50 protein-coding genes (1 of these 50 only partly in view) are annotated in these 56,721 nt (G+C 70.1%); 34 read left to right on the top strand and 16 right to left on the bottom strand.

Annotated features, from left to right (window positions below; genetic code table 11):
* A protein-coding gene (gene bfr, locus CEK68_RS04040) for a bacterioferritin (RefSeq protein ID WP_026143459.1) crosses the window boundary here: on the bottom strand, window positions 1-208 show its start. The gene continues 284 nt to the left of window position 1, outside the view; the window shows 208 of its 492 coding nt (coding positions 1-208); its start codon is at window positions 206-208; the stop codon falls past the left edge of the window.
* A gap of 191 nt (window positions 209-399) precedes the next feature.
* Here bfr and CEK68_RS04035 point away from each other — a divergent pair, with 191 nt between their 5' ends.
* The 4 genes from CEK68_RS04035 to CEK68_RS04020 all read left to right on the top strand — a co-directional run bounded on the left by CEK68_RS04035 (window position 400) and on the right by CEK68_RS04020 (window position 6,645).
* Complete coding sequence (locus CEK68_RS04035) at window positions 400-2,790, top strand: penicillin acylase family protein (RefSeq protein WP_152238608.1); 2,391 nt, start codon at window positions 400-402, stop codon at window positions 2,788-2,790.
* 82 nt (window positions 2,791-2,872) lie between these two features.
* Window positions 2,873-3,919, top strand: a complete 1,047-nt coding sequence (locus CEK68_RS04030; RefSeq protein ID WP_150408984.1) for a right-handed parallel beta-helix repeat-containing protein — start codon at window positions 2,873-2,875, stop codon at window positions 3,917-3,919.
* A 294-nt stretch (window positions 3,920-4,213) separates the two neighbouring features.
* Entirely contained in the window at window positions 4,214-5,290 is a 1,077-nt protein-coding gene (locus CEK68_RS04025; RefSeq protein ID WP_152238607.1) for a GGDEF domain-containing protein, read from the top strand.
* Window positions 5,291-5,559: 269 nt separating this feature from the next.
* The gene (locus tag CEK68_RS04020) at window positions 5,560-6,645 is read left to right on the top strand and encodes a GGDEF domain-containing protein (protein ID WP_152238606.1); all 1,086 of its coding nucleotides are present in this window, start codon (window positions 5,560-5,562) and stop codon (window positions 6,643-6,645) included.
* A gap of 76 nt (window positions 6,646-6,721) precedes the next feature.
* Here the strand turns inward: CEK68_RS04020 and CEK68_RS20935 are convergent, their stop codons facing one another.
* From CEK68_RS20935 to map, 10 genes are all read right to left on the bottom strand, one after another.
* Complete coding sequence (locus CEK68_RS20935) at window positions 6,722-7,285, bottom strand: LysE family transporter (RefSeq protein WP_193314099.1); 564 nt, start codon at window positions 7,283-7,285, stop codon at window positions 6,722-6,724.
* On the bottom strand, window positions 7,282-8,973 hold the full coding sequence (gene asnB / locus CEK68_RS04010) for an asparagine synthase B (RefSeq protein ID WP_152238604.1): 1,692 nt from the start codon (window positions 8,971-8,973) through the stop codon (window positions 7,282-7,284). The genes CEK68_RS20935 and asnB overlap by 4 nt, the downstream gene beginning before the upstream one ends.
* A gap of 249 nt (window positions 8,974-9,222) precedes the next feature.
* Window positions 9,223-10,353, bottom strand: a complete 1,131-nt coding sequence (gene dapE, locus CEK68_RS04005; RefSeq protein ID WP_152238603.1) for a succinyl-diaminopimelate desuccinylase — start codon at window positions 10,351-10,353, stop codon at window positions 9,223-9,225.
* Window positions 10,354-10,515: 162 nt separating this feature from the next.
* On the bottom strand, window positions 10,516-10,974 hold the full coding sequence (locus CEK68_RS04000; RefSeq protein WP_152238602.1) for a GNAT family N-acetyltransferase: 459 nt from the start codon (window positions 10,972-10,974) through the stop codon (window positions 10,516-10,518).
* On the bottom strand, window positions 10,971-11,327 hold the full coding sequence (locus CEK68_RS03995; protein WP_152238601.1) for an arsenate reductase: 357 nt from the start codon (window positions 11,325-11,327) through the stop codon (window positions 10,971-10,973). The genes CEK68_RS04000 and CEK68_RS03995 overlap by 4 nt, the downstream gene beginning before the upstream one ends.
* 231 nt (window positions 11,328-11,558) lie before the next feature.
* Window positions 11,559-12,335 carry a hypothetical protein gene (locus tag CEK68_RS03990; protein ID WP_226977749.1) on the bottom strand — a complete coding sequence of 259 codons (777 nt, stop codon included), beginning with the start codon at window positions 12,333-12,335 and terminating at the stop codon, window positions 11,559-11,561.
* Between the two features lie 336 nt (window positions 12,336-12,671).
* On the bottom strand, window positions 12,672-13,541 hold the full coding sequence (locus CEK68_RS03985; RefSeq protein ID WP_152238600.1) for a hypothetical protein: 870 nt from the start codon (window positions 13,539-13,541) through the stop codon (window positions 12,672-12,674).
* Between the two features lies 1 nt (window position 13,542).
* Entirely contained in the window at window positions 13,543-14,538 is a 996-nt protein-coding gene (gene dapD / locus CEK68_RS03980) for a 2,3,4,5-tetrahydropyridine-2,6-dicarboxylate N-succinyltransferase (protein ID WP_152238599.1), read from the bottom strand.
* Window positions 14,538-17,138, bottom strand: coding sequence for a [protein-PII] uridylyltransferase (locus CEK68_RS03975; protein ID WP_152238641.1), 2,601 nt, complete (start codon window positions 17,136-17,138; stop codon window positions 14,538-14,540). Before CEK68_RS03975 ends, dapD begins: the two co-directional genes overlap by 1 nt.
* Before the next feature lie 29 nt (window positions 17,139-17,167).
* On the bottom strand, window positions 17,168-17,944 hold the full coding sequence (gene map, locus CEK68_RS03970) for a type I methionyl aminopeptidase (RefSeq protein ID WP_150409013.1): 777 nt from the start codon (window positions 17,942-17,944) through the stop codon (window positions 17,168-17,170).
* A 227-nt stretch (window positions 17,945-18,171) separates the two neighbouring features.
* Here map and CEK68_RS03965 point away from each other — a divergent pair, with 227 nt between their 5' ends.
* From CEK68_RS03965 to CEK68_RS03845, 25 genes are all read left to right on the top strand, one after another.
* Complete coding sequence (locus CEK68_RS03965; protein WP_017912102.1) at window positions 18,172-18,675, top strand: spore coat U domain-containing protein; 504 nt, start codon at window positions 18,172-18,174, stop codon at window positions 18,673-18,675.
* Window positions 18,676-18,689: 14 nt separating this feature from the next.
* Window positions 18,690-19,430 carry a molecular chaperone gene (locus tag CEK68_RS03960; protein WP_152238598.1) on the top strand — a complete coding sequence of 247 codons (741 nt, stop codon included), beginning with the start codon at window positions 18,690-18,692 and terminating at the stop codon, window positions 19,428-19,430.
* A complete protein-coding gene (locus CEK68_RS03955; RefSeq protein ID WP_152238597.1) occupies window positions 19,381-21,750 on the top strand; it encodes a fimbria/pilus outer membrane usher protein in 2,370 nt (789 codons plus the stop codon). Before CEK68_RS03960 ends, CEK68_RS03955 begins: the two co-directional genes overlap by 50 nt.
* On the top strand, window positions 21,747-22,769 hold the full coding sequence (locus CEK68_RS03950) for a spore coat U domain-containing protein (protein ID WP_152238596.1): 1,023 nt from the start codon (window positions 21,747-21,749) through the stop codon (window positions 22,767-22,769). The genes CEK68_RS03955 and CEK68_RS03950 overlap by 4 nt, the downstream gene beginning before the upstream one ends.
* A gap of 81 nt (window positions 22,770-22,850) precedes the next feature.
* Window positions 22,851-23,171, top strand: coding sequence for a hypothetical protein (locus CEK68_RS03945; protein WP_152237623.1), 321 nt, complete (start codon window positions 22,851-22,853; stop codon window positions 23,169-23,171).
* Window positions 23,171-23,887 (top strand): fimbria/pilus periplasmic chaperone, encoded by a 717-nt coding sequence (locus tag CEK68_RS03940; protein WP_152238595.1) that lies wholly within the window; start codon window positions 23,171-23,173, stop codon window positions 23,885-23,887. The genes CEK68_RS03945 and CEK68_RS03940 overlap by 1 nt, the downstream gene beginning before the upstream one ends.
* A gap of 275 nt (window positions 23,888-24,162) precedes the next feature.
* A complete protein-coding gene (gene rpsB, locus CEK68_RS03935) occupies window positions 24,163-24,960 on the top strand; it encodes a 30S ribosomal protein S2 (protein ID WP_017911569.1) in 798 nt (265 codons plus the stop codon).
* A gap of 151 nt (window positions 24,961-25,111) precedes the next feature.
* Window positions 25,112-25,990: a translation elongation factor Ts gene (gene tsf / locus CEK68_RS03930; RefSeq protein WP_017908840.1), complete on the top strand. Its 879-nt coding sequence runs from the start codon at window positions 25,112-25,114 to the stop codon at window positions 25,988-25,990.
* 118 nt (window positions 25,991-26,108) lie between these two features.
* Window positions 26,109-27,605 (top strand): GGDEF domain-containing protein, encoded by a 1,497-nt coding sequence (locus tag CEK68_RS03925; RefSeq protein WP_152238594.1) that lies wholly within the window; start codon window positions 26,109-26,111, stop codon window positions 27,603-27,605.
* Window positions 27,606-27,686: 81 nt separating this feature from the next.
* Window positions 27,687-28,409, top strand: coding sequence for a UMP kinase (gene pyrH / locus CEK68_RS03920; protein ID WP_010344040.1), 723 nt, complete (start codon window positions 27,687-27,689; stop codon window positions 28,407-28,409).
* Between the two features lie 195 nt (window positions 28,410-28,604).
* Window positions 28,605-29,162, top strand: a complete 558-nt coding sequence (frr, locus tag CEK68_RS03915) for a ribosome recycling factor (protein WP_010344041.1) — start codon at window positions 28,605-28,607, stop codon at window positions 29,160-29,162.
* 38 nt (window positions 29,163-29,200) lie between these two features.
* Entirely contained in the window at window positions 29,201-29,941 is a 741-nt protein-coding gene (uppS, locus tag CEK68_RS03910; RefSeq protein WP_017908842.1) for a polyprenyl diphosphate synthase, read from the top strand.
* The gene (locus CEK68_RS03905; protein ID WP_017908843.1) at window positions 29,938-30,762 is read left to right on the top strand and encodes a phosphatidate cytidylyltransferase; all 825 of its coding nucleotides are present in this window, start codon (window positions 29,938-29,940) and stop codon (window positions 30,760-30,762) included. The genes uppS and CEK68_RS03905 overlap by 4 nt, the downstream gene beginning before the upstream one ends.
* 4 nt (window positions 30,763-30,766) lie before the next feature.
* A complete protein-coding gene (gene dxr, locus CEK68_RS03900; RefSeq protein ID WP_150408999.1) occupies window positions 30,767-31,972 on the top strand; it encodes a 1-deoxy-D-xylulose-5-phosphate reductoisomerase in 1,206 nt (401 codons plus the stop codon).
* Between the two features lie 26 nt (window positions 31,973-31,998).
* Window positions 31,999-33,357, top strand: a complete 1,359-nt coding sequence (gene rseP, locus CEK68_RS03895; protein WP_152238593.1) for an RIP metalloprotease RseP — start codon at window positions 31,999-32,001, stop codon at window positions 33,355-33,357.
* A gap of 80 nt (window positions 33,358-33,437) precedes the next feature.
* Window positions 33,438-35,858, top strand: a complete 2,421-nt coding sequence (gene bamA, locus CEK68_RS03890; protein WP_017908791.1) for an outer membrane protein assembly factor BamA — start codon at window positions 33,438-33,440, stop codon at window positions 35,856-35,858.
* Between the two features lie 467 nt (window positions 35,859-36,325).
* Window positions 36,326-37,348 carry a UDP-3-O-(3-hydroxymyristoyl)glucosamine N-acyltransferase gene (gene lpxD / locus CEK68_RS03885; protein WP_152238592.1) on the top strand — a complete coding sequence of 341 codons (1,023 nt, stop codon included), beginning with the start codon at window positions 36,326-36,328 and terminating at the stop codon, window positions 37,346-37,348.
* Complete coding sequence (gene fabZ, locus CEK68_RS03880) at window positions 37,345-37,815, top strand: 3-hydroxyacyl-ACP dehydratase FabZ (RefSeq protein WP_010344048.1); 471 nt, start codon at window positions 37,345-37,347, stop codon at window positions 37,813-37,815. The genes lpxD and fabZ overlap by 4 nt, the downstream gene beginning before the upstream one ends.
* A 19-nt stretch (window positions 37,816-37,834) precedes the next feature.
* On the top strand, window positions 37,835-38,626 hold the full coding sequence (lpxA, locus tag CEK68_RS03875; protein WP_017908793.1) for an acyl-ACP--UDP-N-acetylglucosamine O-acyltransferase: 792 nt from the start codon (window positions 37,835-37,837) through the stop codon (window positions 38,624-38,626).
* The gene (lpxB, locus tag CEK68_RS03870; protein WP_193314098.1) at window positions 38,623-39,927 is read left to right on the top strand and encodes a lipid-A-disaccharide synthase; all 1,305 of its coding nucleotides are present in this window, start codon (window positions 38,623-38,625) and stop codon (window positions 39,925-39,927) included. The genes lpxA and lpxB overlap by 4 nt, the downstream gene beginning before the upstream one ends.
* Window positions 39,924-40,616, top strand: coding sequence for a ribonuclease HII (locus CEK68_RS03865; RefSeq protein WP_193314097.1), 693 nt, complete (start codon window positions 39,924-39,926; stop codon window positions 40,614-40,616). The genes lpxB and CEK68_RS03865 overlap by 4 nt, the downstream gene beginning before the upstream one ends.
* A gap of 195 nt (window positions 40,617-40,811) precedes the next feature.
* Window positions 40,812-44,399, top strand: a complete 3,588-nt coding sequence (gene dnaE, locus CEK68_RS03860) for a DNA polymerase III subunit alpha (protein WP_152181949.1) — start codon at window positions 40,812-40,814, stop codon at window positions 44,397-44,399.
* Between the two features lie 55 nt (window positions 44,400-44,454).
* Entirely contained in the window at window positions 44,455-45,324 is an 870-nt protein-coding gene (locus tag CEK68_RS03855; RefSeq protein ID WP_152238591.1) for a hypothetical protein, read from the top strand.
* A gap of 115 nt (window positions 45,325-45,439) precedes the next feature.
* Window positions 45,440-46,399 (top strand): acetyl-CoA carboxylase carboxyltransferase subunit alpha, encoded by a 960-nt coding sequence (locus tag CEK68_RS03850; protein WP_017908798.1) that lies wholly within the window; start codon window positions 45,440-45,442, stop codon window positions 46,397-46,399.
* A gap of 24 nt (window positions 46,400-46,423) precedes the next feature.
* Complete coding sequence (locus CEK68_RS03845; protein ID WP_017908799.1) at window positions 46,424-47,182, top strand: tetratricopeptide repeat protein; 759 nt, start codon at window positions 46,424-46,426, stop codon at window positions 47,180-47,182.
* A 73-nt stretch (window positions 47,183-47,255) separates the two neighbouring features.
* Here CEK68_RS03845 and CEK68_RS03840 read toward each other — a convergent pair whose 3' ends face one another.
* Entirely contained in the window at window positions 47,256-47,711 is a 456-nt protein-coding gene (locus CEK68_RS03840) for a CopD family protein (RefSeq protein WP_152238590.1), read from the bottom strand.
* 81 nt (window positions 47,712-47,792) lie between these two features.
* On the opposite strand from CEK68_RS03840, the gene CEK68_RS03835 reads away from it, so the two are divergent.
* Both CEK68_RS03835 and phaZ read left to right on the top strand, forming a co-directional pair.
* Complete coding sequence (locus tag CEK68_RS03835) at window positions 47,793-48,398, top strand: class I SAM-dependent methyltransferase (RefSeq protein ID WP_010344055.1); 606 nt, start codon at window positions 47,793-47,795, stop codon at window positions 48,396-48,398.
* A gap of 63 nt (window positions 48,399-48,461) precedes the next feature.
* Window positions 48,462-49,772 carry a polyhydroxyalkanoate depolymerase gene (phaZ, locus tag CEK68_RS03830; RefSeq protein WP_152238589.1) on the top strand — a complete coding sequence of 437 codons (1,311 nt, stop codon included), beginning with the start codon at window positions 48,462-48,464 and terminating at the stop codon, window positions 49,770-49,772.
* A gap of 45 nt (window positions 49,773-49,817) precedes the next feature.
* Here the strand turns inward: phaZ and CEK68_RS03825 are convergent, their stop codons facing one another.
* Window positions 49,818-50,744, bottom strand: a complete 927-nt coding sequence (locus CEK68_RS03825) for a sensor domain-containing protein (RefSeq protein WP_152238588.1) — start codon at window positions 50,742-50,744, stop codon at window positions 49,818-49,820.
* On the bottom strand, window positions 50,741-51,106 hold the full coding sequence (locus CEK68_RS03820; RefSeq protein ID WP_017908804.1) for a PadR family transcriptional regulator: 366 nt from the start codon (window positions 51,104-51,106) through the stop codon (window positions 50,741-50,743). Before CEK68_RS03820 ends, CEK68_RS03825 begins: the two co-directional genes overlap by 4 nt.
* A gap of 170 nt (window positions 51,107-51,276) precedes the next feature.
* On the opposite strand from CEK68_RS03820, the gene CEK68_RS03815 reads away from it, so the two are divergent.
* Window positions 51,277-53,034, top strand: a complete 1,758-nt coding sequence (locus CEK68_RS03815) for an XVIPCD domain-containing protein (RefSeq protein ID WP_152238587.1) — start codon at window positions 51,277-51,279, stop codon at window positions 53,032-53,034.
* Window positions 53,035-53,135: 101 nt separating this feature from the next.
* On the top strand, window positions 53,136-54,056 hold the full coding sequence (locus tag CEK68_RS03810; protein ID WP_148829574.1) for a peptidylprolyl isomerase: 921 nt from the start codon (window positions 53,136-53,138) through the stop codon (window positions 54,054-54,056).
* Window positions 54,057-54,086: 30 nt separating this feature from the next.
* Here the strand turns inward: CEK68_RS03810 and CEK68_RS03805 are convergent, their stop codons facing one another.
* Together CEK68_RS03805 and CEK68_RS03800 are read right to left on the bottom strand one after the other, a co-directional pair.
* On the bottom strand, window positions 54,087-54,599 hold the full coding sequence (locus tag CEK68_RS03805; protein WP_152238586.1) for a DinB family protein: 513 nt from the start codon (window positions 54,597-54,599) through the stop codon (window positions 54,087-54,089).
* Between the two features lie 78 nt (window positions 54,600-54,677).
* Complete coding sequence (locus CEK68_RS03800; RefSeq protein WP_052250765.1) at window positions 54,678-55,604, bottom strand: DMT family transporter; 927 nt, start codon at window positions 55,602-55,604, stop codon at window positions 54,678-54,680.
* Between the two features lie 216 nt (window positions 55,605-55,820).
* Between CEK68_RS03800 and CEK68_RS03795 the strand changes: the two genes are divergently transcribed.
* A partial coding sequence (locus tag CEK68_RS03795; RefSeq protein ID WP_152238585.1) for a LysR substrate-binding domain-containing protein occupies window positions 55,821-56,721 on the top strand: 901 nt, incomplete at its 3' end.

Genomic DNA, 56,721 nt, shown 5'->3' with positions numbered 1-56,721 from the left:
CCGGGTCGCCCTCCAGGAACAGGATGCGCCGCAGCAGCGCATCGGCGTGCTCGGTCTCCTCTTCCATCTCGTGGTTGATGCGTTCGTACAGCGCCAGCAGGCCCTGGTCCTCGTAACGCCGCGAGTGGATGAAATACTGGTCGCGCGCGGCCAGTTCGCCGCGCAGCAGCTCCTTGAGGCATTGCACAACGTCGGGGTGTCCCTTCATGGGGCGGGCTCCGTGGGGTCGACTGAGGGCGCCATAGTGCCCGATGCCGCCGCGCCGCGTTCCAATCGGAATCATTCACATCCCGACTCGCACATCCGCGATGCGTGACCCCGCGCACAGCGCGCCGCGCCTACGCGGGAACGACACGCAGTCGTGTCTAGAATCGGAGACTTGCCCACCGGAGAGAGACGATGCGCGGTCGATGGAAACGCCTGCTGCTGGGGACGCTGCTGCTGACGGCGGCCGTGGCGCTGGGCATCTGGCTGCTGTTGCGCGGCAGCCTGGCCACGCTCGACGGCAACGCGCCGCTGCAAGGCCTGCGCGCGCCGGCAAGCATCCAGCGCGACGCGCTGGGCGTGGTCACCATCGATGCCGCCGACGAGGCCGATGCGATGCGCGCGCTCGGCTACGTGCACGCGCAGGAACGCTTCTTCGAGATGGACCTGCTGCGCCGCGCCGCCGCAGGCGAACTGTCCGAGCTGGTCGGTCCGCACGCGCTGGAGGTGGACAAGGCACGGCGGGCGCATCGCCTGCGCGCGCGCAGCAGCGCGCAACTGGCCGCGTTCGCCGGCACGCACGCAGCGGCCTTGCAGGCCTACAGTGCCGGCGTCAACCAAGGCCTGCACGCCTTGCGGGTACGGCCGTGGCCTTACCTGATGCTGTTCGCCGCGCCGCGCGACTGGCAGCCTGTGGATTCGGCGCTGGCCGGCCAGGCGATGTACTTCGACCTGCAGGGCAAGCAACTCGAGCGCAAGCTGGCCCTGTATCGCCTGCAGCAGCGCTTGCCGGCGCCGCTGTACGCCCTGCTGCGCCACGAAGGCAGCAGTTGGGACGCGACACTGGACGGCAGCGTGCGCGGCGACGCGGCGCTGCCCTCCGCCGATCAGGTCGATCTGCGTCGCCTGGCGCAGGCGCCGGCCGCCGCCGCGACCGAGGCGGTCGCCACCAGCGCGCCCGGCAGCAACAACTGGGCGATCGCCGGCAGCCGCACCGCCGACGGCCGCGCCATCGTCGCCAACGACATGCATCTGGGCCTGCGCGCGCCCAGCCTGTGGTTCCGCGTGCGCCTGCGCTATGCCGATGCGCAGGCGCCGGGCGGCCACGTGGACGTGTCCGGATTCTCGCTGCCCGGCCTGCCGGCGGTGATCGTCGGCAGCAACGGTCACGTTGCCTGGGGGTTCACCAACAGCTATGCAGATACCGCGGACTGGTACCGGCTAACCCCGTGCGCCGCGGTGGCGCAGCCCGGCTGCACGCCGGTCACCGTGCATCGCGAACGGATCAAGGTCTCGGGCGCCCCCGACACCGAACTGCAGGTCGAAGACACCGCCTATGGCCCGATCCTGCAACACGAACCCGACGGCAGCGCGCTGGCGTTGCGCTGGGCCGCGCAGTTGCCGGGTGCGCTGAATCTGGGGCTGGCCGACTTCGCCCGCGCCGACACCCTGCCCGATGCCTTCGCCCGTGCGCAGCACATCGCCACGCCGGCGCAGAACCTGGTGCTGGCCGACCGCGACGGCCACATCGGCTGGCGCGTGCTCGGCCCGCTGCCGCTGCGCGGCCCGCACTGCGCGGCCGATGCGGTGATGCACGACGTGCGCGCGACAGTGCCGGCGGAGGCGCGCTGCGCGCCATGGCCGCTGTCCACCAGCCAGTCGCCGCAGCGCATCGACCCCGCCGACGGGCAACTGTGGACCGCCAATGCCCGCGTGGTCGGCGGCGCCGAACTGGCGCCGCTCGGCGACGGCGGCTACGCGCTGGGCGCACGCGCACAGCAGATCCGCGACGACCTGCGCCTGCATCCGCGGCTGAACGAACCGCAGTTGCTGGCGATCCAGCTCGACGACCGCGCCCTGTTCCTGCAGCGCTGGTGGGCGCTGCTGCAGCAACGCGATGCCGGTTCGGCGACGCCGGCGTTGCACGCCATCTCGCAAGCGGCCAAGCACTGGGAGGGCCGCGCCAGCACCGGCTCGGTGAGCTACACCCTGGTGCGCGCCTGGCGCCTGGCGGTGCTGACCCGGATCCGCGACGGCCTGATCGCACCGGCACGTACAGGATCGAACGCAGATACCGCGCCCGCGCCCCCGGCGCTGCCGCAACTGGAAGGCGTGGCCTGGCCGCTGCTGCAGCAACAGCCGCTGCACCTGCTGCCGCGCCGCTACGGCAGCTGGCAGGCGCTGCTGGAAGACGCCGCCACCGAGGTGCGCACGCACCTGCAGGCCGATGGCCCGCTGGACACTCGCCGCTGGGGCCAGGAGAACCGTGCGGCGATCTGCCATCCGCTGGCGCAGGGCCTGCCGGCGCCGCTGCGCGGCTGGCTGTGCATGCCGGACACGCCGCTGCCGGGCGATGACGACATGCCGCGGGTGCAGCGCCCGGCCTTCGGCGCCTCCGAGCGCATGGTGGTGGCACCGGGTCACGAGGCCGACGGCATCGTGCACATGCCCGGCGGCCAGAGCGGCCACCCGCTGTCGCCGTTCTGGGGCGCCGGCCACGCCGACTGGGTGCAGGGCCGCGCCACAAAGTTCCTGCCCGGCCCGACCCGGCACACGCTGACATTAAGCCCGTCCGCACCACAATGACCCGCGATCGGCTCCGCGCCCGCGTCCGACCGCATACGCCGGCCTGCCTTCCCCCTTCCCCCACTGCCGAGTCTGCCTACCGATGAAGCGCCCTCCCCTGCTCGCCCTGTTGCTGCCGCTCGCCGCGGCCGTGTCGTTTTCCGCCTGTGCCACGCCGGCTGCCGACGCGCCCGCGGCCGCCTCCGACTGCAGCGTGCGCGCCCAACCCGGCGACGATCTGCAGGCCGCGATCGACCGCGTCCCCAACGACGGCAAACCCGCCACGGTGTGCCTGAGCGCCGGCGAGTTCCCGGTCGGCAAGCTGATCTCGATCCAACGCGACGGCCTGCGCCTGCGCGGCCAGGGCGACAGCACCGTGCTGCGCATGCGCGACCACGTGCAGCAACCGACCATCGTCATCGGCGACTATCAGAACGAGCGCCCGATCCGGCCGATCCGCGACGTGCGCGTGGAGCAGTTGCAGATCGTCGGCGGCACCATCGACAAGGAGTTCATGCCCGAACGCCCGTACCTCAGCAACAGCCTGGTGGTGGTGCGCAACGGCCAGAACATCCAGCTGACCCACCTGCGAGTGAGCAAGTGCCGCAGCGCCTGCCTGCTCAGCGAGTTCGACAGCCGCGACCTGCTGATCGCGCACAACGACGTCTCCGGCGCGACCTGGGATGGGGTGTCGTTCAACCGCACCGCCAAGGTCAAGCTGATCGACAACGTGATCCACGACAACGTCGCCGCCGGCATCACCACCGAGCACCTGGAAGACAGCGAGATCCGCGACAACCGCCTGGAGCGCAACGGCAGCCAGGGCGTGTACCTGGCCGACGCGCGGCGCAACCTGTTCGCGGGCAACCAGTTCATCGACAACAAGGGCGCCGGGCTCTACCTGACCTGCTCGATCCGCCAGCGCACGCCGCAGATCCTTTGCTGGGACAACAGCATGAGCCAGGACAACACCTTCGAGAACAACACCTTCCGCGGCAACCCCTACACCTACACCATCGGGGTGGACAGCGCGGCCAACTGCACCGGCCCGGAGTTCCGCCCCAATCTGTGGCGCAAGAACAACCAGGCCGATGCCTCGGGCATCGACATCCAGCCCGAACGCTACGGCCACTGCGTGCGCTTCGAGTAAGCGCGCGCGGCTGCCGCGCCTGCGCACGCCACCCGGCCGGCCTTGAACAGGTCGGCCGGGGCGCCCCCACCCGCGCGTGGCGGCAGAACCGGGGTGACCCCCAGGCCAGGCCGCGTCCAGGCGGGTGTCGCCCCCCCCCCAGGCGGGCGACACGCACCCCGCGACACATCCATTAAAGCTCTGCCTGCAGCGGCCGCTAACCGGTGACGACGCCCCAGCGACCGACGGACCACGCTGGACCACCGACCGGCCGTGCCGCAGACGCTGGAGTGCCGCGGCGCTCTGGGAGAGCAGATGAACTACCACCTTCATGTCCGCCGCACCCTCGACACGCCGATCCTGGCGATCCAGGGCCTGACCCTGTGCGTGTGGCTGGCGCTGCTGCTGTGCAACCCCTACCTGAGCCACCCACTGGACGCGCGCTATGCGCTGGCGTTCGCCGCCATGCTCGGCAGCGGCGCGGTCATGCGCATGGCCAGGCACTTCTGGCAATGGCGGTTGAGCGCCTTCCTGTCGGTGATCGCGTTCGACGCCGCATTCCGGCTGCAGTTGCACCACATGGGCGGCGCCGGCCTGCCCTGGATGCTGCCGGTGGCGGTGACCCTGAGCCTGGGCTACAGCGTGCTGTTCTGCCACGCGCGCGACTATCTGCTGGCGCTGGCCTGCACCTGGGCGATCATGCTCGGCTGGCACGACAGCCTGGTGCCGGCCTCCGCCGACCTGCCGCTGCTGGAGATCCTGGTGGCGGCGGTGACCATGGTCGGGTTCGCGTTGAACCGTATCTTCGTCACCACCATGCGCAGCAACCACGCGCTAAAGGAAGGCTATCGGCGCCTGGCCGCGACCGACGCACTGACCGGCATCCCCAACCGGCGCGCGCTGATGGCCGACCTGCAGGCAGCGGTCGGCACCCAGCATGCCGTGCAGTTGGCCATGCTGGACATCGACGACTTCGAGCGGATCGGCACCGAGCACGGCCACCACGTCGGCGATGCGGTGCTGCAGGCGCTGGCGACGGAACTGGTGCGGCTGGACCCGCGTTGCCGCGTCGGCCGCCTCGGCGGCGAGGAGTTCGGCCTGCTGTTCGAGGGCGTGTCGCAGGACAAGGCGAGCGCACTGGTGCAGCGCCTGCAACAGCGCATCCGCGGCCTGCGCGTGGACGGCGCCAGCTTCACCTGCAGCGTCGGCTTGGCCTCGTTGCCGGCCGGCGGCGAACTGTCCGACCTGCTAGCCCGCGCCGACCGCGCACTGTCCGCCGCCCGGCAGGCGGGCAACGGCAGCCTTCGCCTGGACGGCGCCACGCCGGTGTCGGCCGGCACGTCCGCGGCGTTCGCGCGCGATCCCGCGCTGCCGGCCGCCACGTCGCTGTAGCACACAGCACCAACAGCCCCCGCGGGGCGGCGCATGCCGCCGCCCCGCAGCACACTCGCTCGTGGTGCACGCGCATCAGGCCCGACGCAGACAGCGCAGACGTCCACCCCGCTTCACCGCCGCTGCGTGCGGCACGAACAGGCTGAACCGCAGACGCTGTGGCCACTCAAGCCGCCACGCCGGCATGCCGATACGCTGCCATCGATCCAGCGCGTGCGCGTCGGCGTCCGCACATCACGAACCGGCCGGGACGCGCCGTTGGGCAGCACATGACGTACCCGGAGTACATCCGCCACCTGCTGGGCCGGTCGACCACCGCCATCCAAGCGCTGACCCTGTCGATCTGGGTCGCGACGCTGCTGTTCAATCCGTATCTGCAGCGACCATGGGGCCTGGTCAATTTGATCCTGCTGGCCGCGCTGCTCGGCACCGCCGCCTGCACCCTGCTGGTCCGCCGCTTCTGGCACTGGCGCCTGAGCGGCGCGCTGTACGTGCTGCTGCTGTCGTGGGCGTATCAGATCGAGCTGCGGCAGATGGGCGTACATGGCGAATTCTGGTGGCTGCCGACCACGGTCACCCTGTGCCTGGGCATCAATCTGCTGTTCCCGTTCACGCGCGACTACCTGCTGGCGCTGGTATACACCTGGACGATCATGCTGAGCGGTCGGGCGCTGCCACCGGCGGCCGCCAGCGACCCGATGCTGCTGGGGCTGCTGGTCGCCGCGGTGTCGCTGATCGGCTTGGCCATGAACCGCACCTTCGCGCGCAGCATGCTGATCACCTATCGCCTGAAGGAAGACTACCGGCGCATCTACGAGACCGATGCGTTGACCGGGCTGGCCAACCGGCGCGCCCTGATGGCGCAACTGCATGCGCTGGCGGCCGAGCGCGGTCGCCGCGGCACGCTGCAGTTCGCGATGCTGGACATCGACGATTTCAAGCAGGTCAACGACCGCCATGGCCACGATGTCGGCGATGCGGTGTTGCTCGCCCTGGCCGCCGAACTGACCCGGCTCGGGCACGGCTGCCGGGTCGGCCGGCTCGGCGGCGAGGAATTCGGCATCGTGCTCGACGGCATGAGCGACGCGCAGACTGATGCCCTGCTGCAGCGGCTGCTGGAACGCGTGCGCCAGACCCGCGCCAAGGGTGTGGCCTTCACGTTCAGCGCCGGGGTCGCGCGCATGCATCCCGACGTCGACGTCTCGGATCTGCTCAAGCGTGCCGACCGTGCGCTGTATGCCGCCAAGCGCGACGGCAAGAGCCGGATCTGCCTGGACAGCGCCACAGCACCCGCCCCCATGGCGGCCATGCACCGCGCCCTCGACAGCGCGGCGTCGACCGCGGATCCAGCTTAGCGGAAGGCGCACGGCACGCATCGCCGGCGTCGAACACGCACGCTACCGGAGCAGCGCGACACGCCTGCGCTTGCGGCTACACCGCCCGCCACAGCAGGCGCAGGCCCAGGCCACTCATCAGCACCGCACTGAGCCGGTCCAGCGGCCGCCGCGCGCGCAACCACCAGCGCCGCGGCGCCGGTGCGGACAGCAACCCGGCCACCAGCGCGAACCAGGCCGCATCGATGGCGAAGGCCAGCGATGGCAGCGCCACGTACTCGGCAGGCACGCGCTGCGCCGGCAGCAGCGCGGCGAACAGGCCGGCGAACACCAGCGCGGTCTGCGGGTTGCCGAGCTGGGTCAACAGGCCCATGACGAAGGCCGAGCGCACCGCCGGCACCTGCTGTTCCGGCGCGATGGCGGCCACCGAAGCCGGCGTCCGCCACGCCCGCCAGGCCAGCCACAGCAGATAGGCGGCACCGGCGACCGACACCGCGCGATGCAGCGCCGGCACCCGCTCCAGCAACGCCTGCAGGCCGAACAAGGCCGCCAACGCGAACAGCGCGCAGCCCACGCCCATGCCCAGTGCCGCGGCGAGCCCCGCCGTGCGCGAGCGCCCCGCGGCCAGCCGCGCCACCAGCAGGAAGCTGGCGCCGGTCACCCCAGCGCCTGCGCGTGCACCCCGGCCACCGCACGGCCGGAGGGATCGGCCATCGTCGCGAAGCTGGCATCCCAGGCGATCGCCGCCGGCGAGGAGCAGGCGATCGACTTGCCGCCGGGCACGGTCTCGGCCGCGGCCGGCGTCGGGAACACGCGCTCGAACAGGCTGCGGTAGTAATAGGCTTCCTTGGTCTGCGGCGGGTTCACCGGGAAACGCTTGTCGGCCGCGGCCAGTTCGCGGTCGCTGACCTGGGCCTCGGCATGCGCCTTCAGCCCATCGATCCAGCCGTAGCCGACGCCGTCGCTGAACTGCTCCTTCTGCCGCCACAGGATCGACTCGGGCAGGTAGCCCTCGAAGGCTTCGCGCAGCACCGCCTTCTCGATGCGCTTGCTGCCGTCGGCGCGGGTGCCGGCCATCTTGTACTGGGCGTCCATGCGCATGGCCACGTCCAGGAACTCCACGTCCAGGAACGGCACGCGCGGCTCCACGCCCCAGGCCATCATCGACTTGTTGGCGCGCAGGCAATCGTAGTTGTACAGCGCGTCGAGCTTGCGGATCAGTTCTTCGTGGAACTCGCGCGCGTTCGGCGCCTTGTGGAAGTACAGGTAGCCGCCGAAGATCTCGTCGCTGCCTTCGCCGGAGAGCACCATCTTCACCCCCATCGCCTTGATCCGCCGCGCCAGCAGGAACATCGGCGTGGAGGCGCGGATGGTGGTGACGTCGTAGGTCTCGATGTGCCGGATCACCTCCGGCAACGCGTCCAGGCCTTCCTCGAAGGTGTATTCGAAACCGTGGTGCACCGTGCCCAGCGCCTCGGCGGCGATCGCCGCGGCGGCCAGATCCGGCGAACCCTTCAGACCGATCGCGAACGAGTGCAGGCGCGGCCACCAGGCCTCGGCCTCGTCGTTCTCCTCGATGCGCTTGCGCGCGAAGCGCGCCGCCACCGCCGCGACCAGCGACGAATCCAGCCCACCGGAGAGCAGCACGCCGTACGGCACGTCGGTCATCAACTGGCGATGCACGGCGCGCTCGAAGGCCTCGCGCAGTTCCTGCTTGCTGACCTCCACGCCCTGCACCGCCGCATAGTCGCGCCACGGCTTGCGGTAGTACTGCACGAGTTCGCCGCTGGCGCTGTCGTAGTAGTGGCCCGGCGGGAACTGTGCGACGTCGGCGCAGCTGTCGGCCAGCGACTTCATCTCCGAGGCCACCCGCAACCGCCCCTGCGCATCATGGCCCCAGTACAGCGGGCACACCCCCATCGGATCGCGCGCGATCAGCACGCGCCCGGCGACCTTGTCCCACAGCGCGAAGGCGAAGATGCCGTTGAGGCGGTTCAGCAGCGCGTCCGGCGTGGTTTCGCGGTACAGCGCGTTGATCACCTCGCAGTCCGAGCCGGTCTGGAAGGCGTATGGCTGCACCAGCTGCTTCTTCAGTTCGCGATGGTTGTAGATCTCGCCGTTGACCGCCAGCGCCAGCTGCCCGTCGTCGGAAAGCAGCGGCTGCGAACCGCCGGCCGGGTCGACGATGGCCAGGCGCTCGTGGACCAGGATCGCGCCGTCGTCGACATACACGCCGCTCCAGTCCGGGCCGCGGTGGCGCTGCCGCTGCGAGCAGTCCAGCGCCTGCCGCCGCAGCGCCTGCAGGTCGTCGCCCGGTTGCAGGCCGAAGATGCCGAAGATCGAACACATGGGAAAGCTCCTGATCGTGGGGTGGTGGTTGCGGAGGGGAACACCCAGGCACAAAAAAACCCGCATCGGCCGATGCGGGTTTTCTGGTGGCTGGGCGTGGTGTTTCTGGTAGCGCCTAGTCGCAGACCCGCATCGGCCGCGCACGATTATTCGCCAGCGCGTTATTGCGGCCGTTGGCGTTGCTCGAGCGGAGGGCGGACAGCGAGGTCATGGAACGACCGTAACCCGGCACGCGAGCCGGCGCAACTGTTACCGCAGCAACCGTTCGATCAGGCGCAGGTACAGATCCGGCAACGCCTCCAGGTCGGCCACGCGCACGTGCTCGTCGACCTGGTGGATGCTGGCGTTGACCGGGCCGACCTCGATGCATTGCGCGCCCAGCGGGGCGATGAAGCGCGCATCGGAGGTGCCGCCGCCGGTGCTCTCCTCCGGCGGCGCGCCGGCGACCTCGCCCAGCACCTCGCGCGCCACCCGGCGCAGCGTGCCTTCCGGGGTGTAGAACGGCTCGCCGCTGCGGTGCCAGCGCAGGTCGTAGTCCAGGCCATGGCGATCGAACAGCGCGGCGATCTCCGCTTCCAGCCGCGGCGCATCCCAGTGCGGGGTATAGCGCAGGTTGAAGGCGACCTGCAGTTCGCCGGGGATCACGTTGTTGGCGCCGGTACCGGCATGGATGTTGGAGAGTTGCAGACTGGTCGGCGGGAAGCTTTCGTAGCCGTCGTCCCAGTGCCGCGCCACCAACTCGGCCAGCGCCGGCGCGGCCAGGTGGATCGGGTTGCGCGCCTTGTGCGGATAGGCCACGTGCCCCTGCACGCCGCGCACGCGCAGCGCACCGGAGAGGCTGCCGCGACGGCCGACCCGCAGCAGATCGCCGAGCCGCTCGGTGGACGAGGGTTCGCCGGTGATGCACCAGTCGATGCGCTCGCCACGCTCGGCGAACACGCGCGCCACATGGCGCACGCCGTCGATCGCATCGCCTTCCTCGTCGCTGGTCAGCAGCAGCGCCAGCGTGCCCGGGTGCTGCGGCTGCGCGGCCACGAACCGCTCGGCGGCGACCACGAAGGCGGCCACGCTGCCCTTCATGTCGGCGGCGCCGCGCCCGTACAGCACGCCATCGCGGACCTGCGGCGCGAACGGATCGCTGCTCCAGGCCTCGCGCGGCCCCGGCGGCACCACGTCGGTATGGCCGAGCAGCGCCAGCACCGGACCGTCGCCGCCGCGATGGGTGGCCCACAGGTTGTCGACCTCGCCGCAGCGCAGCCGCTCGATGGCGAAACCGGCGCGCTGCAGCCGCTGCGCGATCAGGTCCTGGCACCCGGCATCGTCGGGGGTGACCGACGGGCGGGCGATCAGGTCGCAGGCGAGTTCAAGGACATCGGACATGCAGGGATACCGTTGGAAAACACGAGGGAGACGCGATGCGGATCGGCGGCGGCAGCGTCGCGTGCCGACGGCGCACGTTGCGCAGTGTACGAGCGGGACTTGCGGATTCGAAGCATCTGCCAGGATCGCCGGACGGGTGCTCGGTCGCGGCGCCGGCCGTCGCTACGGCGCGATGCCGGGCCAGCGCATGCACTGCACGCGCACCGCGAAAGCTTCGTTGCCAGGCATGCGCCCGCCGTGCGTGCCGGTTTCGACGAAACCGCAGACGCGGTAGAACGCGAGCGCCGCGGCATTGCACTCCAGCAATTCCAGCGTCAAGCCAGCCGGGCTGGCCTCCTGCACCGCGACCACCAGCGCCTGACCGACGCCGCGCCGGCGCGCGGCCGGATCCACGTACAGCCAGGCCAGTTCCTCGCCGTCGTCGGCGACGAAGCCGAGCACCTGACCCTGCGCTTCTGCGACCTGCACGCGGTAGTCGAACAAGCCTTCGCGCTCGGCCGCGATCGGCAGCGGCAGGAACGCCTCCGCCAATCCCGCCGCCTGCAGTTCCTCCAGCCGCGCGGCATCGTGGATGGCGCACAGGCGCGCCCAGTCGTCGGCCCGGTACGGGCGGATGTTCACGCCACCCCGAACCGCTGCTTGAAGCCGTTGTCGGAGAAGCCCTGGCTGAGCTTGCCGTCGTCGGTCACCACCACCGGGCGGCGGATCAGTTGCGGATACTCGCGCAGCAGCAGCTTCCATTCGGCATCGGAGCCGGGTGTCTTCTTGTTGTCGGGCAGTTGCCGCCAGGTGGTGGAGGACTTGTTGACCAGCGCATCGAATCCACCGGCCTGGCCGGCCCAGTCCAGCAGGGTCTCCGGGGTCGGCTTGTGCTCGCGGTAATCGACGAAGGTGTAGGACACGCCGAAGCGGTCCAGCCACTTGGTCGCCTTCTTGCAGGTGTCGCAGTTCTTCAATCCGTACAACGTCGTCATCGAAACATCCCTTCAAGCGAATGAAGCCCCTCTCCCACCGGGAGCGGGGTTGGGGTGAGGGTCGGTCGGCCCAGAACAGATCGCACTCCAAAGCACCGCGCACCGCCTTTCGGCGGGCGATGCCATCAGGAGACGAACCGGGCATGCCGTGATCGACAGGCAGCAGCGCGCGTGATCTTACCCGCCGCGCGCGCCATCGGCCTCCCACGCGCAAGAAGACGCCGCCAGGCCTCACTGCGCCGGCACGTCCTGGAGCTTGGCCGAGTCGATCCGCCAGCGCAGCTGCGCCGCCGAAGCGCCGTCCACGCCGTTGACCCGGCGCAGCACGTAGTCGCCGCGGAAGCGTTGCCGCGTGCCGTCGGCCAGCGTCGCCTCCACGGTGACCGGCACCGGCTGGTACACCGAACCGGCGGCGCCATCGCTGGCGCCCAGCGCGCCGATCGTCGCCTTCACCGCACGCGTCTGCGCGAAGCCGGCCTTGAAGGCCGCGTAGGACTGCCCCGGGCGCCCGTCCTCGCCCCACTGCTGCCAGGCCGTGGCGTAGTCGCGCGCATTGATCGCCGCGTAGTAGCGCCGCACCACGTCGGCCGCGGCCTGCGGGCTGTCGGCGGCCGGGCCGCACCCGGCGGTGGTCGGTCCGTCGCGGCCGAGCAGCGCGCAACTGCGGGCGATCTCGTCGTCGATCATGGCGCAGCTGTTGGCGGCATTGCAGGGCGGGTGCGTGGCCGGCGACACCGAGCGACAGGTGGCCGCACGCGCCGCCGCGGCGTCGGCGCCGATCTCGTCGGCGCAGGACAGCGGCGCGCCCGCCGCACCGGCAGTCCCCGTCGTCGTCGCAGGCGTTTGCGCAGGCGCAGGTGTCGCGGCCGGCGCCGGATTGGGCGCAGCGGCTGCCGCCGCAGGCGTGTCGCCCTGCTTGGGCGTCGTCGACGCCGGCGCGCCCTCACGGCCGCACCCGGACAGCGCGAACGCCGCCGTCATCCAGCAAGCCCACATGATCGTACGCATCGGTCTCTCCTGTTCGTTCGTGGCAGCGCGCCAGGCCTCTTCCGTTCCGCCCCCTGACGTGGCGGCAGTGGCGCAATCGCGTGCGCCAGCGTATCGGGCCACCCATGTACGTCGGGTATGCACAGCGCTCCCGACCGGCCGCGGGATCGCCCGGTTCAACCGACGGCCGGCCGTCCATCTCCTGCACCGTCGATCACCCAGGCGGAGGCGAGCGTCGACGCAACAGGGCACGGCAATGCTGCGGTGCAACCGGCGCGCATGGCCCTGTCCCGCGGGCACGCGACGGAACCGCTCGAACAGGTTGCACGCTGCCGGCGTTACCCAGGCGCCAGGCGCTCAGAGCAGCCGTTCGGACACCACCCGGAACGCGACACGCGGCAGGCGAAAGGCCAATCCCTCCTCCAGCGCGACACCCAGCGCCTGCAGCCGCGGGCAGGTCAGCGCCCCGGTCAGCCGCAACGGCTGCAGCGTGGCCGGGTCCACCGGCAAGGCGATGCGGGTGCTGGCCCAGCGGCCGTCGCAGGTGCGCGCGATGGCCTCGTCCTGGCAGGTGAGGAAGCGCAGCAGCGCCTCGCGCGTGGCGAACGCCGGCGTCCAGTCGGCATCGTGCCAGGCCTCGGCAGGCTGCCAGTGCAGTTGCAGCGCCGGCGCGCTGCCCTGCCCCGGCTCGATCTGCGTGTGGCCGCTGCCATCGGACTGCAGCGCGTGCACGAAGCGCGCGGCCAGGTGCGGCTGCATGGCGTCGCTGGCGGCGCGTGCGCCGGCCACGTAGGCCAATCCATCCATCACGTTGCGGTCGAACAGCACCACCGGCCCGGCGCCCACGTCGTCCACGCGACGCAGGTACCACCGCCAGTTGCTCTGCAGCGGCGATGGCAGCAGCTTCCGCAGCGGCCCGGCCAGGGCCGGGCCGAAATGGCCGTGGCGATAGCTGAGGATGGTGTATGGCGTGCGCCCCTGGTGGACGACATGGGCGTAGCCCGGCGGCGGTGGCGGGGCGCGACGCACGTCGACCCACCAGTTCAGATAGACCACCTCGCGCACGTCGCTCACAAGCGCCGGCAGCGGCCAGCGCTGCGTCAACGCACGCCGCAGCCGGGTCCAGCCAGGCGCATGCAGCAGGCGCGGCAGCGCGCGCCCGTACCAGGCGGCGGACGGGTGCCGGTAAGCCGCGGCCTCGGCCAGGTCCGGCACCGCCGCCGGCATCTCAGTCGGCCAGGCCGCGCAGCAGGTCGTTGACGCTGGTCTTGCTGCGGGTCTTGGCGTCGACCTGCTTGACGATCACCGCGCAGTACAGCGAGTGCGAGCCGTCCTTGGCGGGCAGCTGCCCGGACACCACCACGCTGTACGGCGGCACGTAGCCGTAGGAGATCTCGCCGGTGGCGCGGTTGTAGATGCGCGTGCTCTGGCCCAGGAACACGCCCATGCCGATCACGCTGTGATGGCCGACCACCACGCCCTCCACCACCTCCGAGCGCGCGCCGATGAAGCAGTGGTCCTCGATGATGGTGGGGCTGGCCTGCAGCGGTTCGAGCACGCCGCCGATGCCGGCGCCGCCGGACAGGTGGCAGTGCTTGCCGATCTGCGCGCAGGAACCGACCGTGGCCCAGGTGTCGACCATGGTGCCCTCGCCCACGTGCGCGCCGATGTTGGTGAAGCTCGGCATCAGCACCACGTCCTTGCCGAAGTAGCTGCCGCGGCGCGCCACCGCGCCCGGCACCACGCGCACGCCGGCTTTGCGGAACTCGGCTTCGTGATAGCCGGCGAAGCGCGCTTCCACCTTGTCCCAGAACGGCGCCGGCTGCGCTTCCACCACGGCCATCTCGTTGACCCGGAAGTACAGCAGCACCGCCTTCTTCAGCCACTCGTTGACCTTCCAGCCGCCGTGCCCGTCCGGCTCGGCGACACGGAACTCGCCGCTCTCCAGGCCATCGATGACGCGGTTGACCACCGGCCGGGTCGACCCCTCGATCTCGTCGAGCGTCAGCGTGGCGCGGCGCTCGAAAGCGCTGTCGATGGTGAACTTCAGCTCGTCGGCGCTGGGCACGGCCACCGGCTTGGCGCGCAGCGGCTTCGGTGCGGGCTTGGCGGGCTTGCTCGCCACGGTCGGCGCCGCAGGCTTTGCGGCAACCGGCTTGGCCGTCTTCTTGGGGGCCGCCGTCTTGGCAGCGGACTTCTTGGCGGCAGGCTTCTTGGTGGCCATCAGCGGGGGTCTCCAGGCGGGGTATCGGGGTCCAGGCAGGCCTGCAGCGCGGCCTGCAACGCCTGGCGGGCGGCGTCGGGCAACGGCAGGTTGTGCTCGTCGGTGATGTGGAACAGATCCTCGGCGCGCTCGCCGAAGGTGGCGATGCGCGCGTCGTGCACGCGCAGGTGCTGCCGGCGCAGCACCTGGGCCACGTCCGACAGCAGCCCGGGGCGGTCCGGCGCGACCAGGCTGAGCCGGGTCAGGCGGCCGTCGAGGCTTTCGCGGAATTCGATGCGCGGGGCGAAGCGGAAATGCCGCAGCTGGCGCGGCACCACCCGCCGCGCCGGGCGCAGCCGCGCCAGGTCGCCGGCCAGCGCCTCGCGCAGTCCGGCCTGCAACTGCGCGATGTCGCCGCTGGCGAAGGCGTCGGCCGGCATCACCTCGAAGGTGTCGAAGATCGCCCCGTGCGGGGCGTCGAGCACGCGCGCGCGATGGATGCCGTAGCCGAGCCGGTCCAGGGTCATCACGATCGCGGCGAACAGGCCGTCGCGGTCCGGCGAATACACGAACACTTCCAGCGCCGCGTCGTCGGGGGTGACCGGGCGCACCTTGACCAGGGTGCCACCGAGTTCCACCTCCATCAGCGAGGTCGCCTGCCAGGCCAGTTGCTCGGGACGGAAGCGCAGGAAGCTCTCGTCCGGCATGCCGGCGAACTGGCGGTCGATGATGGCGTCGTCGTGGCCCTGGATGTGCATCAGCGCGCGCGCGGCCTCGCGCGCCTCCTGCAGGCGCTCGGCCACCGGCAGCGGATGCTCCAGGCCTTCGCGCAGGGCGCGGCGCGCGGCGAAGTACAGATCGGCCAGCAGCCGGTCCTTCCACGCATTCCACAGCTTGGGGCTGGTGCCGGCGATGTCGGCGCAGGTCAGCAGGTACAGATAGTCCAGGCGCTCGCGGTCGCCGACCAGGCTGGCGAAGCGATGGATCACCTCCGGATCGGCGATGTCCTGCTTCTGCGCGGTCACCGACATGCGCAGATGCTGCTCGACCAGCCAGGCGACCAGCTCGGTGTCGGCGGCGCTGAGCGCGTGCGCGGCGCAGAACGCGCGCGCATCCACCGCGCCCAGCTCCGAATGGTCGCCGCCGCGGCCCTTGGCGATGTCGTGGAACAGGCCGGCCAGCAGCAGCAGTTCCGGCTTGCGCAGCCGCGGCCAGACTTCATGCGCGATGGAGAAGCGTTCGTCGGCGCGCGCGTTGGCGAACACCGCCATGTTCTTCAGCACCATCAGCGTGTGCTGGTCGACCGTGTACACGTGGAACAGGTCGAACTGCATGCGCCCGGACACCTGCGCGAACGCCGGGATCCACTGCCCGAGCACGCCCAGCCGCGCCATCCGGGTCAGCGTCTGCACCGCGCGCGGGCCACGCAACAGCGCCAGGAAGCGCTCGCGCGCGGTCGGGCTGGCGCTGGCGTAGGCCGGCAGATGCGGCAGCGCCTCGGCCAGCGCGCGCGCGGTCAGCGAATGCAGGCCGCGGATCTCGCCGTGCGCGGCCCAGGTGGCGAACAGCGCGAACACCTGCACCGGATCGGCCTGCGGCCAGCGCTCGTCGTCGGCGGCCAGATAGCCACGGCGCAACGAGAAGCCGCCGTCCAGCGGCTGCGGCTGCGCTTCGCCGTCGAACTGTTCCTCGAAGCGCTGCAGCAGCCGGTCGCTGAGCCGGCGCACGATCGCCGCGCTGCGATAGAAGCGCTGCATCATCTTTTCGACGCCCAGACTCTCGACGTCGTCGGAGAAGCCCAGGCGCTGCGCCAGGGTCTTCTGGTAATCGAAGCGCAGGCGCTCTTCCGGACGGTTGGCGACCAGGTGCAGCCCGTAGCGCAAGCGCGCCAGTTCGCGGCGCTCGCGGCGCAGCGCGGCGGCCTCGTCGCCGCCGACGTGGCCGAGCCCGATCAACGGCTCCAGGTCGCGCACGCCGAATGCGCGCAGCGCCATCCAGCCCAGCGTATGCAGGTCGCGCAGGCCGCCGGGGCCGTCCTTGATATCCGGCTCCAGGTTGTCGGCGGTGTCGCCGAAGCGCTGGTGGCGGGCCTGCAGCTCCTCGCGCTTGGCCATGAAGAATTCGCGCGGCGGCCACACCCGCTGCGGAGCGATGGCCGCCGCCAGCGCCGCCTTGGCGGCGGCGTCGGCCTGCAGCGGGCGCGCCTCGATCAGCGCGGTCAGCACGGTCTGGTCGGCGCAGGCCGCGGTGCACTGCGCGGCCGAGCGCACCGCATGGCTCACCGGCACGCCGGCGTCCCACAACAGCGGGAACAGCCGTGCCAGCGCCGGTTCGCAGGCGGGATCGAGGTCGCCGAACACCAGCAGGTCGATGTCCGAGCGCGGGAACAGTTCGCCACGGCCATAGCCGCCAACCGCGAACAACGCCAGCCCGGCCTCGCGCGGCACGCAGCGGCTCCAGGCGTGGCGGATCAACTGGTCGAGCGCGCGCGCGCGCAGCGCCAGCAGGCGATCGATGTCATCGCCCTGGTCGAAACGCTTGCTCAGCCGCGCATCGGTCTGCGCCAGCAGTTGCCGGACCGCAGCCGCCCAACCGGCGTCGTCGACGCCGGCACCGGGCATGCCGGCATCGGCACCGGCCGGCAGCAGGCTCACGGTTCGCCGAGGCCGCCCGGCGACAGGGTCAGGACCTCCACCCCATCCTCGGTGACGGCGACCATGTGCTCCCATTGCGCGGAGAGCTTGCGGTCCTTGGTCACCACGGTCCAGCCGTCCGGCAGCACGCGGGTGTAGCGCGTGCCCTCGTTGATCATCGGCTCGATGGTGAAGGTCATGCCCGGCTTCAGCACCAGGCCATCGCCCGGCCGGCCGTAGTGCAGCACCTGCGGTTCGTCGTGGTAGACCTTGCCGATGCCGTGGCCGCAGTACTCGCGCACCACGCTGAAGCGCTCGCTCTCGGCGTACTGCTGGATCGCATGGCCGACGTCGCCGAGCGTGGCGCCCGGCTTCACCGCGCGGATACCGCGCCACATCGCCTCGTAGGTGGCCTCGATCAGGCGCCGCGCCATCACCGACGGCGTGCCGACGCAGTACATGCGGCTGGTGTCGCCATGCCAGCCGTCCTTGATCACGGTGACGTCGATGTTGACGATGTCGCCGTCCTTCAGGACCTTGCTGTCGCTGGGGATGCCGTGGCAGATGACATTGTTCACCGACGTGCACACGGTCTTCGGGTAGCCGCGGTAGCCGACGTTGGCCGGGACGGCGCCCTGCACCTTGACGATATGGTCGTGGCAGATGCGGTCCAGCTCGGCGGTGGTGACGCCGGGCTTCACGTACGGGCCGATCAGGTCCAGTACCTCGGCGGCCAGGCGGCCGGCCACGCGCATCTTCTCGATGTCCTGCGGAGTTTTCAGATTGACGGTCATGGTCGTCATTATCGCTCATCCCGGCGCTGGCTGAACGCGCCGGGCGCATTGCCGGGTTTTTGGCACGCCGGCGCGGTCGCCGCTGCCTTCATCGCACTGAACACGGCGCCCTGTGGCGGTCATCCCATGTGAAAACTGGATAACGATCCATAAATATGTGAACTGGCGCGCATTTTGCACCTGGCGGTGGCACCGGCGGTTGTCCGCCCTCACCGAAGAACCCTGCCATGTACCTCTTCCATCGCGTTCTCGCCTTCCTCGTGCTGTTCGCCGCCGGGACCGGCCTGGCCTGGGCCCAGTCCGACTCGCGCACCTTCAACGTCAAGATTCAGATCACCAGCGTCTGCGACATCCAGACCGCGCCCACCGACGTCGATTTCGGCAGCGTCAATTCCACCCAGACCGCGATCAACAGCACCGGCACCTTGAACGTGCGCTGCACCTCCGGCACGCCGTACAACATCGCGCTGAACGCCGGTTCCGGCTCCGGCGCCACGGTCACCACCCGCACCATGGGCAGCGCCGACGCCAGCAACACCGCACGCGTGCCGTACGCGCTGTACCGCAATGCCGCGCGCACCCAGAACTGGGGCTCCACCATCGGCACCGACACCCAGGCCGGCACCGGCAATGGTGCAGTGCAACCGATCACCGTCTACGGCCAGGTCGCCAGCACCAACTACCCTGCCGGTTCGTACAGCGACGTCGTCACCGCCACCGTCACCTGGTAACCGGAGCCGCCTGCATGCGTTCGCGACTGTCTTCTTTCCTGCGCCTGCCGGCGCTCGCCGCGCTGTGGCTGGCGGCGGCCGGCGCGGCTGTCGCGGCGAGCCTGCAGGTGGCGCCGACCTCGGTGTCGCTGCGTGCCGAGGAGACCGCGCAGGGCCTGTGGCTGAGCAACAGTGGCGACGTGCCGCTGCGCGCGCAGGTGCGCGTGTTCCGCTGGCAGCAGCGCGACAGCGAGGATGTGCTCGACCCCAGCGACCGCATCGCGCTCAGCCCGCCGATGCTGCAACTGGCGCCGCACGCGCGGCAACTGGTGCGGGTGATCCGCCTGGATCCCGCGCCCGGCGCGCACGAGGACGCCTACCGCATCCTGGTCGACGAGTTGCCCAGCCAGGATGCCGGCGCCAGCGCCAGCGCCGGGCTGCAGTTCGTGCTGCGCTATTCGGTGCCCGTGTTCCTGCAGCCAGCGGTGGCCACCGCGCCGGCGTTGCATGCGCGGCTGGTCCGCGACGGCGCGGGGGCGGCGCTGGAAGTGCGCAATGAGGGCAACGGCCACGCGCAACTGGTGGACCTGCAGTTCGTCGCCGGCGACGGCCGCCGCAGCGCGATCGCCGAAGGCCTGGCCGGCTACGTGCTGCCGGGCCAGCGCAAGCGCTGGCCGCTGCCGGCGGCGCTGGCGCAGACCCAGGGAACGTTCGAGGCAAGGATCAATGGCGAGCCGCGCGCGCAGTCGCTGGTCGTGGACGCCGCGGCGCCCTGAACTGCTGCTGGCGCTGTGGGCCGGCAGCGCCGCGCTCGCCGTGGCCCAGCCGCAGCCGCCGCCACGGCGCGAGGCGACCGCTCCGGCGCAGGAGACCCTGTACCTGGAGGTCACCCTGAACCAGACCCGCCAGCCCGGCCTGTTCCAGTTCCAACGCGACGGCGAGCAACTGCGCGCCAGCGCCGCCACCCTGCGCCAGCTCGGCCTGCGCGTGGACGGCAGCGACGCCAGCGCGGCGATCGCCCTGGGCGACCTGGACGGCGTGCGCTTCCGCTACGACGCCAGCCTGCAGCAGGTGACGATCGACGCGCCGGTGGCGCTGCTGGACGTCGCCACCACCCGCATCGACGCGCGCGGCGGCGTGCCGTCGCTGCCGGCGACCAGTTCACCCGGCGCATTGCTCGACTACGACCTCTACGCCAGCCGCCAGGGCGGCGCCAGCAATCTCACCGCCAGTGGCGAGCTGCGCGTGTTCGGTCTGGGCCAGGGCCTGCTGCGGCAGTCCTTCGTCGGCCGCGTGTACCGCGAGCCGCAGCAGGACTGGCGTGCCCAGACGATCCGCCTGGACACGCAATGGCAGTGGTCGCTGCCCGAGCGCATGACCAGCGTGGTGCTGGGCGACACCTTCAGCAGCAGCACCAGTTGGAGCCGCACCGTGCGCCTGGGCGGCGTGCGGGTGGGCAGCGACTTCGGCCTGCAGCCGTATCGCGCGATCACCCCGTTGCCGGAGTTCCTCGGCGAAGTGACGGTGCCGTCCAGCGTGGACCTGTACGTCAACGGCATCCGCCAGTACGGCGCGCAGCTGCCGGCCGGGCCGTTCCAGCTGTCCGCCGCGCCGGGCGTGGACGGCGCCGGCAATGCCCAGGTGGTGATCACCGACGCCTACGGCCGCACCCGCTCGCTGGCCTTTCCGTTCTATGCGACCCAGGACTTGCTGGCCAGCGGGCTGACCGACTGGTCGCTGGCGCTGGGCCGGGTGCGCGAGGAGTACGGCGTCGCCGATTTCGCCTATGCCGGCGACACCGTCGGCAGCGCCAGCTGGCGGCGCGGACTCGGCCCGCGCTTCACCGCCGAGGCGCATGCCGAGGCCGGCGCCGGCGTGCGCAACGCCGGGGTCGGCGGCCTGTGGCTGTTGCCGCGTGCCGGCGTGTTCGGCGCCTCGTTGGCGCACGGCGGTGCGGCCGAACAGCACGGCCTGCAGTACGCGCTGAGCTACCGCTGGAACAACGGCCGCTTCAACCTGGCGATGGATACCCAGCGCGCGCAATCCGGCTACCGCGACGTGGCCGCGCGCTACGGCGCCGCGCCGCCGCGGATCAGCGAGCGCGCCCTGTTCGGCAGCACCTGGGACGGCGTCGGCAACATCGCCCTGAGCTACGTGCGCCTGGCCTACCCCGACAGCGGCGACCAACGCTACGCCAGCCTGTTCTGGACCCGGGCCCTGCCGCGGCAGTCGTCGTTGAACCTGAGCATCAACCAGAACCTGGACCAGGCCAGCGACCGCAGCCTGTACCTGGGCTGGTCGATCGCGCTGGACGGCCGCCGCCAGGCCGGCGTGGCGATGCAGCGCATCGGCGCGCGCACCAGTGCGACGGCGGACCTCAGCCAGGCGGCGGCCGCCGACGGCGGCAGCGGCTGGCGGCTGCAGGCGCGCGGTGGGCAGGACGGCGGCGGCGGCTTGGCCGAGGCCAGCTGGCGTGGCGACAGCGCCCGCTACGCCGGCGGCATCGCCAGCGCCGGCGGCCAGCGCTACGCCTATGCAGAAGCGTCGGGCGGCGTGGCCTGGATCGGCGGCGGCTGGTTCCCTGGCAGCGATCTCGATCAGGCCTTCGCCCTGGTCTCCACCGGCGGCGTCGCCGACGTGCCGGTGCTGCTGGAGAACCGGCCGATCGGCCGCACCGATGCGCGCGGCTTCCTGCTGGTCACGCCGCTGCTGGCCTGGCAGCACAACCGGCTGTCGATCGATCCGATGCGCCTGCCGCCCGAGTTGCGGCCGGAGCAGGTCGACCAGATCGTGGTACCGCGCGATCGGACCGGGGTGGTGGTGGCGTTCCCGATCCGCCGCAGCGACGGCGTGCTGGTGCAACTGCACGACGCCGCCGACGCGCCGCTGCCGGTCGGCAGCCGGGTGCATGGACCGGGCGTCGACACCGTGGTCGGCTACGATGGCCAGGCCTATGTGGAAGGGCTCGCGCCCGGCCGCAACGACCTGGAGGTGGACATGCAAGGAAGCCGCTGCCGGTTCCGGATCGAGCGCCCGACGCAGGCGCCGCCCACCCGGCTGGGTCCGCTGCGCTGCCTGCCGGAGCGCACGCCGTGAGCGCGCGCGCCTGGCGGATATGGCTGCCGGCGCTGCTGCTGGTGGCCGCGGCGCTGCTGCCGCAGCGCGCTGCCGCGACCACCACCTGTACCGCGCAGGCCACGGCGGTGAGCTTCGGCACCCTCTCCGACACCGCCGCCACCGACGCCACCGCACAGATCCTGGTGACCTGCCAGACCGGCGCGATCAGCGTGCTCGGCACGATCTACGTGCGCATGTGCCTGAACATCGGCGAGGGCGCGCAGGGTGCCGGCCTCGGCATCACCCCGCGGCGCATGCTCAACCCGCTCAACGACAGCCTCGGCTTCCAGCTCTACCGCGACAGCGCGCGCAGCCTGATCTGGGGCAGCGCGCTGAGCGGTTCCACGCCGCTGCAGGTGGACCTGACCTATTCGTCGCTGGCGACCGGCGGCAGCGGCACCGGCACCTACACCATCTATGCGCGCGTCCCGTTGCAAAGCGGCATCGCCACCGGGACCTACCAGAACAGCTTCAGCGGCGTGTACACCAACCTGCAGTACCGCTACGACGAGCCGTTGGTCGGCAACCCCGCGGTGATTCCCACCTCCTGCACCACCGGCGGCAAGGGCGGCGGCACCTCGGTGCAGTTCCCGTTCGTGGCCAGCGCCACCGCCGCACCGACCTGCACCATCGCCAGCATCGCCGACCTGGACTTCGGCACCCAGTCCGGCCTGATCGACAACCCGCTGAACTACACCACCGTGCTCAGCATGAACTGCCGCTACCGCACCGCCTGGCAGGTGAGCCTGGACAATGGCCAGAACGCCAGCGGCAACGTGCGCCGCATGCGCAGCGCCAGCGGCCAGTACCTGACCTATGAGCTGTACCGCGACGCTGCGCGCACCCAGCGCTGGGGCAGCACCCTGAATACCGATACCCAGACCGGCACCGGGACCGGCAGCGCACAGGCGCTGACCCTGTACGGGCAGGTCCCGGCCCGGCAGACGCCCGCCCCGGGCAGCTACAGCGACGTGGTCAAGGTCACCGTCACCTACTGAGGCCTGAACGGCGCCAGCGTGCCGGTCAAGTTGTCGTGGCGAGGGCCGCTATTGGCTGTGTCCTCCCCGGAGTCCCGCTCGATGACTGCGCCGTTCCTGCGACCGCTGCTGCTGGCGAGCCTGTGCGTGGCCGGCGTCGACGCGGCGGCGCAACCCGCCGTCGGCACCGGCGGCGCGATGTTGCGGATCGGTATCCGTATCGAACGCAGTTGCGAGATCGGCGCCCCGGCGCGTCCGCAACCCGGGGCACTGCCGACGGTCGCCTGCAACCGCCCGCTGGCCTACCAGGTCAGCATCGACGGCACACCCGCGCCCGGCGCCGGCATGGCGTTGGCCTTGAGCCTGCCCGCCGCCGGCATCACGCCGCGCACGTCGGCGGGCTACGCCACGGTCGCGTTCTGATGGGCAGCGCCCGCGCGCGCCTGCTGCCGGCGCTGCTGCTGGCGCTGGCCGGCAGTGCTGGCGCGGCCGGGGTCCGGATCAGTCCGACCCTGGTGCAACTGGCACCCGGCGAGACCAGCACCGACATCTGGCTGAGCAATACCCAGGACCGCCACTGGCAGGCGCAGGTCACGGTGTACCGCTGGCGGCAGAGCGACGGGATGGACGACCTGGAGAGCACCGACGAGGTCCGCGCCAGCCCGCAATCGATCGACATCCCCGCGCAGGGGCGGCAACTGCTGCGGCTGGTGCGTACCGGCCCTGCGAGCGCCAACGAAGGCGCCTACCGCCTGGTGCTGGAGGAACGCATCGCCCCACCCGACACCGGCGCGCCTGCCACGCAGGGCGCTCCGTTGCTGCTGCGCTATTCCACGCCCGTGTTCCTGAGCCCTGCGGACCCGGCAGCCGCACCGCGCCTCAGCACCCACCTGATCGCCGGCGCGCGCGGGCCAGAGCTGGTGGTGCACAACCGCGGCAGCGCCCACGCCCGGCTCAGCGACCTGAGCTTCGTCGGCGCCGACGGCCGCACCCAGACCCTGTTCCCCAGCCTCGCCGGCTACATCCTGGCCGGCGACTACAAGCGCTGGCCGCTGCCGGCCGCCGCGGCCGCGCCCGGCGGCCGCTTCGCGGCACGGCTCGACGACCAGGCGCCACTGCAGCCGCTGCCCGCCGAGTGAACCGCCCGGCGCATTGCGCCACCGCCGTCCGCCAGGTATAGTGCGCGGCTTCGTCGTGCCTGTCATCGGCCGATAGACCGTCCACGCCGGACGCACCGGCGAATTCACACCTGCCGCCATCGCCCGTGCCGGGGTGCTCCGCAAGGAGTTCGGCCACGGAGGCGGCAGGGAGGCCCAACCCCGGAATCGTCGTGCGGCCCGCAAGGCCGCCGTCATGCGCGCGCTTCACCCATTCCTGCCCGCGCACGGCCGGTTCCCCATCAGGAGTCACTGCAATGCCTCAGGTCACCATGCGTCAGATGCTGGAAGCCGGCGTCCACTTCGGCCACCAGACCCGCTACTGGAACCCCAAGATGGCGCCGTACATCTTCGGCGCGCGCGGCAAGATCCACATCATCAACCTCGAGAAGACGGTTCCGCTGTTCAACGACGCGATGAACTTCATCTCCAGCGTCGCACAGAAGCGCGGCACCATCCTGTTCCTGGGCACCAAGCGCAGCGCCCGCGACGCGGTGAAGGAAGAAGCCGAGCGTTGCGGCCAGCCGTTCATGACCCAGCGCTGGCTGGGCGGCACGCTGACCAACTTCCGCACCGTCAAGCAGTCGGTGGCGCGTCTGAAGGAGCTGGAAGCGGCCGAGACCGACGGCACCTTCGACAAGCTGGTCAAGCACGAAGTGCTGACCCTGCGCCGCGAGCGCGACAAGCTGGAAGCCTCGCTGGGCGGCATCAAGGAAATGAACCGTCTGCCCGACGCCCTGTTCGTCATTGACATCGGCCATGAAGACATCGCCATCAAGGAAGCCAAGAAGCTCGGCATCCCGGTGATCGCGGTGGTCGACACCAACTACAACCCGGACCTGGTCGACTACGCCATCCCGGGCAACGACGACGCCATCCGCGCCGTGCAGCTGTACGCCCGTGCCGCCGCCGACGCCGTGCTGGAAGGCAAGGCCGCTGCGCCGAACGCCGCCAGCGTGCGCGAGGAAGAGTTCGCCGAGGGCGCCGACGACAAGGGCCGCGGCCCGCGCAAGAACGGCAAGAAGGCCGAAGAGACCGCTCCCGCCGCCGAGTAACCGGCGCGCCATGCGGCTGCGCGATCATGCGCAGCCGCCGCCCGGCGCGTTCGGCGCGCCCGGCTTCGCGAGCGCCGCCTGCGGCGCCCGCTTCCCAGATCTACCGGCCGGCCGCAAGCCGGCCTTTTCCCACCTTTCGTGAGGACATCCCGTGGAAATCACTGCTTCCCTGGTCAAGGAACTGCGCGAGCGCACCGGCGCCGGCATGATGGAGTGCAAGAAGGCACTCACCGAGAACGCCGGCAACATCGACAACGCCGCCGAGTGGCTGCGCAAGTCGGGCCTGGCCAAGGCCGACAAGAAGGCCGACCGCGTCGCCGCCGAAGGCCGCATCGCGATGGCCCAGGACGGCGGCAAGGCGGTCCTGGTCGAAATCAACTCCGAGACCGACTTCGTCGCCAAGGACAACAACTTCCTGGCCTTCACCGACGCCGTCGTCCAGGCCGCCCTGGCCTCCGGCGCCGCCGACGTCGAAGCGCTGAAGAGCGCCAAGCTGCCCAGCGGCGAGACCGTCGAGGAAGCCCGTGCCGCGGTCATCGCCAAGGTCGGCGAGAACGTGCAGGTGCGCCGCCTGGTGCGCATCGACAGCGCCAACAACGTCGCCGCCTACGTGCACGGCGGCCGCATCGGCGTGCTGGTCGAGGTCAAGGGCGGCGACGCCGACCTGGCCCGCGGCATCGCCATGCACATCGCGGCGATGAACCCGCCGCACGTCAAGGCGTCCGACGTCCCGGCCGAGTTCGTGGCCAAGGAAAAGGAAATCGAGCTGGCCAAGATGTCGGAGAAGGACAAGGCCAAGCCGGCCGACATCCTGGAGAAGATCATCAGCGGCAAGATCGCCAAGATCGTCAACGAGGTCACCCTGTACGGCCAGCCCTACGTGCTGAACACCGACCAGACCGTGGAGCAGGCGGTGAAGGCCGCCGGCGCCGACGTGGTCGGCTTCCAGCGCCTGGCAGTGGGCGAAGGCATCGAGAAGGTGGTGGAAGACTACGCCGCCGAAGTGATGAAGCAGGCCGGCCTGGCCTGATCCCGCGCCCGGGAAGAAAAGAGCCGCGCTTGTCGCGGCTTTTTTTTTACGGGTGTACGCTGCGCAGGCCGGGACAGGCCGCTCCCCCACCTCTCATTCCATGCCGTATCGGAAGTGCATGCATCCTGAACTCGAAGCGATCCTGAGTCACTCCCGCGACCTGCCCTCGCCCCCCGGCGTTGCCTTGCGCATCATCGAACTGGCGCAGGATGCGGACGTGGACCTGGCCGCGACCGCCGATGCGATCGCCATGGACATGGCATTGAGCGCGCGCATGCTGCGCATCGCCAATTCCCCGCTGTACGCCAGCCGACGCCGCGTCGACAACCTGGGCCAGGCGCTGACCATGCTTGGCCTCAACGCCGCGCTGAGCCTGGCCCTGGGCTTCTCGATGGTGCAGAGCCTGCGCGGCGGCAGCGGCGAGCCGCAGGAACGGCTGTGGCGACGCAGCGTGCTGGCGGCACTGGCCAGCCGCCTGCTCGGCCAGGCCGCGGGGTTGCGCAAGCACGAGGAGCTGATGCTGGCCGGGCTGCTGCAGGACATGGGCGCACTGGCCCTGCTGCACGTCTGCCACGACCAGTACGCCACCCTGCTGCACGAGGCGGCCGGCGATCCGCAACGGCTGAGCGCGCTGGAGCGCGAGCACCTGGGCGCCGACCGCGCCGAGGTCGGCGCCTGGCTGGCGCAGAAATGGAAGCTGCCCGCCTACCTGCAGCGCAGTATCGGCGGCGGCGGCACTGCCGGCGCCGCGACCGAACCCTTCGACACCTGCGTGCGCCTGTCCGGCGCCGTCGCCGACATCTGGCTCGGCGACGATCCTGAAGCCGCGCGCACCCACGCCATGCAGTGCGCCTATCGCGACCTGCAACTGGACAGCCGCCGCTTCGACGAGGTGGTGGGCCACATCGCCGAGGCGCTGCCGACGGTCAGCCCGATCTTCGACGTGCGCATCGCCCAGCCGGAACGGGTCGACGCGATCATCAGCCATGCCCGCGAGCTGATGGTGCTGCGCAACCTGCGCGAAGTGCAGGAAGCCAACCGCGTGCGCCAGCGCGCCGACGAGTACGAGCAGCACGCACGGCGCCTGGCGGAACAGGCCAGCCGCGATGCCCTCACCGGCGTGTTCAACCGGCACCAGCTGGACACTTTGCTCAAGCAGCAGTTCGAACTGGCCAATCGCCACGACTGGCCGCTGTCGGTGGCCTTCATCGATCTGGACGATTTCAAGAAGATCAACGACGCGCACGGGCACCTGGTCGGCGACCAGGTCCTGCGCGCATTCGCGCAGACCCTGCAGCCGATGCTGCGCGCCAGCGACACCGTGGCGCGCTTCGGCGGCGAGGAATTCCTGGTGCTGTTGCCCAACACCGGCGAAGAGGCCGCGCTGGGCGTGATGCGGCGCATCCTCGCCGAGATCGCGCAGCGGCCGATGGCCGACACCAAGCAGGGGCCGCTGCACATCAGCTTCTCCGCGGGCGTGGCCACCCAGGGCGGCCGCGAGCGTTTCAACAGCGCGCAGGAACTGCTGCAGGCGGCCGACGACATGCTGTACAGCGCCAAGCACGGCGGTCGCAATCGCGTCACCGCGCGTTCGTCCGGCGAGGCGCAACGCTGAAGCATCGCCGGCGGCACAGACGCGCTGGCGCGCATCGGCTAAAATCGTGTGGTTTGCCCGTCATCCCCCAACGAGGTCGCCATGTCCCAGCTCGCCTATCGCCGTATCCTGTTGAAACTGTCCGGCGAAGCGCTGATGGGAGACGGGGACTACGGCATCGACCCGAAGATCATCAATCGCCTCGCCCATGAGGTGATCGAGGCGCAGCAGGCCGGCGCGGAAGTGGCGCTGGTGATCGGCGGCGGCAACATCTTCCGCGGCGCCGGTCTGGCCGCCAACGGCATGGACCGGGTCACCGGCGACCACATGGGCATGCTCGCCACCGTCATCAACGCGCTGGCGATGCAGGACGCGCTGGAGAAGCTCGGCGCCAAGGTGCGGGTGATGAGCGCGATCAAGATCAACGACGTGTGCGAGGACTTCATCCGCCGCCGTGCGATCCGCCACCTGGAAAAGGGCCGCATCGCGATCTTCGCCGCGGGCACCGGCAACCCCTTCTTCACCACCGACTCCGGCGCCGCGCTGCGCGCGATCGAGATCGGTGCCGACCTGCTGCTGAAGGCGACCAAGGTCGACGGCGTGTACGACAAGGACCCGAAGAAGCACGCCGACGCCGTACGCTTCGACAGCCTGACCTACGACGAGGTCATCGCCCGCAACCTGGAAGTGATGGACACCGCCGCCTTCGCCCTGGCCCGCGACAGCGACCTGCCGCTGCGCATCTTCAACATGGGCCAACCCGGCGAACTGCTGAAGATCCTGCGCGGCGCCGAGATCGGCACGTTGGTGAAGGGAAGGGGCTGACGCCGCGGGAATAGGGAATCGGGAGTGGGGAATCGCAGAGCGTTGCGCACTGCAGCATTGGCGCTGGCCACGATCCCCCGCCACATTGGCGTTCAGTTGGGCGCGCCGGAATCCGCCCTTGCCATTCCCCATTCCCGATTCCCTACTCCCGGCAGGCTATAATCGTCCGATTCAGATTCAGCACGGACACCGGCGATGCTCAACGAAATCAAGCAAGACGCACAGACCCGCATGGCCAAGAGCATCGACGCGCTGCGTCATGCGCTCATCAAGGTGCGCACCGGCCGCGCGTCGACCGCCTTGGTCGAGCACCTGAAGGTCAACTACTACGGCTCGGACATGCCGCTGAGCCAGGTCGCCAGCGTGGCCGTCGCCGACGCCCGCTCGCTGACCATCACCCCGTGGGAAAAGCAGATGGTCGGTGCGGTCGAGAAGGCGATCCTGGCCTCGGACCTGGGCCTGACCCCGAACACCGCCGGCACCACCATCCGCCTCAACCTGCCCGCGCTCACCGAGGAGCGCCGCCGCGAGCTGTCCAAGGTCGTGCACGGCGAAGGCGAGGACACCAAGGTCGCGATCCGCAACATCCGTCGCGACGCCAACCAGCAGGTCAAGGATCTGCTGAAGGACAAGAAGGTCACCGAGGACGAGGCCCGCGCCAGCGAGGACGACATCCAGAAGCTGACCGACAAGGCGATCAAGGACGTGGACGACGTGGTCAAGGGCAAGGAACAGGAACTGATGGCGGTCTGAGCCTGCGCCTGCCGGCCATGCCTTCCGACCCCATCCCCATGTCCCTGCCCCGCCACCTGGCCATCATCATGGATGGCAACGGCCGCTGGGCGCAGCGCCGCCGCCGGCCGCGCGTGATCGGCCACCGCGCCGGCGCGCGTGCGGTCAACCGCACCATCGACTTCTGCCTGGAGCGCGGCATCGGCGCGCTGACCCTGTTCGCCTTTTCCAGCGAGAACTGGGGGCGCCCGCAGGAGGAAGTGGACGCGCTGATGAAGCTGTTCCTGCACGCGCTCGACCGCGAGGTCGAGGAACTGCAGCGGCGCGGCGTGCGCGTGCGCTTCATCGGCGACCGCGCGCGCTTCGCGCCGTCGCTGTGCGAGCGCATGGCCCAGGCCGAGGCGCGCACCCGCGACAACCAGGCGCTGCACCTGTCGATCGCCGCCAGCTACGGCGGCCGCCAGGACATCGCCCTGGCCGCGCGCGCGCTGGCCGAGGACGTCGCCGCCGGACGCCTGCGCCCGGAGCAGATCGACGAGGACGCGCTGTCGGCGCGCATGGCGCTGGCCGACCTGCCGCCGCCGGACCTGTTCATCCGCACCGGCGGCGACCTGCGCATCAGCAACTTCCTGCTGTGGCAGCTGGCCTATACCGAACTGTGGTTCACCGAGACCCTCTGGCCCGAGTTCGGCCCCGAGGTGCTGCAACAAGCCCTGGACGACTACGCCCGCCGCGAGCGACGTTTCGGCCTCACCAGCGCGCAGGTCGCCGAAGCGGCGACGGAGAACGTTTCCGCATGACCCGTACCCGCGTCATCGCCGCGCTGATCATGGCCCCGCTGGCCATCTGCGCCATCCTGCTGCTGCCGACCCAGTGGCTGGTCGCGCTGGCCGCCCTGATCTTCCTGATCGGCCTGTGGGAATGGCTGAAGCTGGCCGAGGTCGACGACACCCTGCCGCGCACCATCCTGCTGATGCTCAACCTGCTGCTGATGGTGCTGCTGGTGTGGGCCTCGGCCGGCTCCCTGGTGCTGTTCCAGCTGACCACCCTGATCGGCGCCGGCTGGTGGTGCGTGGCCTTGCTGTGGCTGGGCTTCTACCGCTTCGGCTCCGACCACGCCACCTACGCGCGGGTGTTCAAGCTCGCCGCCGGCACCCTGGCGATCGTACCGGCCTGGGCCGCGCTGGGCCTGATCCACGCCAGCGAGCCCAACGGCCACCGCTGGCTGCTGACCGCGCTGGCGACGGTGTGGGCCGCCGATTCCGGCGCGTATTTCGCCGGCCGCCAGTTCGGCAAGCACAAGCTGGCGCCGCGGATCAGCCCCAACAAGACCGTGGAAGGCCTGGTCGGCGGCCTGCTGGCCGGCCTGATCGTGGCCGCCGGTTTCGGCTGGCTGGCCGGGGTGACCCTGCCGCACCTGCCCGGGCTGCTGATCGTGGCCGCGGTCAGCGTGCTGGCCTCGGTGGTCGGCGACCTGTTCGAGAGCCTGCTCAAGCGCCACGTCGGCGCCAAGGACTCGGGCAACGTGATTCCCGGTCACGGCGGCGTGCTGGACCGGATCGACGGCGTGCTGGCGGCGCTGCCGATCTTCGCGCTGGGCAAGGACATCTTCGGGTTCTGAGCCAGTGAACACGCAACGCAGCAAGACCCCAGCGGTCCGCACCATCGCCGTGCTCGGCGCCACCGGCTCGATCGGCGCCTCGGCGCTGGACGTGATCGCGCGCCATCCGCAGCGCCTGCGCGCCGGCGTACTGGCCGCCGGGCGCAACGTCGACGCGCTGCTGGCGCTGTGCGCCACGCACCGTCCCGCGCATGCGGTGATCGCCGATCCGGCGCTGTACCCGGCGCTGCGCGACGGCCTGCGCGCGGCCGGGCTGTCGACCCAGGCGCATGCCGGCGACGCCGCACTGGACCAACTGGTGGCCAGCGACGCCTGCGACAGCGTGGTCGCCGCCATCGTCGGCGCGGCCGGCCTGGCCTCGACCCTGGCCGCGGCCCGCGCCGGCAAGCGTCTGCTGCTGGCCAACAAGGAAGCGCTGGTGCTGGCCGGCGAACTGGTCACCGCCGCGGCGGCCGCGGCCGGCGCCGAGATCATCCCGATCGACAGCGAGCACAACGCCATCTTCCAGTGCCTGCGCTCGCGCCAGACCGGTGCCGAGGTGCGGCGGGTGCTGCTGACCGCCTCCGGCGGCCCGTTCCGCGGCTGGGACCGCGCGCGCCTGCAGGCGGTGACCCCGGCGCAGGCCGTGGCGCACCCGAAGTGGTCGATGGGGCCGAAGATCTCCGTCGATTCGGCGACGTTGATGAACAAGGGCCTGGAGGTGATCGAGGCCCACCACCTGTTCGCGCTGGCGCCCGAGCGCATCGAGGTGCTGGTGCACCCGCAGAGCCTGGTGCATTCGCTGGTCGAGTTCATCGACGGTTCGACCCTGGCGCAGATGGGCCTGCCGGACATGCGCACCACCCTGGCGGTGGGCCTGGGCTGGCCGGACCGCATCGCCTCCGGGGTCGCCGGGCTGGACCTGCTGACGCAGGGCCGGCTGGATTTCGAGGCGCCGGACCTGGACGCTTTCCCCTGCCTGGGCCTGGCCTGGCGCGCGATGCAGGCCGGCGGCAGCGCCCCGGCGATCCTGAATGCGGCCAACGAAGTGGCTGTTTCAGCCTTTCTTCAGGGCCGGATCGGTTTCCTATCGATTCCTGCGCTGGTCGAGAACGCCCTGACCGAGCTGCCTGCGGTCGCGGCCGATTCCCTGGACGCATTGCTGGCGGCGGATGCGCACTCGCGCAAGATCACCGAACTCGCCATTGCCCGCCACTTCGCCCATGCTTGATCCCCACGCCGCCATGAGTCACGCGCATGGGTAATGTCGTCGGCTCCATCTGGTGGATGCTGGTCAGCCTGGGCATCCTGGTGACCTTCCACGAGTTCGGCCATTTCTGGGTCGCCCGCCGCTGCGGGGTCAAGGTGCTGCGCTTCTCGGTGGGCTTCGGCAAGCCGCTGTGGTCGCGCTACGACCGCCACGGCACCGAGTTCGCGATCGCCGCGATTCCGCTCGGCGGCTATGTGAAGATGCTCGACGAACGCGAGGGCGAGGTGGCCCCGGCCGAGCGTGCGCAGGCCTTCAACAACAAGAGCGTGTGGCAGCGCATCGCCATCGTCGCCGCCGGCCCGATCGCCAACCTGATCCTGTGCGTGGCGTTCCTCTGGGCGATGTTCGTGATCGGCAAGCAGGATTACGCGCCCATCGTCGGCCGCGCCGAGGGCCTGGCGCAGCAGGCCGGATTCCAGCCCGGCGAGCGCATCGTCCGCGTCGGCGACCGCGACGTCGCCACCTGGAGCGAGGCCGCCATGCAGTTGACCGTCGCCGCCATGGACCGCGAGGACGTGCCGGTGCAGACCGAGGACGCGCAGGACGGCGCCAGCCATACCCGGACCCTGCGCCTGTCGCAGCTGCCGGTCGGCTTCGACGAGCAGCAGGTGCCGGCCCTGGCCGGCCTGACCTGGCGCTTTACCCTGCAGCCGGCAGTCATCGCCAACGTCACCGCCGGCTCGGCCGCCGACGGCGTGCTGCGCCCCGGCGACCGCGTGCTGGCGGTGGACGGCACCCCGATCACCAGCGCCGACCAGGTCGCAACGCAGGTGCAGGCCCTGGGCCGCGGCGGCGGCAACGGCCTGATCGAGGTCGAGCGCAACGGCGAGCGCCTGGCCCTGGACGTCCATCTCAAGCAGGCCGCCGGCCCCGGCGCGCCGCGCTGGACGCTGGGCGTGGCCATCGGCGAGCAGCGCCGCCCGGCCTACGACGCCACCCTGCGCTACGGCCCGCTGGCGGCGATCCCGGTCGCCTTCCGCGAGACCGGCCGGCTGGCCGGCGACACGCTCGGCATCCTGCGCCGCATGCTGACCGGCGAGGCCTCGCTGAAGAACGTGTCCGGCCCGATCACCATCGCCAAGGTCGCCAACGTCTCGGCCAAGCAGGGCCCGGACTGGTTCCTGAATTTCCTGGCGCTGCTGTCGCTGAGCCTGGCGATCATGAACCTGCTGCCGATCCCGATCTTGGACGGCGGGCACTTGCTGTATTACCTTATCGAGTTGGTCAAGGGCAGCCCGCTGAGCGAGCGCGCCATGGCGGCGGGGCAATTCGTGGGCCTGACGTTGCTGGCAGGACTGATGGGGTTGGCGTTCTACAACGACCTTTTCGGCCAGGCCCTGCGATGACCCGCGCCGATCCACTCGACCCGCTGTCGTCTTGCGCCGGCGCCCATGCAACAACGATATCGACCTCTACCGGACGTGACATGACGAGATTTCCCACTCGCCGCCTGCTTGCCCTCGCCCTCGCCGCCAGCCTCAGCCTGCCGGCCCTGGCCCAGGTAGCGGAGCCCTTCACCGCCAGCGACATCCGCGTCGACGGGCTGCAACGCATTTCGTCCGGCACCGTGTTCACCTACCTGCCGGTGGAACGCGGCGACACCGTGGACGAGGCCAAGGTCGCCGAGGCGATCCGTGCCCTTTACCGCACCGGCTTCTTCGAGGACGTGCGCGTCGACCGCCAGGGCAACATCCTGGTGGTCACGGTCAAGGAGCGTCCGGCGATCAACAAGCTGACCGTCACCGGCAACAAGGACATCAAGAGCGAGGAACTGCTCAAGGGCCTGTCCGACATCGGCCTCAGCGAAGGCGGCACCTTCGACCGGCTGAGCCTGGACCGGGTGACCCAGGAGCTGACCCGCCAGTACAACAACCGCGGCAAGTACAACGTCGAGATCACCCCGACGGTGAGCCCGCTGGACCGCAACCGCGTCGACGTGGCCATCGCGATCAAGGAAGGCAAGGCGGCCAAGATCCGCCACGTCAACCTGATCGGCACCGAGAAATTCCTCAACAAGGACATCCTGGAGAACTGGGAGTCGCGCGAGCACAACTGGCTGTCCTGGTACCGCCGCGACGACCAGTACTCCAAGGAAAAGCTGTCCGGCGACCTGGAGAAGCTCAACTCCTGGTACTTGGACCGCGGCTACGTCGACTTCAGCGTCGACTCCACCCAGGTGGCGATCAGCCCCGACAAGCGCGACATGTACCTGACCGCCGGCATCACCGAAGGCGAGCAGTACAAAATTTCCGACATCAAGGTCACCGGCGACACCATCCTGCCGCAGGAAGAGATCGAGAAGCTGGTGATCCCCAAGGCCGGCGACACCTTCTCGCGCGCGCTGCTGGAATACAGCTCCGACGCCATCACCAACACCCTGAGCAACATCGGCTACGCCTTCGCCAAGGTCACCCCGATCCCGACCACCGACCGCGAGAAGCGCACGGTGGCGGTGAACCTGCAGGTGACGCCGGGCCCGCGCGTGTCGGTGCGGCGCATCGTGTTCCGCGGCAACACCCGCACCTCCGACGAAGTGCTGCGCCGCGAAATGCGCCAGTTCGAGGACACCTGGTACTCGCAGGCGGCGATCGACCGCTCCAAGATCCGCCTGCAGCGCCTGGGTTATTTCGAGTCGGTGGACGTGGAAACCCCGCCGGTGCCGGGCAGCAACGACAAGGTCGACGTGGTCTACAACGTCAAGGAAACCACCTCGGGCAGCTTCACCTTCGGCCTGGGCTATTCGCAGACCTACGGCGTCACCACCTCGGTGCAGCTGTCGCAGAACAACTTCCTCGGCGGCGGAAACCGCGTCGCGGTGGACGCCTCGCGCAGCAGCTACCAGGAGCGCTACGCGTTCTCCTACACCAACCCGTTCTTCACCGACGACGGCGTCTCGCTGGGCTACAACCTGTCGTGGCGCAAGCTGGACTACTCCGACTTCGGCACCGCGCAGTACAACAGCACCAATGGCGCGGCGCAGGTGATCTTCGGCGTGCCGATCACCGAGACCGACAGCGTCTCGCTGATGTTCGGCGTGGACAGCAACCAGATCACCACCTATCCGGGCTTCACCCCGCAGGCGATCATCAACTACATCGACGCGATCGGGACCAAGACCTTCCACGCCTGGCGCAGCGAGCTCGGCTGGGCGCGCGACACCCGCAACGACTACTTCATGCCCACCCGCGGCATGTACCAGCGTGTGGGCCTGGAAGCCACCCTGCCCGGTTCGACCGTGGAGTACTGGAAGCTCAACTACCAGATCTCCAAGTACTGGCCGATCTCGCCGGCGCTGGTGCTCAACACCCGCGCGGAGTTCGGCTACGGCGACAGCTACGGCAGCGACGTGTCGCGCGACATCTGCGGCACCTACACCAGCGATGCGCAAGGCACGACGACCTACAACCCGCAGGCCTGCAACGGCTCCAACCTGATCCGCAGCGTCACCGCCTCGGGCCTGCCGTTCTACGAGAACTTCTACGCCGGCGGCACCAACTCGGTCCGCGGCTTCGAGGACAACACCCTCGGCCCGCGCTCGGAGGCCACCGCCTCGTACCGCCGCGGCCAGCCGCTGGGCGGCTCGTTCAAGACCGTGGGCTCGGCGGAAATGTACTTCCCGAAGCTGTTCGACAGCCCGTCGGCGCGCATTTCGGCGTTCGTGGACGTCGGCAACGTGTTCAATGGCGTGGACAACTTCAAGTCCAACCAGTTGCGCGCCTCCACCGGTATCGCCCTGCTGTGGCGGGCCCCGGTCGGCCCGATCTCGATCAGCTATGCGATTCCGTTGAAGAAGGAAGACAACGACGAAATCGAGCGCCTGCAGTTCACCTTTGGTGGGCAGTTCTAAAAGAACTGCCCACCCGCTGCCAGGGCTGCGCCCTGGCAGCCAGGTTTTCGCGAAGCGAAAACCTGCTGGGGCTTGGCTTACCTAATCCCGGCGCCTTCAGCGCGCCCCGAGCGCGTCACCGCATTCGCGCTGACGCCCCACGATTCGCATTGCGAATCGCGGGCCCCGGCTCATCACTCTCCGAATCCCCGCGCCTTCGGCGCGCCCCCTTTACCAAAGGGGGGAGCGCGCCACCGCATTCGCGCTGACGCCCCACGATTCGCACTGCGAATCGCGGGCCCCGGCTCATCGCCTTCCGAATCCCCCCGCCTTCGGCGCGCCCCCTTTACCAAAGGGGGCTTTGCTCGAGTCGGTCGATCGTGGCTTGCAGGTGATCGAGCCTATTCGGCTTGGTGTACGCGAGCGGGTCCCACGCCCTACGCGGGCGTACGTATGACCGTGCTGGTGGCACACGGTAGAATCTCCCGGTGAATACTTCGACCTATACCGCTGACGAGATCGCCGAGCGTTTCGGCCTGCAGGTGCATGGCGACGGCAGCGTCGCGGTGCGCGGCGTGGCCACGCTGGCGCAGGCCGGCCCGGGACAGCTGAGCTTCCTGGCCAATCCCCGCTATCGTGCGCAACTGGCCGACAGCACGGCGGCGATCGTGGTGCTGCGTGCCGACGACGCCGAGGCGGCGCCGGGGACCGCACTGATCGCGCGCGATCCGTACGTCGCCTTCGCCAAGATCGCCGCGCTGTTCGACGTGGCCCCGCTGCGACCGCCCGGCATCCATCCCAGCGCCAGCATCGATCCCAGTGCGCAGGTCGCGGCCAGCGCGCACATCGGCGCGTTCGTCAGCATCGGCGCGCGCAGCGTCATCGGCGAGGGCTGCGTGATCGGCCCCGGCTGCGTGATCGGCGAAGACTGCCAGGTCGGCGCCGGCAGCGAACTGATCGCCCGCGTCACCCTGGTCACCCGGGTGCGTCTGGGCCAGCGCGTGCGCGTGCATCCCGGCGCGGTGCTCGGCGCCGACGGCTTCGGCCTGGCGATGGACGCCGGCCGCTGGATCAAGGTGCCGCAGCTCGGCGGCGTCCGCATCGGTGACGATTGCGAGATCGGCGCCAACACCTGCGTGGACCGCGGCGCGCTGGAAGACACCACCCTCGAAGAAGACGTGCGCCTGGACAACCTGGTGCAGGTCGCGCACAACGTGCACATCGGCGCGCACAGCGCCATCGCCGGCTGCACCGGCATCGCCGGCAGCGCCAAGATCGGCCGCTACGTGATGCTCGGCGGCGCGGTCGGCGTGGTCGGCCACCTGGAGATCTGCGACAAGGTCGTGGTCACCGGCAAGTCGGTCGTGCGCAACTCCATCCACGAGCCGGGCGAGTACTCGTCCGGCACCCCATTGACCGACAACCGCACGTGGCGCAAGAACGCCGCGCGCTTCAAACAGCTCGATGCCCTGGCCCGTCGCATCCTGTCTGTCAGCAAGGAGAAGGAATGAGCCACGATCAGCCCCTGCCGGACGCCACCCTGCCGGACATCAACCAGATCCGCGCACTGCTCCCGCACCGCTACCCGTTCCTGCTGGTGGACAAGGTGGTCTCGCTGGATTTCGAGAACCGCCGGATCGTCGCGCACAAGAACGTCAGCATCAACGAGCCTTACTTCCAGGGCCATTTCCCGGGCCAGCCGATCATGCCCGGCGTGCTGATCATCGAGGCGCTGGCGCAGGCCGGCGGCATCCTGACCCAGCTGGCGATGGGCCGCGACGCGCAGTCCAAGCTGTTCTACATGGTCAAGGTCGACAACGCCCGCTTCAACAGCCAGGTGGTGCCCGGCGACGTGCTGGAGCTGCACGTGGAAATCAAGCGAGTGATCCGCAACATGGCGGTGTACTACGGCGAGGCCAAGGTCAACGGCAAGGTCGTGGCCTGCGCCGAAGTGCTGTGCGCCGGCACCCGCGAATGACCCTGGCAGGAGACCTGCGATGAGCGCCAACGCTCCCCTGATTCACCCCTCCGCGATCATCGATCCCGGCGCGAAACTCGCCGCCGACGTGCGCGTCGGCGCCTTCACCGTGATCGGCGCCGAGGTGGAGATCGGCGAAGGCTGCGAGATCGGCTCGCATTGCAGCATCGTCGGCCCGACCCGGCTCGGCCGCGACAACCGCCTGGTCGGCCACGTCGCGCTGGGCGGCGACCCGCAGGACAAGAAATTCGCCGGCGAACGCACCGAACTGGTGATCGGCGACCGCAACGTGATCCGCGAGTTCGTCACCGTCAGCCGCGGCACCGGCAGCGGCGGCGGCATCACTCGCGTGGGTAGCGACAACTGGTTCCTCGCCTACACCCACGTCGCCCACGACTGCATCGTCGGCAACCACTGCGTGTTCTCCAACAACACCACCCTGGCCGGGCACGTGGAAGTGGGCGACCACGTGATCATCAGCGGCTTCGCCGGCGCGCACCAGTTCTGCCGCATCGGCGATCACGCCTTCCTCGGCATGGGCGCGCTGATCAACGGCGACGTGCCGCCGTTCACCATGGTCGGCGGCAATTCCCTGGGCCGCCCGCGCGGCATCAACAGCGAAGGCCTGAAGCGCCGCGGCTTCGATCCCGAGCGCGTGGCCGCGATCAAGCGTGCGTACCGCGCGCTGTACGTGGCCGGCCTGCCGCTGGCCGAGGCCAAGCACCAGTTGGCGGTGCTGGCCGAAGGCAGCGAGGACGTGCGCGCGATGCTGGAGTTCATCGAATCCAGCGAGCGGCCGTTGTTGCGATGACGGCCGGGAACGGGGAATCGGGAATGGGGAATGGGAAGAGCGGTCGCCCGCCCGGCCCCGCTGTTGCTTCGACCATTCCCCATTCCCCATTCCCCATTCCCCGCGCAGCGAAGCTGCGCATCGCCCTGGTCGCCGGCGAAGCCTCCGGCGACCTGCTGGGTGCGGGGCTGATCGAGGCGCTGCGCGCGCGCTACCCCGATGCCGAGTTCGCCGGGGTCGGTGGCGAGGCGATGCGCCAGGCCGGGTGCCAGACCTGGTTCGACGCCAGCGAGCTGGCGGTGATGGGCCTGCTGGAAGTGCTGCGGCACCTGCCGCGCCTGCTGAAGCTGCGCCGCGCGCTGCGCGAGCGGCTGCTGGCCTGGCGCCCGGACGTGTTCGTCGGCATCGACGCGCCCGACTTCAACCTGGGCGTGGAGCGCTGGCTGAAGCAGCGCGGGCTGCGCACCGTGCATTACGTCAGTCCGTCGGTATGGGCCTGGCGCGAGCAGCGCGCGGCCAAGATCGGCGCCAGCGCCGACCGGGTGCTGTGCCTGTTCCCGATGGAGCCGCCGATCTACGCCAAGCACGGCGTGGACGCGCGCTTCGTCGGCCACCCCATGGCCGATGCGATCGCGCTGCACGAAGACCGCGGCGCGGCGCGTGCGTCCCTGGGCGTGGCAGCCGACGTGCCGGTGCTGGCGGTGTTGCCGGGCAGCCGCCTGGGCGAGATCGGCAAGCTCGGCGACACCTTCTTCGCCGCCGCCGCGCAGGTGCTGCAGCAGCTTCCGGACGCGCGCGTGCTGGTGCCGGCCGCCAATGCCGCGTGCAAGGCGCTGATCGAAGAACAACTCGCGCGCTCGGCCTTGCCGGCGGCCGCCACCCAAGTGCTGGACGGCCACGCGCGCACCGCGCTGCTCGCCGCCGATGCGGTGCTGCTGGCCTCCGGCACCGCAACCCTGGAAGCCATGCTGGTGAAGCGGCCGATGGTGGTCGGCTACAAGGTCGCCCCGCTCACCTACCGCATCGTCAAGGCGCTGGGCCTGCTGAAGGTGGACCGCTACGCCCTGCCCAACATCCTCGCCGGCCGCGACCTGGCACCGGAACTGATGCAGGACGCCTGCACCCCCGACGCCCTGGCCGCCGCGCTGCTGCACTGGCTGCGCAACCCGCAGGCGGTAGCGGCGCTGCAGCCCGAATACGAACGCCTGCACCTGCTGCTGCGCCAGGACGCCTCGGCGCGCGCGGCCGATGCGGTGCTCGAATTGCTGGAGGGCTGGGAATCGGGAATCGGGAATCGGGAATCGACAGGAGCAACGGCATGAAGCGCTCCCTTCCCCCGCCGTCGCCGCAGCAGTCGCTTTTGTCCCATTCCCCATTCTCCACTCCCGATTCCCGGCTCTATGCCGGCGTCGACGAAGCCGGCCGCGGTCCCCTGGCCGGGCCGGTGGCGGTGGCGGCGGTGGTGTTCGATCCGGCGCGTACCCGCATCAACGGGCTGGACGATTCCAAGCAGCTGACCGCGGCGCGGCGCGAGACGCTGTATGCGCGCATCGTCGAGCGCGCGCTGGCCTGGCAGGTGGTGCTGATCGAGGCCGAGGAGATCGACCGGCTGAACATCTACCAGGCGACCATGCTGGGCATGCGCCGCGCGGTCGAGGGCGTGGCCCACGTGGCCGGCTTCGCCCGCATCGACGGCAACCGCGTGCCCAAGGGTCTGCCCTGCGCCGCCGAGGCGCTGGTGGGCGGCGATGCCCGCGACCGCGCGATCATGGCCGCCTCGATCGTCGCCAAGGTCACCCGCGACCGGATCATGCAGCGCCTGCACGACGAACACCCGCACTACGGCTTCGACCTGCACAAGGGCTACGCCACCCCGGCGCACCTGGCCGCACTGGCCGCGCACGGCCCCTGCATCCATCACCGGCGCAGCTTTGCGCCGGTGCGGATGGCCCTGAAAAGCCGGGACCCGGAGCCCGGGACCCGGGACCCGGAACGGCAACTGGTCGCATAGGCTCCGAATTCGACGCCACTTACCGGTGTCCACGCCGATCACGCGATGCTCCCAAGCACGTGCGCGGACGGCAGTCCTGGCTTTTGCTTTTCCGGGTCCCGGGCCCCGGGTCCCCGGTCCCGCCTCTTCCACCTGTCAAGCCTTGCCCGGCTCGCCCCCCGCCGCTACCCTGCCCGGGCATCGCTCTGGTTCCGCATGTCCACTTCCCGCTTCGCCCATCTGCACATCCACACCGAGTTCTCGCTGGCGGATTCGACCATCCGTGTGCCCGAGAAACCGGATCAGGCTGACCCGAAGAAAGCCAAGCAGGCCAACCTGCTCAGCCGCGCGGTGGAGCTGGACCTGCCCGCGCTGGCGGTCACCGACCTCAACAACCTGTTCGCGCTGGTCAAGTTCTACAAGGCCGCCGAGGGCGTGGGCATCAAGCCGATCGCCGGCGCCGACCTGCTGATCGCCGACGGCACCCAGGCGCCGTGGCGGCTGACCGTGCTGTGCCGCAATCGCGACGGCTACCTGAGCCTGTCGCGACTGCTGACCCGCGCCTGGCTGGAAGGCCACCGCAACGAAGGCGGCGTGGCGCTGCGCCCGGAATGGCTGCAGACCGGCAGCGACAACCTGTTCGCGCTGGCCGGCCGCGAGAGCCTGGCCGGGCGCCTGGCCAGCGAAGGCCGCCACGACCTGGCCGAGCAGCAACTGGCCGACTGGCAGCGCATCTTCGGCGATGGCCTGCACCTGGAACTGACCCGTACCGGCCGCGACGGCGAGGAGGCGTTCAACCAGTTCGCCCTGCACGCCGCCGGCACCCGCGGCCTGCCGGTGATCGCCAGCAACGACGTGCGCTTCCTGTACGCCAGCGACTTCGCCGCGCACGAGGCGCGCGTGTGCATCTCCTCCGGCCGCGTGCTCGACGACCCCAAGCGCCCTCGCGACTACAGCGACCAGCAGTACCTGAAGTCGGCCGAGGAGATGGCCGCGCTGTTCGCCGACATCCCCGACGCGATCGACAACACCCTGGCGCTGGCGCAACGCTGCAACATCGAGATGCAGTTGGGCACCTACTTCCTGCCCGCCTACCCGGTGCCCGACGACGAGACGCTGGACAGCTGGATCCGCAGCCAGTCGCGCGACGGCCTGGCCGCGCGACTGGAGAAGAACCCGCTGGCGCCCGGCAAGACCCGCCAGGACTACGTGGACCGGCTCGAGTTCGAGCTGGACACCATCATCAAGATGGGCTTCCCCGGCTACTTCCTGATCGTGGCCGACTTCATCCAGTGGGGCAAGAACCAGGGCATCCCGATCGGCCCGGGCCGCGGTTCCGGCGCCGGCTCGCTGGTGGCGTGGGCGCTGCAGATCACCGACCTGGATCCGCTGCCGTACAACCTGCTGTTCGAGCGCTTCCTCAACCCGGAACGCGTGTCGATGCCCGACTTCGACATCGACTTCTGCATGGATCGCCGCGACGAGGTGATCGACTACGTGGCGCGCAAGTACGGCCGCGACCGGGTCAGCCAGATCATCACCTACGGCACCATGGCGGCCAAGGCGGTGGTGCGCGACTGCGGCCGCGTGCTCGGCTTCCCGTACGGCCTGGTCGACGGCGTCGCCAAGCTGATCCCCAACATCCTCGGCATCACGCTGAAGGATGCGATGGGCGAAGGCAAGGACAGCGAGATGGCCTCGCCGGAGCTGATCCAGCGCTACCAGGCCGAGGACGACGTCCGCGACCTGATGGACCTGGCGCGGCAGCTCGAGGACCTCACCCGCAACGCCGGCAAGCACGCCGGTGGCGTGGTGATCGCGCCGACGCCGCTGTCCGACTTCTGCCCGCTGTTCGCCGAACACGACGTCGACAATTTCGGCAAGAACCCGGTCACCCAGTTCGACAAGGACGATGTCGAGCAGGTCGGCCTGGTCAAGTTCGACTTCCTCGGCCTGCGCACCCTGACCATCATCGACTGGGCGGTGAAGGCGATCAACGTGCGCCACGCGCGCGCCGGCGTCCCGCCGGTGGAGATCGCCGCGATCCCGCTCGACGATGCGCCGACCTACAAGGGCATCTTCGCCTCGGGCAACACCGGCGCGGTGTTCCAGTTCGAATCCTCGGGCATGCGTCGGCTGCTGAAGGACGCCCGCCCCGACCGCTTCGAGGACCTGATCGCGCTGGTCTCGCTGTACCGCCCCGGCCCGATGGACCTGATCCCCTCGTTCAACGCGCGCAAGCACGGGCAGGAGGAGATCGTCTATCCCGATCCGCGCACCGAAGCGATCCTGAAGGACACCTACGGCATCATGGTGTACCAGGAGCAGGTGATGCAGATGGCGCAGATCGTCGGCGGCTACTCGCTGGGCGGCGCCGACCTGCTACGCCGCGCGATGGGCAAGAAGGTGCCGGCGGAAATGGCCAAGCACCGCGAGATCTTCCGCGAGGGCGCGGCCAAGGGCGGCGTCGGCGAGGCCAAGGCCGACGAAATCTTCGACCTGATGGAGAAGTTCGCCGGCTACGGCTTCAACAAGTCGCACGCCGCCGCCTACGCGCTGGTCAGCTACCAGACCGCGTGGCTGAAACGCCATTACCCGGCCGAGTTCATGGCGGCCACGCTGTCCTCGGACATGGACAACACCGACAAGGTCGTCGGCTTCCTCGACGAGGTGCGCAACCTCGGCCTGACCGTGCTGCCGCCGCGCATCAACGCCTCGGCCTACATGTTCGAGGCGGCCACGCCGGACACCATCCAGTACGGCCTGGGCGCGATCAAGGGCGTGGGCCGCGGCGCCTGCGAGGCGATCGTGGCCGAGCGCGAGCGCGGCGGCGAGTACGCCTCGCTGCTGGATTTCTGCACCCGCGTGGAATCGGCCAAGCTCAACAAGCGCACCCTCGAGGCGATGATCAACGCCGGCGCGATGGACGGGCTGGGCGCCAACCGCGCCACGCTGATGCTGCAGCTGCCGGAGGTGATGAAGGCCACCGAGCAGATGGCGCGCGAGCGCGCCTCCGGGCAGAACTCGCTGTTCGGCGGCGCCGACACCAGCGCCCCGGCGCTGCGCCTGGACCTGCCGGAGAGCAAGGAATGGCCGCTGGGCCAGTTGCTGGCCGGCGAACGCGAGACGCTGGGCTTCTACCTCAGCGGCCATCCGTTCGATCCGTACCGCGACGAAGTGCGCGAACTGGTCGGCTGCGACCTGAGCGCGCTGGAGAAGATCTGCGCGCAATCCGGCGGCGGCCGCGGCGGTGGCGACGGCGAGAAGCGCGCCTGGCGCCCGGAGGTCAGCGCGATCCTCGCCGGCCAGGTGGTCGGCGTGCGCCGCAAGGGCGACAGCCAGGTGTTCGTGCAACTGGAGGACGGCCGCGGCCGCATCGAGTGCAGCGCGTTTTCCGACGCCATCGCCGAGTTCGGCCACCTGCTGACCCGCGACCGCATCCTCATCGTCAAAGGCGGTGTGCGCGAGGACGAATTCAACGGCGGTTATGCGATGCGCATCCGCCAGTGCTGGGACTACGAACAGATCTGCACGCACCACGCGCAGCGCCTGTCGCTGCGCCTGGACCTGCGCCAGCGCAGCGCCTGGCCGCGCATCGACGGCCTGCTTGCCCGCCACCGCCCGGGCAAGACCCCCCTGCGCCTGGACCTGCTGCTGCAGTCGGCGCAGGGCGGCATCGCCGGCATGCTCGACCTCAACGGCAGCCATTCGGTGCGCGTGGACCCGCAACTGCTAGACGCCCTGCGTGGCGACCCAGCGGTGCGCGCGGTGAAGGTCAAATACAACCCGCCATGGGCGAACTGAGCCTGGCGCGCAGCGCGGCGCGCCCGTTGCGCATGACCGAAGGAAGGAGGCCGCGATGAAGACCGTGCTGTTCCCGTTCGCTGCCGCGCTCGCGCTGGCGGCGTGCTCCTCGTCCAAGGTCGACTTCCAGATCGACAACCCCACCACCGCGCCGCTGTCGATCACGCTCGACGGCAAGACCCTGCAGGTGCCGGCGCAGCAGGCGCAGCCGGTGACGTTGGCGGCCGGCGAGCACGACCTGCGCAGCGAACGCCTGGGCGATGTGCGCTTCATCGTCTACGCCGATACCAGGGGCGGGCTGATCAATCCGACCCTGAGCGAGTACGTGACCGCGAACGCGATCTACCTCACCGGCCCGGACAAGGCGAAGAACTTCGGTTCGATCAACGCGCGGATCGAACTGAACGGCGTCACCTTCGAAGGCCCGTTCAAACAGACCCACAACCTGTTCATCGACAAGGACTGGACCTTCGGCGTGCGCGAGCCGTTCCCGGATGAGCAGGTCGTCGCGCATGTCGATCCCAGCGGCGGCAAGATCTCCAGCAAGATCTTCACTGCGCCGGACTTCATCGCCTACGTCGAGACCGGCATGGGCCAGCCCGGCGCGTTCGAGCGCGCGCGGCCGGGCCGTTACGTGACGCCGCGCTTCGCGCTGGAGAAGACCCCGGCGACGTTGCCGCCGCTGGACCCGGCCTACGAGGCCCATGCCGGCCCGCTGCGCGCGCTCTACGCGCGCCACCTGCGCGCGACCAGCGCCGACGCGCAGCGTGCCCTGCGCAAGGAAGCCTTCCAGGCGCAGATGGCGTTCACCACCGCCACCGCGACGCTGGGCGCCTCGCTGCCGCCCTCGGCCAACGAGGCCTGCAACACCTTCGTGCACGCCTTCGGCGAGCTGACCGGGCGCAGTGCGCTGGTCGTTCCCTGAGCCGCCGCCGCCCCCGGCCAGCCGCGCCCCGCCGGCCTTTCCACACCGGAGCGTACGGGCAGTTGCCGTACATTCGGCTAAGCTTCCCCACCTTTGATCCATCCGACGGCTTCCAATGAACCCGAACTACCTCGACTTCGAGCAACCCATCGCCGATCTGGAAGCCAAGATCCAGGAACTGCGCAACGCCAGCACCGGCCCGGCGGTCAACGTCGACGCCGAGGTGGGTGCGCTGGAAGACAAGCTGCGGGTGCGCACCGCGCAGATCTTCCGCGACCTGTCCTCGTGGCAGATCTCGCAGTTGGCGCGGCATCCGCAGCGCCCGTACACGCTGGACTACATCAACGTGTTCTGCGACGAGTTCCAGGAACTGGCCGGCGACCGCGCGTTCGCCGACGACAAGGCCATCGTCGGCGGCCTGGGCCGCATCGATGGCCGCGCGGTGGTGATCATCGGCCACCAGAAGGGCCGCGACACCAAGAGCAAGATCGCGCGCAATTTCGGCATGCCGCGCCCGGAGGGCTACCGCAAGGCGCTGCGCCTGATGAAGCTGGCCGAGCGCTTCAAGCTGCCGCTGCTGACCTTCATCGACACCCCCGGCGCCTACCCCGGCATCGGCGCCGAGGAGCGCGGCCAGAGCGAAGCGATCGCGCGCAACCTGCTGGAGATGGCCGAGCTGAAGGTGCCGGTGATCTGCACCGTGATCGGCGAAGGCGGCTCCGGCGGCGCGCTGGCGATCGGCGTGGGCGACCGCACCCTGATGCTGGAATACGGCACCTATTCGGTGATCTCGCCGGAAGGCTGCGCCTCGATCCTGTGGAAGGACGCCTCCAAGGCCAAGGATGCCGCCGAACAGCTCGGCCTGACCGCCAAGCGCCTGTCCGCGCTGGGCCTGGTCGACAAGGTGATCCGCGAACCGATCGGCGGCGCCCACCGCAACCCCACGCAGATGGCCAAGCGCCTGAAGGCGGTCCTGCTCAACGAACTGGACGCCCTGGAACAGCTGCCGATCGAGCAGTTGCTGGAGAAGCGCTACGCGCGTCTGCGCAGCTACGGGGCGTACGAAGCGGCCTGATCGCGACACAAGGAAGCGTTGTCCATGAATCCCATCGTCCTGCTGTCGCTGGCCTTGCAGTTGGCCTGCTGCGTGCACGTGGTGCGCAGCGGCCGCCCGCTGTATTGGATCTTCATCCTGCTGATCTTTTCGTATCTGGGGATCCTGATCTACGTGATCGCCGAACTGCTGCCGGAGTGGCGCAACGATCCGCGCGCGCGCCGCCACCTGCGCAAGGTCGGCGCCACACTCGATCCGAACCGCGACAAGCGCACCGCCGGCAATCGCCTGGAACTGGCCGACACCGTGGACAACCGCCGGCAACTGGCCGAGGTGCACCTGGATAACGGCGAGTACGCGCAGGCGGCCGAGGTGTTCGAGAGCGGCTTGCGCGGCATCCACCGCGACGACCCCGGACTACTGCTCGGACTGGCCAAGGCGCAGTTCGGCCTGGACCAGCCGGCCGCGGTGAAAGCCACGCTGGACCGGCTGATCGCCGCCAACCCGCAGTTCCGCTCGCAAGACGGCCACCTGCTCTACGCGCGCGCCACCGAGGCGCTGGGCCAGACCGACGCGGCGCTGGAGGAATACGCCGCGCTCGCCGACGACTACCCCGGCGAAGAAGCGCGCGTGCGCTACGCGCAACTGCTGCAGCGCGCGGGCCAGCCGCAGCGCGCCGGAGAAGTGTTCAACGAAGTACTGAAGCGCTCCAGCCTGGCCCCGCGCTACTACCAGCGCGACCAACGCCAGTGGATCGACCTGGCCCGCAGCGAACTGAAGCAACTCGACAGCCGCAACGCCTAGCTGCTGGCGCAAACCCGGAAAGGGTCGGAAACGGGGACTTTCGAATCCCCAATCCCAAATCCCCAATCCCCGCTCAAAACGGCTTGGCCAGCACCAGCCAGATCACCACCAGCAGCGCCAGCACCGGCAGCTCGTTGAACAGGCGCAGCGCGCGCGAGGACGGCAGCGCGCCGGCCTGGCCGACGCGCTTGAGCCAGCGGCCGGTGAAGATGTAGTAGGCCAGCATCAGCGCGACCAGGCCGAGCTTGGCGTGCAGCCAGCCGCTGTGGCCGGGCGCGACCATGGTCGGGAAGTCCGGCAGCACCTTGTAGCCCAGCCACAGGGTCAGCCCCAGCACTAGCGCCAGCCCGAACATGCTGTGGCCGAAGCGGTACAGGCGCCGGCCCATCAGCGCCAGGCGCTCCTGCACCTGCGGCTGGCCCGCGCTCTCGGCGACGTTGACCAGGATCCGCGGCAGGTAGAACACCGCCGCCATCCATGCGATCACGAACAGCAGATGCAGGGACTTGATCCACAGGTAGAGTTGCATGCGCTGGCTCCGTGTCGCTGGCGTAGGATGTGCGGCCATTTTCGCCGATTCGTCCGGCGCCCGCACGGACCACACGCCCGCATGGACAAACAGTACGACGCCGACTACTTCCAGCGCTGGTATCGCCGCGACGGCATCGGCGATGCCGCGCGCCTGGCGCGCAAGGTCGCGCTCGCCGTGGCCCAGGCCGAGTACTACCTGGAACGGCCGATCCGCAGCGTGCTCGACATCGGCTGCGGCGAAGGCGCCTGGCGCGCGCCGCTGCTCAAGCTGCGGCCGAAGCTGCGCTATCTCGGCTTCGACAGCAGCGACTACGCGGTCGCCCGCTACGGCCGCCACCGCAACCTGCACCCGGCGCGCTTCGGCGATTTCGCCTGGCTGCGGCCGTGCGCGCCGGTGGACCTGCTGGTGTGCTCGGACGTGCTGCACTACGTGCCCAGCCGCGAACTGCGCCAGGGCCTGCCCGGCCTGGTGGAGCTGTGCGGCGGCGTGGCGTTCCTGGAGACCTTCGCCGCCGAGGACGATTTCGACGGCGACCACGCCGGCTTCCAGCCCCGCGCGGCGCGCTGGTACCGGCGCCAGTTCGGTGCGCTCGGGCTGCGCCCGGTGGGCAGTCATTGCTGGCTGGCGCCAGCGCTGGCGGGCGATGCGGCGGCCCTGGAGACGATTGGTCTGGTGCCCCATTAAGGTGCAAACCGCGCGGATGCGTTATGCTGCACGGCAGCATACGCTCAGGATGGAAACACCGGCATGCTCTACCAGTGGCACGAACTGACCCGTAACCTGCTCGCCCCCTGGGTGCACCAGGCCGAAGCCAACGCCAAGATCTTCTCCGACCCCAACAGCCTGTGGTCGACGCTGCCCGGCGCCGAGCGCCTGGCCGCCAGCAACGAGTTGATGCACCGCCTGGGCAAGGACTACGAGAAGCCGGCCTGGGCGCTGGACCATGTCGAGGTCGACGGCCACGCCCTGCCGATCGTCGAGCAGGAAGTGCTGCGCAAGCCGTTCTGCCGCCTGCTGCGCTTCAAGCGCTTCAGCGACGACGCCAAGGTCGTGGACGGACTCAAGAAGCAGCCGGCCGTGCTGGTGGTGGCGCCGCTGTCCGGCCACCACGCCACGCTGCTGCGCGACACCGTGCGCACCCTGCTGCGCGACCACAAGGTCTACGTCACCGACTGGATCGACGCGCGCATGGTGCCGCAGTCCGAAGGCGACTTCGGCCTGGACGACTACGTGCGCTACGTGCAGGACTTCATCCGCCACATCGGCGCCGAATCGCTGCACGTGATGAGCGTGTGCCAGCCGACCGTGCCGGTGCTGGCCGCGGTGTCGCTGATGGCCGGACGCGGCGAGACCACGCCGCGCTCGCTGGTGATGATGGGCGGGCCGATCGACGCGCGTCGCAGCCCCACCGAGGTCAACAACCTGGCCACGCGCAATCCGCTGTCCTGGTTCGAGCACAACGTCATCCATACCGTGCCGCCGGCCTATCCCGGCCACGGCCGCGCCGTCTACCCGGGCTTCCTGCAGCACATCGGCTTCCTGGCGATGAATCCGAGCCGGCACTTCATGTCGCACTGGGATTTCTACGCCAACCTGGTCAAGGGCGACCTGCAGGACGCCGAGGCGCACCGCCGCTTCTACGACGAGTACAACGCGGTGCTGGACATGCCGGCCACCTACTACCTGGACACCATCCGCGTGGTGTTCCAGGAATTCCTGCTGCCGCGCGGCGAATGGGTGATCGACGGCGAACGCGTCGACCCGGCCGCGATCCGCGACACCGCGCTGCTCAGCATCGAAGGCGAACTGGACGACATCTCCGGCCTGGGCCAGACCGCCGCCGCGCAGGACCTGTGCACCGGCATTCCCGCCGCGCGCCGCCAGCACCTGGAAGTGCAAGGCGCCGGCCATTACGGCATCTTCAGCGGCCGTCGCTGGCGCGACATCGTGTATCCGCAGGTGCGCAGCTTCATCGCCGCCAACGCCGGCGCCAGCCGCGCGTCGGCGGCCGGCAACGTCACCCCGCTCAAGCGCCGCGGCAGCCGCAAGGCCGGCTGAGCCGCGTCGCGCCCGCGGCCGGCGGTCGCCGGCCGCGACGCCTCGTCATTGCCCCGTGCTGTGCACCAGTAGTTGCTTGGCCAGCAGGCCGTGCAGCTTGCCGACGGCCCGCGCCAGGTGCAGCGTGACAAAGAGCAACACGACACCCAATGCGGTGGACAGCGGCAGCAGCCACAGACCTGCACCGGCGGCGCCGAGATCGCCGAACGCCACGCCAAGATAGAAGTGCTCGGGGAACAGCAGGCCCAGTGGTGCCGCGGCCAACCCCAGCGCGGTGCTGAGCAGGGTGACGAACACGGTGAAGTAGGCGATCCCCAGCGGCAGCATCAGCAGGAAATACAGCATCGTGGTCCAGGTGCGCGCATCGGTGAACATCTGCCCGATGCGCTGCAGCCACGGCTGTTGCGGCGCGCTGTACAGCGGCCGGCGTGGCATGCGCTCGCCCAGCAGGACTTCCACCACGCGGCCCTCCACCAGCGACAGCAGCCGCACCGACCCGAAGAACAGCACCAGCAGCGGCACCCCGACGATCAGGATCAGCAAGCCCGCCGACACGCTGACGCCGGTCACCAGCCAGGTGAAGTAGAAGATGCCGGTAACCAGCGACAGCAGCATGTAGAACAGGCTGCCGTAGGCGCGCGGGTCGGCGACCACGCCGAAGAAGCGGCCGGGCAACGATTTGCGCCTGGGCGGCGCCGGCGGCTTCAGCGCGCGGCTCACCGTGACCTCGGTCTCGCGGTAGATCTCGGCCACTTCCTCCGGTGCGCCGTAGCTGCCGGCGACGCCGGCGATGACCTCGGCCTCGCTCTTGCCGGGCTGCTCGGCCAGTTCCGAACGCAGGTATTCCTCCGCGTCGTACAGCGCGTCCTGGACCAGCGCGGGGTCGGCGCCGCCCAATGCCGCGCGCAGTTGCGCCAGGTAGTCGGGAATGGTGGTCGGCAAGGGCCGCGGTGCGGTGTGTGCGCTGCTCATTCTGAAATCCCCTTCAGCACGGAATCGACGGAATCGCGGGTGGCGCGCCACGCCGCGGCCCATTGCCGCAGCGTGGAAAGACCCGCCGCGGTGATGCGGTAGTAACGCCGTGGCGGCCCCGCCACCGACGGCTCGACATGGCTGGACAGCAGGCCGGCCGCCTCCAGGTTGCGCAGCACCGGATACAGCGCGCTCTGCTTGCCGCTGAGCACGCCCTCGCCCACCTGCTCCAGGCGCTTGGCGATCAGGTAGCCGTACAGCGGCGCCTCGGCCGCAGCCAGGACCGCCAGCAGGGCCAGCGACACGGTGCCGGCACTCAGCTCCTTCTGGAATTTCTTCAGCTGCGCATCCGGCTCGACCATGACGCCCTCGCTAGGTTGAGGTGGATACTAGTGCAGAGTTCGACATAGCCCCCTGTGCCGTTGGTCATGTGCGCCGCCCTGCCCGGCGCCGCGGCGGCAAACGTTTCGACAACGTCGCGCTGGCTACACTGCGGGGCCTTCCTTTGTGCATGCCATCCAGGAGGTCACGCATGAGTTCCCCGCAGCCCGGGCAGGCCACCGACGCCAGCTTCGCCGGTTCCGGCAACCAGTTCTCCAACGGCCCGATCAAATGGGATCCCGCCGCCGGCTCCGCCTCGGTCGAGTCCAGCCGGAACGTCGTGGAAGCCAGGCGCGGTCCGCTGGAATACGCGGTCGTGCAGACCGGCAAGGTCGGTGCTGGCAGCAAGCAGGACAACGGCAACACCGTGTTCAACGTGGAAATGGAGTTCACCCAGGGCCAGCGCATCGGCGGCTCCTTCAAGGCCGGACGCCTGGCCGCCGACGGCAGCCTGAGCCAGGTCGCTGGCGAACGCGGCCGCTACGAGGTCAGCCTGCCCGGCAAGGCCAATGCCGAGGCCGCCGCCCAGGTCAATCCCTTCAACCCGCTGACCATTCCGGTGGGCGGCAGCGTCAAACTCGATGGTCAGGTGTTCGCCAAGACCTCGATGGAGGCCGCCTTCCGCGGCTTCGCCACGTCCAGCGAGCGGACCGACGCGACCGGCCTGAGCTACGCCGCGCAGCGCCTGGACGACAACCGCGTCCGCGTGGCAGTCGGCCCGACCCAGGCCGTGGAACAACTCCAGGCAGTGGGGCTGAAGACCAGCGTGGCGCAGGCCATGCTCGGCCGCCAGGACGCGCTCGGCCAGGCGACCATGCGCACCGCCACCTTCGACCTGCGCGAGCCGCAGGCGCAAGCCGCCTATCGCGACTTCCTGGCCAGCGGCAAGCTCGCCGCCAACGTACCCGGCGTCAGCGACGTACAGAAGGTCGAAAGCCTCACGATGAGTTCGGAAACCCGTGCCCAACTCGCGGTAGGCCCGTTCAAGGCCGAGCTGGGCGGCCAGCGCAACACCGGGGAGAACGTGCGCACCACCTATGCCGACGGCAGCTACAGCGTGGTCGGCAAGGTGCAGTACGCCGGCAACGTGCCGATGACCATGACCCGCCAGTTCGACGCCGCGAACAACGAGCGCGTGGACGAACGCAGCTACCAGTTCAAGTTCGACAAGGTCGACGAGAACCAGGCGCAACTGCTCAACTCGGTGCTCACCGGCAAGGCCGGTGCCGCGGGTCCGGCGAAGGCCGGCCAGGACCTCACCCTGCACTTCTCCGAGCGGCAGATGGATGCGCTGCGTCAGCAGTACCAGCGCGCAGCGCAGGCCAGCCCGATGACCGCGCACGAGGCGGCGCAGTACGCCAAGCAAAGTCCGCAGGACTTCGCGATCGGCCTGGCGCGCAACCTTGGCAATTCCCAGTACGGCCTGAGCGAGCGCCTGTTCCGCGTGGCCGACAGCGCCGGCGGCACGCCGGGCGGCGATCTGCAACGCATCGACGCCAAGGCCGAAACGCCAGAGCAGAAGTCGCCGACGGCGCCGACACGCGCCACCGGCAGCGGGCCGGAGCCGCACGCCGCTGCCGCCGCCGACCCGCGGCAACAGGCGATGCAGCAGGCGATCGAGCGCAAGCTCACCCCGTACGATGCCAACGTCGCCAGCAACTTGCTGCTGGCAGCCAGGCGCGATGGCCTGACCCAGGTCGATCACGTGCTGCGCAACGACAACGGCCGCGTGTTCGCGGTGCAGGGCGACCCCGGCGCCGGCGACAAGCGGGTGGCCTACGTGGACGCCGCGCAGGCGGCCACCATCCCGGCGGCGGAAAGCGCCAGGCAACTGGCCGCGCTGCCGCCGCTGCCGAACCAGGCGCCAGTGCAGGACACACAGGAACCGCAGAAGCGCGCGCTGTCGTAGACAGCGCTGTCGGCGGCACGGCGGTCGCGCCATGCCGCCGGCACATTGGCAGCGGCCGCCGCTTCGGTGAGAATCGGGCGCTCACCGACCGGGCCGCCCTCATGCCGCTGCGCACTTCCCTGCTCGCCCTCGCGTTGTCGCTGTCCACCTTCGCCGCGTCGGCCGGGGCACCGCCGCCGGCCGTGCCCTACCGCAGCCCGCAACAGATCCTGGACGCATCCAAGCCCAGCGACTGGCGCACGCTGGATCCGGCCAACACGCTGTACCTGGAGCTGGACACCGGCCGGGTGATCATCGAACTGGCACCGGCGTTCGCGCCGCAGCACGTCGGCAACATCCGCACCCTGGCCCACGAGCACTTCTGGGACGGCCTGAGCATCTACCGCGCGCAGGACAATTTCGTGGTGCAGTTCGGCGACCCCGACGGCGAGGAGCCGGGCAAGGCCAGGTCGCTGGGCAGTGCCAAGACCCACCTGCCCGCCGAATTCCAGCGCCCGGCCGCGGGCCTGGCGTTCCAGCCCCTGCCCGACCGCGACGGCTGGGCGCCGCAGGTGGGCTTCGTCGACGGCTTTCCGGTGGCGCGCGATCCCAAGGCCGGCACCGCCTGGCTGGCGCATTGCTACGGCACGCTCGGCGCCGGCCGCAACAACGACGAAGACAGCAGCATCGGCGCCGAACTGTACGTGGTCACCGGGCAGTCGCCGCGGCAACTGGACCGCAACATCACCGTGGTCGGCCGCGTGGTCAAGGGCATGGAACTGCTCAGCGTGATCCCGCGCGGGCCGGACCCGATGGGCTTCTACGAAAAACCCGAACAACGCACCCCGATCCGCGCCATCCGCTTGGCCAGCGACGTGCCGGAGAACGAGCGCACCCCGCTGCAATTGCTGCGCACGGATACGCGCACCTTCCGCGAGGTCGTCGAGGCGCGACGCAACCGCCGCGACGCGTTCTACAAGCGGCCTGCCGGGCACATCGACCTGTGCAATGTGCCGCTGCCGGTGCGTACGCCGCCGAAGTGACGCGTCATGCGCGCGCCGGACGGTGTGCGCTCAGGCGCCGCCGACGCTGCGCCGCTGCGGTTGCTGCGCGTGCAGGAAGCGGGTGAACAGTTCGCGCGGCTGCTCCACGCCGCACTCGGCCAGCAGCATGGCGATGTTGCCGCGGTGGAAAGCGCCATGCGCGAGCACGTGGAACAGCATTTCCTCTCGGCTCATGCGGCCGGCATCGCCATCGGTGAAATGGAACGCCAGTGTCTGCTGCAAGGCGGGCGCGTCGATCCGGGCGACATAGTCGGCATACCACCGGTCCGATTCGGCCACCGCCGCACCCAGCGCCTCCAGTTCCGGCGTCTGCGGCGTATTGCTCGCGGTGAACGCATGCGTGCCGCCCTCCAGGTGCGCAGCGAAGATCCGGTCCACCACGTAGGTATGGTTCAACAGCCGGATCGCGCGCTGCCGCTGCGCCGGATACGCGACCGCATCGATCTGCGCCAGCGACTGCAGCAGTTCGGCGTTGGCCCAGGCCTTGAAGGCAAACTGCGCTGCGAGCAGGGAATCGGTCATTGCGTCGTTCTCAGGCAAAGGGGTGACACGGCAATTGCGGCGCGCCGACGTCCTCGCGCACGCCTGCCAGTTGCGCCGCTACCGCGCGCGCTGGCTGAAGGCGACGCTGCCCAGGATCAGCATGCCGGCCAGCAACATGGTCCAGGTCAGCGGCTCGCCGAGGATGGCCCAAGCCAGCAACGCGCCGAACACCGGGACCAGGTAAGTCACCGTCGACGCGCGCGCCGGGCCGATGCGCTGGATCAGCCGGTAGTACAACAGGAACGCCAGGCCGGTGCAGAGCACGCCCAGGCCGCCGGCGCAGGCCCAGGCGGCGGCCGGCACCGGTGCGGCCGGCCAGTGCGTCCAGGCCAGCGGCGCCAGCAGCAACGCGCTGCAGCCCAGCGTCGACGCCGCCGCCGCGGCCGGCGGCAGATCGCTCATGTGCCGCTTCACCAGGCTGTAGCCGATGCCGTACAGCAGGGAGGCAGTGGTGCCGGCCAGCGCGGCGGGGCCCACGCTGATGCCGGCCGACTTGCCGGTGGCGAGCACCACGATGCCGGCGAAGCCGATCAACAGCGCCAGCGCGCGACGCGTGCCGATCTTCTCGCCGAAGAACAGGAAGGCGATCAACGCGGTGAACAGCACGGTCATCGCGTTGCAGATCGCGCCGATCGCCGCCGGCGCGTGTTGCGCGCCCCAGGCGAAGAGCAGGAACGGCAGCGCCGAGTTGAGCAAGCCGATCGCCGCCAGGGTCGGCCAGCGCCGCAACGGGAAGCGCGCCCGCGCCAGCCACAGGAACGGCAGCAGCACCGCCGCGCCCAGCGCCAGGCGCAGTTCCACCAGCGCGTAGGCGCCGAACTGCGGCGCGGCCACGCGCATGAACAGGAACGAGCAGCCCCAGACGACGCCGAGGAAACCCAGTTCCAGCGGCGTGCGCCAGTCACGGGCGGGCGCGCCGTCGGATGCGGAGGCAGCAGCGGCGGAGGCGATGGCCGGCTGCAGGGAAGGATCGGAGGTGGGCATGGAAGAGGCTCGCGGTCGATCGGACACGCGCCGCAGCGGTCGTGCGACGCCACGCATCCGCTGCCGGCTGAGGACGCCGGGCGGCGCATCCGCACCGACTCCGCATCACCGCTGCCCGCCGCGCATGTCGTGTTCGGCTGCCAGCATCGCCCTGCGCCACGGGGCCGACAAGCGCGTAGTATCGTCGCGAGCCACAAATCTGCCGCGTGCCTGCTCATGCAACTGCGCCCGTCCCTGCTGCCCGCACTCGGCGTGTTCGCCGCCGCGGCGCGCCACCAGAACTTCGCCCATGCCGCGGAGGAACTGCATCTCACCGCCAGCGCGGTCAGCCACCATGTGCGGCGCCTGGAAGCCCTGCTCGGCGCCACGCTGTTCCAGCGCCACGCGCGTGGGGTCAAGCTGACCGCCGAAGGCCGGCAACTGGCCGATGCCGCCAGCGCGGCGCTGGCCGACATCGCCGCGGTCGCCGGCAACCTGCATCCGCAGGCCGACACCGCGCCTCTGCGCCTCACCACGCTGCGCTCGCTCTCGTACTGCTGGCTGCTGCCACGCCTGCCGCGCTTCTGCCAGGCCTATCCGCACGTGCGGCTGGACATCCAGACCGATGCGGCGTTCTCGCGCTTCGAGGAGGGCGGCCCGGATCTGGGCATCCGCTACGGCCAGGGCGCCTGGCCGGGCCTGACCTCGCACCATCTGATGGACGACGAACTGTTCCCGGTCGCCTCGCCCGCCCTGCCGCAACTGGCGACGCTGCGCCGACCCGAGCAGATCGCGCAGTTGCCGCTGCTCACCGACATGTCGCCACAGGGCTGGCGCGACTGGTTCCGCGCCGCCGGCGTGCGCGGCGTGGCGCTGCCGCCCATGCACACCTTCAACGACAGCACCGATGCGATGCGCGCGGCGGTGTACGGCGTGGGCGCGGTGCTGGCACGCAAGCACATCGCCCAGCCCTACCTGCAGCGTTACGAACTGGTGCGTCTGCCCGGCCCGGCGCTGACCGCGCGCTATTCCTACTACATCGTGCATCCGACCCACCGCCTGCTCAGCCCGGCCGCCAGCCACTTCGTCGACTGGCTCAAGCGCGAGGCGCTGGACGAGCGCACGCCGATGCCGGCGC

Source organism: Xanthomonas sp. LMG 12461, from assembly GCF_009192935.1.
Classification (GTDB): domain Bacteria; phylum Pseudomonadota; class Gammaproteobacteria; order Xanthomonadales; family Xanthomonadaceae; genus Xanthomonas_A; species Xanthomonas_A sontii.
Note: the sequence above shows the minus strand (reverse complement) of the source record. Positions and strands in the feature narration are given on the sequence as shown.

What these genes read in the sequence shown, in the direction of transcription:
- CEK68_RS04035 (WP_152238608.1), top strand. Translation starts at nt 400, where the DNA reads ATGCGCGGTCGATGGAAACGCCTGCTGCTGGGGACGCTGCTGCTGACG.
- CEK68_RS04030 (WP_150408984.1), top strand. Translation starts at nt 2,873, where the DNA reads ATGAAGCGCCCTCCCCTGCTCGCCCTGTTGCTGCCGCTCGCCGCGGCC.
- CEK68_RS04025 (WP_152238607.1), top strand. Translation starts at nt 4,214, where the DNA reads ATGAACTACCACCTTCATGTCCGCCGCACCCTCGACACGCCGATCCTG.
- CEK68_RS04020 (WP_152238606.1), top strand. Translation starts at nt 5,560, where the DNA reads ATGACGTACCCGGAGTACATCCGCCACCTGCTGGGCCGGTCGACCACC.
- asnB (WP_152238604.1), bottom strand. Translation starts at nt 8,973, where the DNA reads ATGTGTTCGATCTTCGGCATCTTCGGCCTGCAACCGGGCGACGACCTG.
- dapE (WP_152238603.1), bottom strand. Translation starts at nt 10,353, where the DNA reads ATGTCCGATGTCCTTGAACTCGCCTGCGACCTGATCGCCCGCCCGTCG.
- CEK68_RS03995 (WP_152238601.1), bottom strand. Translation starts at nt 11,327, where the DNA reads ATGACGACGTTGTACGGATTGAAGAACTGCGACACCTGCAAGAAGGCG.
- CEK68_RS03990 (WP_226977749.1), bottom strand. Translation starts at nt 12,335, where the DNA reads ATGCGTACGATCATGTGGGCTTGCTGGATGACGGCGGCGTTCGCGCTG.
- CEK68_RS03985 (WP_152238600.1), bottom strand. Translation starts at nt 13,541, where the DNA reads ATGCCGGCGGCGGTGCCGGACCTGGCCGAGGCCGCGGCTTACCGGCAC.
- dapD (WP_152238599.1), bottom strand. Translation starts at nt 14,538, where the DNA reads ATGGCCACCAAGAAGCCTGCCGCCAAGAAGTCCGCTGCCAAGACGGCG.
- CEK68_RS03975 (WP_152238641.1), bottom strand. Translation starts at nt 17,138, where the DNA reads ATGCCCGGTGCCGGCGTCGACGACGCCGGTTGGGCGGCTGCGGTCCGG.
- map (WP_150409013.1), bottom strand. Translation starts at nt 17,944, where the DNA reads ATGACCGTCAATCTGAAAACTCCGCAGGACATCGAGAAGATGCGCGTG.
- CEK68_RS03965 (WP_017912102.1), top strand. Translation starts at nt 18,172, where the DNA reads ATGTACCTCTTCCATCGCGTTCTCGCCTTCCTCGTGCTGTTCGCCGCC.
- CEK68_RS03960 (WP_152238598.1), top strand. Translation starts at nt 18,690, where the DNA reads ATGCGTTCGCGACTGTCTTCTTTCCTGCGCCTGCCGGCGCTCGCCGCG.
- CEK68_RS03955 (WP_152238597.1), top strand. Translation starts at nt 19,381, where the DNA reads ATGGCGAGCCGCGCGCGCAGTCGCTGGTCGTGGACGCCGCGGCGCCCT.
- CEK68_RS03945 (WP_152237623.1), top strand. Translation starts at nt 22,851, where the DNA reads ATGACTGCGCCGTTCCTGCGACCGCTGCTGCTGGCGAGCCTGTGCGTG.
- CEK68_RS03940 (WP_152238595.1), top strand. Translation starts at nt 23,171, where the DNA reads ATGGGCAGCGCCCGCGCGCGCCTGCTGCCGGCGCTGCTGCTGGCGCTG.
- rpsB (WP_017911569.1), top strand. Translation starts at nt 24,163, where the DNA reads ATGCCTCAGGTCACCATGCGTCAGATGCTGGAAGCCGGCGTCCACTTC.
- CEK68_RS03925 (WP_152238594.1), top strand. Translation starts at nt 26,109, where the DNA reads ATGCATCCTGAACTCGAAGCGATCCTGAGTCACTCCCGCGACCTGCCC.
- pyrH (WP_010344040.1), top strand. Translation starts at nt 27,687, where the DNA reads ATGTCCCAGCTCGCCTATCGCCGTATCCTGTTGAAACTGTCCGGCGAA.
- frr (WP_010344041.1), top strand. Translation starts at nt 28,605, where the DNA reads ATGCTCAACGAAATCAAGCAAGACGCACAGACCCGCATGGCCAAGAGC.
- uppS (WP_017908842.1), top strand. Translation starts at nt 29,201, where the DNA reads ATGTCCCTGCCCCGCCACCTGGCCATCATCATGGATGGCAACGGCCGC.
- CEK68_RS03905 (WP_017908843.1), top strand. Translation starts at nt 29,938, where the DNA reads ATGACCCGTACCCGCGTCATCGCCGCGCTGATCATGGCCCCGCTGGCC.
- rseP (WP_152238593.1), top strand. Translation starts at nt 31,999, where the DNA reads ATGGGTAATGTCGTCGGCTCCATCTGGTGGATGCTGGTCAGCCTGGGC.
- bamA (WP_017908791.1), top strand. Translation starts at nt 33,438, where the DNA reads ATGACGAGATTTCCCACTCGCCGCCTGCTTGCCCTCGCCCTCGCCGCC.
- fabZ (WP_010344048.1), top strand. Translation starts at nt 37,345, where the DNA reads ATGAGCCACGATCAGCCCCTGCCGGACGCCACCCTGCCGGACATCAAC.
- lpxA (WP_017908793.1), top strand. Translation starts at nt 37,835, where the DNA reads ATGAGCGCCAACGCTCCCCTGATTCACCCCTCCGCGATCATCGATCCC.
- lpxB (WP_193314098.1), top strand. Translation starts at nt 38,623, where the DNA reads ATGACGGCCGGGAACGGGGAATCGGGAATGGGGAATGGGAAGAGCGGT.
- CEK68_RS03865 (WP_193314097.1), top strand. Translation starts at nt 39,924, where the DNA reads ATGAAGCGCTCCCTTCCCCCGCCGTCGCCGCAGCAGTCGCTTTTGTCC.
- dnaE (WP_152181949.1), top strand. Translation starts at nt 40,812, where the DNA reads ATGTCCACTTCCCGCTTCGCCCATCTGCACATCCACACCGAGTTCTCG.
- CEK68_RS03855 (WP_152238591.1), top strand. Translation starts at nt 44,455, where the DNA reads ATGAAGACCGTGCTGTTCCCGTTCGCTGCCGCGCTCGCGCTGGCGGCG.
- CEK68_RS03850 (WP_017908798.1), top strand. Translation starts at nt 45,440, where the DNA reads ATGAACCCGAACTACCTCGACTTCGAGCAACCCATCGCCGATCTGGAA.
- CEK68_RS03845 (WP_017908799.1), top strand. Translation starts at nt 46,424, where the DNA reads ATGAATCCCATCGTCCTGCTGTCGCTGGCCTTGCAGTTGGCCTGCTGC.
- CEK68_RS03840 (WP_152238590.1), bottom strand. Translation starts at nt 47,711, where the DNA reads ATGCAACTCTACCTGTGGATCAAGTCCCTGCATCTGCTGTTCGTGATC.
- CEK68_RS03835 (WP_010344055.1), top strand. Translation starts at nt 47,793, where the DNA reads ATGGACAAACAGTACGACGCCGACTACTTCCAGCGCTGGTATCGCCGC.
- phaZ (WP_152238589.1), top strand. Translation starts at nt 48,462, where the DNA reads ATGCTCTACCAGTGGCACGAACTGACCCGTAACCTGCTCGCCCCCTGG.
- CEK68_RS03825 (WP_152238588.1), bottom strand. Translation starts at nt 50,744, where the DNA reads ATGAGCAGCGCACACACCGCACCGCGGCCCTTGCCGACCACCATTCCC.
- CEK68_RS03820 (WP_017908804.1), bottom strand. Translation starts at nt 51,106, where the DNA reads ATGGTCGAGCCGGATGCGCAGCTGAAGAAATTCCAGAAGGAGCTGAGT.
- CEK68_RS03815 (WP_152238587.1), top strand. Translation starts at nt 51,277, where the DNA reads ATGAGTTCCCCGCAGCCCGGGCAGGCCACCGACGCCAGCTTCGCCGGT.
- CEK68_RS03810 (WP_148829574.1), top strand. Translation starts at nt 53,136, where the DNA reads ATGCCGCTGCGCACTTCCCTGCTCGCCCTCGCGTTGTCGCTGTCCACC.
- CEK68_RS03805 (WP_152238586.1), bottom strand. Translation starts at nt 54,599, where the DNA reads ATGACCGATTCCCTGCTCGCAGCGCAGTTTGCCTTCAAGGCCTGGGCC.
- CEK68_RS03800 (WP_052250765.1), bottom strand. Translation starts at nt 55,604, where the DNA reads ATGCCCACCTCCGATCCTTCCCTGCAGCCGGCCATCGCCTCCGCCGCT.